The sequence below is a fragment of the Pseudophaeobacter sp. 1A09344 genome (assembly GCF_041008745.1).
GTDB classification, from domain to species: domain Bacteria; phylum Pseudomonadota; class Alphaproteobacteria; order Rhodobacterales; family Rhodobacteraceae; genus Phycobacter; species Phycobacter gallaeciensis_A.
The window spans coordinates 110706-167048 of sequence record NZ_JAXGFS010000007.1 but is presented as its reverse complement, the minus strand read 5'-3'; the positions used below and the strand labels follow the sequence as shown (position 1 = coordinate 167048).

General features: G+C 62.6%; 53 protein-coding genes (2 of these 53 running past the window's edge). 23 read left to right on the top strand and 30 right to left on the bottom strand.

The window, feature by feature from the left end:
* A protein-coding gene (polA, locus tag SM765_RS13905; RefSeq protein ID WP_274838196.1) for a DNA polymerase I crosses the window boundary here: on the bottom strand, positions 1 to 702 show its 5' end (the start). It extends 2136 nt beyond the left edge of the window; 702 of the gene's 2838 nt are visible here — the first part of the coding sequence; the start codon lies at positions 700 to 702; the stop codon falls past the left edge of the window.
* A 394-nt stretch (positions 703 to 1096) separates the two neighbouring features.
* Here polA and SM765_RS13900 point away from each other — a divergent pair, with 394 nt between their 5' ends.
* Positions 1097 to 2005, top strand: coding sequence for a hypothetical protein (locus tag SM765_RS13900; protein WP_274838197.1), 909 nt, complete (start codon positions 1097 to 1099; stop codon positions 2003 to 2005).
* A 133-nt stretch (positions 2006 to 2138) separates the two neighbouring features.
* Here the strand turns inward: SM765_RS13900 and SM765_RS13895 are convergent, their stop codons facing one another.
* Positions 2139 to 2321: a zinc-finger domain-containing protein gene (locus tag SM765_RS13895; protein WP_065271657.1), complete on the bottom strand. Its 183-nt coding sequence runs from the start codon at positions 2319 to 2321 to the stop codon at positions 2139 to 2141.
* Between the two features lie 71 nt (positions 2322 to 2392).
* On the opposite strand from SM765_RS13895, the gene SM765_RS13890 reads away from it, so the two are divergent.
* Positions 2393 to 3322, top strand: a complete 930-nt coding sequence (locus tag SM765_RS13890; protein ID WP_274838198.1) for an ABC transporter ATP-binding protein — start codon at positions 2393 to 2395, stop codon at positions 3320 to 3322.
* An 11-nt stretch (positions 3323 to 3333) separates the two neighbouring features.
* A complete protein-coding gene (locus tag SM765_RS13885; protein ID WP_274838199.1) occupies positions 3334 to 3801 on the top strand; it encodes a GNAT family N-acetyltransferase in 468 nt (155 codons plus the stop codon).
* 102 nt (positions 3802 to 3903) lie between these two features.
* On the opposite strand, the gene SM765_RS13880 is transcribed toward SM765_RS13885, so the two are convergent.
* A complete protein-coding gene (locus SM765_RS13880; protein WP_274838200.1) occupies positions 3904 to 4368 on the bottom strand; it encodes a DUF1203 domain-containing protein in 465 nt (154 codons plus the stop codon).
* A 242-nt stretch (positions 4369 to 4610) separates the two neighbouring features.
* On the opposite strand from SM765_RS13880, the gene SM765_RS13875 reads away from it, so the two are divergent.
* The 4 genes from SM765_RS13875 to SM765_RS13860 all read left to right on the top strand — a co-directional run bounded on the left by SM765_RS13875 (position 4611) and on the right by SM765_RS13860 (position 11732).
* Entirely contained in the window at positions 4611 to 7505 is a 2895-nt protein-coding gene (locus tag SM765_RS13875) for an error-prone DNA polymerase (protein ID WP_274838201.1), read from the top strand.
* Positions 7506 to 7709: 204 nt separating this feature from the next.
* On the top strand, positions 7710 to 9242 hold the full coding sequence (gene gpmI / locus SM765_RS13870) for a 2,3-bisphosphoglycerate-independent phosphoglycerate mutase (RefSeq protein ID WP_274838202.1): 1533 nt from the start codon (positions 7710 to 7712) through the stop codon (positions 9240 to 9242).
* Positions 9239 to 10387 carry a murein hydrolase activator EnvC family protein gene (locus SM765_RS13865; RefSeq protein ID WP_274838203.1) on the top strand — a complete coding sequence of 383 codons (1149 nt, stop codon included), beginning with the start codon at positions 9239 to 9241 and terminating at the stop codon, positions 10385 to 10387. The genes gpmI and SM765_RS13865 overlap by 4 nt, the downstream gene beginning before the upstream one ends.
* A gap of 7 nt (positions 10388 to 10394) precedes the next feature.
* On the top strand, positions 10395 to 11732 hold the full coding sequence (locus tag SM765_RS13860; protein WP_065273605.1) for a S41 family peptidase: 1338 nt from the start codon (positions 10395 to 10397) through the stop codon (positions 11730 to 11732).
* Between the two features lie 132 nt (positions 11733 to 11864).
* On the opposite strand, the gene SM765_RS13855 is transcribed toward SM765_RS13860, so the two are convergent.
* On the bottom strand, positions 11865 to 12476 hold the full coding sequence (locus tag SM765_RS13855) for a glycine zipper 2TM domain-containing protein (RefSeq protein ID WP_274844710.1): 612 nt from the start codon (positions 12474 to 12476) through the stop codon (positions 11865 to 11867).
* A gap of 296 nt (positions 12477 to 12772) precedes the next feature.
* Between SM765_RS13855 and SM765_RS13850 the strand changes: the two genes are divergently transcribed.
* Positions 12773 to 13855 carry a bifunctional transcriptional activator/DNA repair enzyme AdaA gene (locus SM765_RS13850; protein ID WP_274838205.1) on the top strand — a complete coding sequence of 361 codons (1083 nt, stop codon included), beginning with the start codon at positions 12773 to 12775 and terminating at the stop codon, positions 13853 to 13855.
* Here the strand turns inward: SM765_RS13850 and SM765_RS13845 are convergent.
* From SM765_RS13845 to SM765_RS13835, 3 genes are all read right to left on the bottom strand, one after another.
* Complete coding sequence (locus SM765_RS13845; RefSeq protein WP_274830379.1) at positions 13834 to 14211, bottom strand: hypothetical protein; 378 nt, start codon at positions 14209 to 14211, stop codon at positions 13834 to 13836. The two genes, SM765_RS13850 and SM765_RS13845, sit on opposite strands and share 22 nt — an antisense overlap.
* 11 nt (positions 14212 to 14222) lie before the next feature.
* Entirely contained in the window at positions 14223 to 14984 is a 762-nt protein-coding gene (locus SM765_RS13840; protein WP_274838206.1) for a DUF6478 family protein, read from the bottom strand.
* A gap of 76 nt (positions 14985 to 15060) precedes the next feature.
* Positions 15061 to 15915, bottom strand: a complete 855-nt coding sequence (locus tag SM765_RS13835; protein ID WP_274838207.1) for a hypothetical protein — start codon at positions 15913 to 15915, stop codon at positions 15061 to 15063.
* Between the two features lie 203 nt (positions 15916 to 16118).
* Here SM765_RS13835 and SM765_RS13830 point away from each other — a divergent pair, with 203 nt between their 5' ends.
* From SM765_RS13830 to SM765_RS13815, 4 genes are all read left to right on the top strand, one after another.
* The gene (locus SM765_RS13830; RefSeq protein ID WP_274838208.1) at positions 16119 to 19283 is read left to right on the top strand and encodes an ABC transporter transmembrane domain-containing protein; all 3165 of its coding nucleotides are present in this window, start codon (positions 16119 to 16121) and stop codon (positions 19281 to 19283) included.
* Positions 19273 to 20163, top strand: coding sequence for a CPBP family intramembrane glutamic endopeptidase (locus tag SM765_RS13825; protein WP_065271644.1), 891 nt, complete (start codon positions 19273 to 19275; stop codon positions 20161 to 20163). Before SM765_RS13830 ends, SM765_RS13825 begins: the two co-directional genes overlap by 11 nt.
* Positions 20164 to 20223: 60 nt before the next feature.
* Positions 20224 to 21186 (top strand): acetyl-CoA carboxylase, carboxyltransferase subunit beta, encoded by a 963-nt coding sequence (gene accD, locus SM765_RS13820; protein WP_065271643.1) that lies wholly within the window; start codon positions 20224 to 20226, stop codon positions 21184 to 21186.
* 101 nt (positions 21187 to 21287) lie between these two features.
* Positions 21288 to 22562, top strand: a complete 1275-nt coding sequence (locus SM765_RS13815; protein ID WP_274838209.1) for a bifunctional folylpolyglutamate synthase/dihydrofolate synthase — start codon at positions 21288 to 21290, stop codon at positions 22560 to 22562.
* A 98-nt stretch (positions 22563 to 22660) separates the two neighbouring features.
* Here SM765_RS13815 and zapE read toward each other — a convergent pair whose 3' ends face one another.
* Entirely contained in the window at positions 22661 to 23731 is a 1071-nt protein-coding gene (gene zapE / locus SM765_RS13810; protein WP_274835575.1) for a cell division protein ZapE, read from the bottom strand.
* Positions 23732 to 23912: 181 nt separating this feature from the next.
* Between zapE and SM765_RS13805 the strand changes: the two genes are divergently transcribed.
* Positions 23913 to 25163 (top strand): MFS transporter, encoded by a 1251-nt coding sequence (locus tag SM765_RS13805; protein ID WP_274838210.1) that lies wholly within the window; start codon positions 23913 to 23915, stop codon positions 25161 to 25163.
* A 264-nt stretch (positions 25164 to 25427) separates the two neighbouring features.
* The gene (locus tag SM765_RS13800) at positions 25428 to 26450 is read left to right on the top strand and encodes a hypothetical protein (RefSeq protein WP_274835574.1); all 1023 of its coding nucleotides are present in this window, start codon (positions 25428 to 25430) and stop codon (positions 26448 to 26450) included.
* A gap of 169 nt (positions 26451 to 26619) precedes the next feature.
* Here the strand turns inward: SM765_RS13800 and SM765_RS13795 are convergent, their stop codons facing one another.
* The 8 genes from SM765_RS13795 to mbfA all read right to left on the bottom strand — a co-directional run bounded on the left by SM765_RS13795 (position 26620) and on the right by mbfA (position 34372).
* Complete coding sequence (locus SM765_RS13795; protein ID WP_274838211.1) at positions 26620 to 27537, bottom strand: ornithine cyclodeaminase family protein; 918 nt, start codon at positions 27535 to 27537, stop codon at positions 26620 to 26622.
* Positions 27534 to 28154: an HAD family hydrolase gene (locus SM765_RS13790; protein WP_065271637.1), complete on the bottom strand. Its 621-nt coding sequence runs from the start codon at positions 28152 to 28154 to the stop codon at positions 27534 to 27536. The genes SM765_RS13795 and SM765_RS13790 overlap by 4 nt, the downstream gene beginning before the upstream one ends.
* 23 nt (positions 28155 to 28177) lie before the next feature.
* The gene (locus SM765_RS13785) at positions 28178 to 29140 is read right to left on the bottom strand and encodes a DMT family transporter (protein ID WP_274838212.1); all 963 of its coding nucleotides are present in this window, start codon (positions 29138 to 29140) and stop codon (positions 28178 to 28180) included.
* A 93-nt stretch (positions 29141 to 29233) separates the two neighbouring features.
* On the bottom strand, positions 29234 to 29689 hold the full coding sequence (locus SM765_RS13780; protein ID WP_274830370.1) for a YaiI/YqxD family protein: 456 nt from the start codon (positions 29687 to 29689) through the stop codon (positions 29234 to 29236).
* On the bottom strand, positions 29686 to 31149 hold the full coding sequence (sthA, locus tag SM765_RS13775) for a Si-specific NAD(P)(+) transhydrogenase (RefSeq protein WP_274838213.1): 1464 nt from the start codon (positions 31147 to 31149) through the stop codon (positions 29686 to 29688). The genes SM765_RS13780 and sthA overlap by 4 nt, the downstream gene beginning before the upstream one ends.
* Before the next feature lie 21 nt (positions 31150 to 31170).
* Entirely contained in the window at positions 31171 to 32004 is an 834-nt protein-coding gene (fghA, locus tag SM765_RS13770; protein WP_274838214.1) for an S-formylglutathione hydrolase, read from the bottom strand.
* A gap of 134 nt (positions 32005 to 32138) precedes the next feature.
* Positions 32139 to 33068 carry an AEC family transporter gene (locus SM765_RS13765; protein WP_065271632.1) on the bottom strand — a complete coding sequence of 310 codons (930 nt, stop codon included), beginning with the start codon at positions 33066 to 33068 and terminating at the stop codon, positions 32139 to 32141.
* 329 nt (positions 33069 to 33397) lie between these two features.
* Positions 33398 to 34372: an iron exporter MbfA gene (mbfA, locus tag SM765_RS13760; protein WP_274838215.1), complete on the bottom strand. Its 975-nt coding sequence runs from the start codon at positions 34370 to 34372 to the stop codon at positions 33398 to 33400.
* A 230-nt stretch (positions 34373 to 34602) separates the two neighbouring features.
* On the opposite strand from mbfA, the gene SM765_RS13755 reads away from it, so the two are divergent.
* Positions 34603 to 35220, top strand: a complete 618-nt coding sequence (locus SM765_RS13755) for a TetR/AcrR family transcriptional regulator (protein ID WP_065271630.1) — start codon at positions 34603 to 34605, stop codon at positions 35218 to 35220.
* 102 nt (positions 35221 to 35322) lie between these two features.
* Here the strand turns inward: SM765_RS13755 and SM765_RS13750 are convergent, their stop codons facing one another.
* The gene (locus SM765_RS13750) at positions 35323 to 35820 is read right to left on the bottom strand and encodes a c-type cytochrome (protein ID WP_274838216.1); all 498 of its coding nucleotides are present in this window, start codon (positions 35818 to 35820) and stop codon (positions 35323 to 35325) included.
* A 121-nt stretch (positions 35821 to 35941) separates the two neighbouring features.
* Here SM765_RS13750 and SM765_RS13745 point away from each other — a divergent pair, with 121 nt between their 5' ends.
* The 4 genes from SM765_RS13745 (at position 35942) to SM765_RS13730 (ending at position 39346) form a co-directional block, all read left to right on the top strand.
* A complete protein-coding gene (locus tag SM765_RS13745) occupies positions 35942 to 37663 on the top strand; it encodes a Y-family DNA polymerase (RefSeq protein ID WP_274838217.1) in 1722 nt (573 codons plus the stop codon).
* An 88-nt stretch (positions 37664 to 37751) separates the two neighbouring features.
* Positions 37752 to 38498, top strand: coding sequence for an ArsR/SmtB family transcription factor (locus SM765_RS13740; protein ID WP_274838218.1), 747 nt, complete (start codon positions 37752 to 37754; stop codon positions 38496 to 38498).
* Positions 38491 to 38970 carry a YqfO family protein gene (locus tag SM765_RS13735; protein ID WP_274838219.1) on the top strand — a complete coding sequence of 160 codons (480 nt, stop codon included), beginning with the start codon at positions 38491 to 38493 and terminating at the stop codon, positions 38968 to 38970. The genes SM765_RS13740 and SM765_RS13735 overlap by 8 nt, the downstream gene beginning before the upstream one ends.
* A 31-nt stretch (positions 38971 to 39001) precedes the next feature.
* The gene (locus SM765_RS13730) at positions 39002 to 39346 is read left to right on the top strand and encodes a DUF2794 domain-containing protein (RefSeq protein WP_065271626.1); all 345 of its coding nucleotides are present in this window, start codon (positions 39002 to 39004) and stop codon (positions 39344 to 39346) included.
* 36 nt (positions 39347 to 39382) lie between these two features.
* Here the strand turns inward: SM765_RS13730 and SM765_RS13725 are convergent, their stop codons facing one another.
* The 3 genes from SM765_RS13725 to SM765_RS13715 form a co-directional block, all read right to left on the bottom strand.
* Positions 39383 to 40153, bottom strand: a complete 771-nt coding sequence (locus tag SM765_RS13725; RefSeq protein ID WP_274838220.1) for a C40 family peptidase — start codon at positions 40151 to 40153, stop codon at positions 39383 to 39385.
* Positions 40150 to 41553: a leucyl aminopeptidase family protein gene (locus SM765_RS13720; RefSeq protein WP_274838221.1), complete on the bottom strand. Its 1404-nt coding sequence runs from the start codon at positions 41551 to 41553 to the stop codon at positions 40150 to 40152. The genes SM765_RS13725 and SM765_RS13720 overlap by 4 nt, the downstream gene beginning before the upstream one ends.
* A gap of 124 nt (positions 41554 to 41677) precedes the next feature.
* The gene (locus tag SM765_RS13715; protein WP_065271624.1) at positions 41678 to 42037 is read right to left on the bottom strand and encodes a hypothetical protein; all 360 of its coding nucleotides are present in this window, start codon (positions 42035 to 42037) and stop codon (positions 41678 to 41680) included.
* Between the two features lie 177 nt (positions 42038 to 42214).
* Between SM765_RS13715 and SM765_RS13710 the strand changes: the two genes are divergently transcribed.
* Positions 42215 to 42865, top strand: coding sequence for a carbonic anhydrase (locus tag SM765_RS13710; protein ID WP_274830397.1), 651 nt, complete (start codon positions 42215 to 42217; stop codon positions 42863 to 42865).
* A 40-nt stretch (positions 42866 to 42905) separates the two neighbouring features.
* Here SM765_RS13710 and SM765_RS13705 read toward each other — a convergent pair whose 3' ends face one another.
* Positions 42906 to 44057, bottom strand: coding sequence for a DUF3095 domain-containing protein (locus SM765_RS13705; RefSeq protein WP_274830362.1), 1152 nt, complete (start codon positions 44055 to 44057; stop codon positions 42906 to 42908).
* A gap of 150 nt (positions 44058 to 44207) precedes the next feature.
* Between SM765_RS13705 and SM765_RS13700 the strand changes: the two genes are divergently transcribed.
* The 3 genes from SM765_RS13700 (at position 44208) to SM765_RS13690 (ending at position 47005) form a co-directional block, all read left to right on the top strand.
* Positions 44208 to 45383, top strand: a complete 1176-nt coding sequence (locus tag SM765_RS13700) for an MFS transporter (RefSeq protein ID WP_274838222.1) — start codon at positions 44208 to 44210, stop codon at positions 45381 to 45383.
* Positions 45384 to 45479: 96 nt separating this feature from the next.
* A complete protein-coding gene (locus SM765_RS13695) occupies positions 45480 to 46502 on the top strand; it encodes an aspartate-semialdehyde dehydrogenase (RefSeq protein WP_065271621.1) in 1023 nt (340 codons plus the stop codon).
* Between the two features lie 143 nt (positions 46503 to 46645).
* Positions 46646 to 47005, top strand: a complete 360-nt coding sequence (locus SM765_RS13690) for an aspartate-semialdehyde dehydrogenase (RefSeq protein ID WP_274830359.1) — start codon at positions 46646 to 46648, stop codon at positions 47003 to 47005.
* Positions 47006 to 47696: 691 nt separating this feature from the next.
* Here the strand turns inward: SM765_RS13690 and SM765_RS13685 are convergent.
* From SM765_RS13685 to SM765_RS13645, 9 genes are all read right to left on the bottom strand, one after another.
* A complete protein-coding gene (locus SM765_RS13685) occupies positions 47697 to 48767 on the bottom strand; it encodes a branched-chain amino acid ABC transporter permease (protein WP_065271619.1) in 1071 nt (356 codons plus the stop codon).
* Positions 48764 to 49795, bottom strand: coding sequence for a branched-chain amino acid ABC transporter permease (locus SM765_RS13680; protein WP_065271618.1), 1032 nt, complete (start codon positions 49793 to 49795; stop codon positions 48764 to 48766). Before SM765_RS13680 ends, SM765_RS13685 begins: the two co-directional genes overlap by 4 nt.
* Positions 49796 to 49853: 58 nt before the next feature.
* The gene (locus tag SM765_RS13675) at positions 49854 to 50576 is read right to left on the bottom strand and encodes an ABC transporter ATP-binding protein (RefSeq protein ID WP_274838223.1); all 723 of its coding nucleotides are present in this window, start codon (positions 50574 to 50576) and stop codon (positions 49854 to 49856) included.
* Positions 50569 to 51348, bottom strand: coding sequence for an ABC transporter ATP-binding protein (locus SM765_RS13670; RefSeq protein WP_065271616.1), 780 nt, complete (start codon positions 51346 to 51348; stop codon positions 50569 to 50571). Before SM765_RS13670 ends, SM765_RS13675 begins: the two co-directional genes overlap by 8 nt.
* A gap of 134 nt (positions 51349 to 51482) precedes the next feature.
* A complete protein-coding gene (locus SM765_RS13665) occupies positions 51483 to 52658 on the bottom strand; it encodes a substrate-binding domain-containing protein (RefSeq protein WP_274833292.1) in 1176 nt (391 codons plus the stop codon).
* Positions 52659 to 52867: 209 nt separating this feature from the next.
* Positions 52868 to 53638: an HpcH/HpaI aldolase family protein gene (locus tag SM765_RS13660; protein ID WP_274830356.1), complete on the bottom strand. Its 771-nt coding sequence runs from the start codon at positions 53636 to 53638 to the stop codon at positions 52868 to 52870.
* Between the two features lie 43 nt (positions 53639 to 53681).
* Positions 53682 to 54482: a 2-oxo-hept-4-ene-1,7-dioate hydratase gene (hpaH, locus tag SM765_RS13655; protein WP_274838224.1), complete on the bottom strand. Its 801-nt coding sequence runs from the start codon at positions 54480 to 54482 to the stop codon at positions 53682 to 53684.
* Positions 54479 to 55336: a fumarylacetoacetate hydrolase family protein gene (locus SM765_RS13650; protein WP_274838225.1), complete on the bottom strand. Its 858-nt coding sequence runs from the start codon at positions 55334 to 55336 to the stop codon at positions 54479 to 54481. The genes hpaH and SM765_RS13650 overlap by 4 nt, the downstream gene beginning before the upstream one ends.
* Positions 55336 to 56343, bottom strand: partial view of a pyridoxal phosphate-dependent decarboxylase family protein gene (locus tag SM765_RS13645; protein ID WP_274838226.1) — the 3' portion only. Its footprint extends 417 nt past the window's final position; 1008 of the gene's 1425 nt are visible here — the last part of the coding sequence; its start codon lies off the right edge, out of view — the gene reads right to left on this strand; its stop codon occupies positions 55336 to 55338. The genes SM765_RS13650 and SM765_RS13645 overlap by 1 nt, the downstream gene beginning before the upstream one ends.

Below are 56343 nucleotides of genomic sequence, written 5' to 3'. Positions count from 1 at the left end.
GCGCTTGGGCTGCTTGATCTCTTCGGCGCGGTCCAGCAGCTCATCAAGGCTGCCGAATTCATTGATCAGCAGCGCGGCGGTCTTGATCCCGATGCCCGGCGCGCCGGGCACGTTGTCGACGCTGTCGCCCGCCAGCGCCTGCACATCGACCACCCGGTCGGGGCCGACGCCGAATTTTTCCATCACGCCGTCGCTGTCGATCCGCTTGTTCTTCATCGCGTCCAGCATTTCGACGCCGCCGCCGACCAGCTGCATCAGGTCCTTGTCAGAGGAAATGATGGTGCAGCGCCCGCCTGCCTTGCGCGCCTGATGGGCCAGGGTGGCGATGATGTCGTCGGCCTCGAAGCCTTCGATCTCCTTGCAAGCGATGTTGAAGGCGCGGGTGGCGTCGCGCGTCAGCGGGAACTGCGGGCGCAGGTCTTCGGGTGCGGGCGGGCGGTTCGCCTTGTAGAGATCATAAAGATCGTTGCGGAAGGTCTTGCCCGAGTGATCGAAGATGACTGCCACATGGGTGGGCGCATCGGGGCCGGTATTGGTCTCGATGTATTTCACCAGCATGTTGCAAAAGCCAGCAACTGCGCCGATCGGCAGCCCGTCCGATTTGCGCGTCAGTGGCGGCAGCGCGTGGTAGGCCCGGAAAATGAAGGCCGAGCCGTCGATCAGGTGAAGATGGCAGCCTTTGCCGAATTGCGTACCGCTCATGACTGTCGCGCTCCTTCCCGGGAAACTGTTCGTGTTCTGTTTTCGGGTTATCGGTGATCCGATGGCCAAGGGCAATTGGAGTTTCCGCAAAGCCGGGCAATCAGCAGGATTGCGGGGCATGGGTAAGGACGGCCCGCTTCCCTTTTGCCGGGGAGGGGCGGGGGCTGTCCGGCCTATCGGCCTGACGAGATACCAAGATTGGCGGCACGAAAACCGGGCATCAGGCTAGTGGTAAACAGTCTGTTTCCACCCCGTGCCGGCGGTTTTTCTCCGGCATTTTAAGTTTCTGGTGTATCAACCATCAATCGCGCGTGCCCGAGGTGGGAGCCTGGGGGGATGCTGAATTTGGAAAAATCTGTTCCACCAACCTTGCGTTTGAGTGAAGGAGAACCGGATGCCGGATTATGCAAAGGTCTTCAATTATGAAGCAGAAGGGCTGTCCTACACGGTCTCCCTTTATGAGGAAAATGGCGAATTCTTTGCCGATATTTCGGTCGTCGAAGGGGCGATGGATGTGAATGCCGTCTATTTTGGCGACGACGACTTTTCGGGTGACAGCGCCTCGCTGGATGGTCCGCTCAACATGAACGGGACCCGGCTTGAAGGCGATAAGATCCAGTGGGACGATGCTGCAGCGCTGAGCGATCCAGGTCTTGGTCCGGAGGGGGAAGACAAGGAAACCTATCTGTCGGATGGCGATACGCTGACGGTCTCTCTGGATGTCGATAGCCTTGAGGATATTGATATTTTCGGTATTCGGGCCACCTCGACAACCACTGATGCGGGATCGATCAAGGGCGTTTCCACGGACCCCGAAGAGCCGGAGGTGCCCGAGGAGCCGGAAGACCCTACCTACAGCAAGATCTTCTTTGGTGAGGAGTTCTCTGACACGGGCGCGCCCTTGGGCGGTACCTATATTCTGGACGAAGAACCCGATCCGAACCCCTATAACAACATCGCACTGCCCGAGGGCACCGAGCCGACCTTTGAAAACTACCTGTCCTACTTCGATACGGACGAGGTTTATGGCGAAGTAACCTCAATCGAATCCATCATCTTCTATGGCGATGGCGCGGATGGGGAACCCGAGGAACTGTTCCGAATCGATGCACCCGAAGGCGGCTTTCAGGATGCTGATGAGGTGCTGATGGCCTATGATGACGCGCTTGAGGGCCTCTCGGCCTCTGGCGATGAGACCGGTCAGGAGCTCATGGCGGCGCTGAGCCTTGAGCCGGATGCAGAGAGTGACGCGGGCGCGGGCGAAGAGGCGGCGATGGAAGAGGACGAACTCGACATGGTCTGAACCCACGGGCCAGATAGCCGATAATTCCGAGCTGACTGGCCCAAATGACGATAGAATATAGAAAAGGCGCCTCCGGTCTCCCGTGGGCGCCTTTCGTCGTCTCAGGCATGCTGATCTGCCGGAAAAGGCGGGATCAGTTGGCTTTACCTTCGAAATCCTTGTGGATGTACTTGCAGTCGCAATAGGGGCATTCGACCCAGCCGGTATCCTCGGGGATCTGCAGGTAGACCCGCGGATGTCCCAGCGCGCCTTCGCCGCCGTCGCAGGCGACACGGTAGCTGTCAACGATCTTGGTTTCAGGCGCTTCGATGGTCATCGGCTGGCGATCCTCTTGCTGATGGGGTAGGGGCTTTATGTGACAGGACAGCCGAGGGAGCAAGAGCCGCGATGACTGATGATGCAATCCGGATCGAAAGCTTGCGCAAAACCTACAAGGGTGGCAAGGGCCAGCCCGAGAAACACGCGCTGAAGGGCATCGATCTAACGGTGCCGCGCGGATCGGTCTTTGGCTTGCTCGGGCCGAACGGGGCCGGCAAGTCCACCCTGATCAACATCCTTGCGGGGCTGGTGGTAAAAACCAGCGGCAAGGTGACGATCTGGGGTTTTGATCAGGACGAAAATCCGCGCCAGAGCCGCGCCTCGATCGGGGTGATGCCGCAGGAGCTGAATCTGGACCCCTTCTTCACCCCGCGTGGAGCGCTGGAGGTGCAGGCGGGTCTTTATGGCGTGCCGAAATCCGAACGCTACAGCGATGAGATCCTGCGCATGATCGGGCTGGAGGACAAGGCCGAAGCCTATGCCCGGACCCTGTCGGGCGGCATGCGGCGGCGGCTTTTGCTAGGCAAGGCGCTGGTGCACCGCCCCAATATCCTTGTGCTCGATGAACCCACCGCCGGGGTGGATATCGAGCTGCGCCAGATGCTGTGGGAAAACGTGCGCAAGCTGAACCAGCAGGGCATGACCATCATCCTCACCACCCATTATCTGGAAGAGGCCGAGGAGATGTGCGACGAGATCGCCATCATCAACCAGGGCGAGGTGGTGGCGCGCGACAGCACCGCCAATCTGCTGGGCCGTCTCGATGCTCGCGCCATGGTGGTGCATCCGGCTGCACCGGTGAACGATCTGCCGAAAGGCGAAGGGATCGAGGCCGAGCTGCGCGGGGATGGCGCCGTGGTGTTGCGCTATCACAGCCAGAAAACCAGCGCCGAGGATGTGCTGGCCGCCGTGCGCGCCGCCGGGATCTCGATTCGCGATGTGAAGACCGAAGAGGCGGATCTGGAGGATGTCTTCCTCGCGCTTACGAAATCTGTCTGAGGGGCACCCCGATGCGCATTCGTCCATTCGAGCAGCGTGATGCGGCGGATTGGGGCCGCATCTTTCATGCCGCCGTGCACGGGATCGGCGCGCGGGACTACACCCCGGCGCAATGCGCGGCCTGGAGCCCGGAGGAAGCGCCCGCCGATGTGATCCGGCTGCGCGCGAAGGATGGGCGACAGATCTGGGTCGCAGCGGATCAGGATGACGTGGCGCAGGGGTTCATCGAGCTGGAGCCGGATGGCCATATCGACTGTTTCTACATCGCCCCGGATCATGCGGGCACAGGCCTAGGCGCGTTGCTCTATGCTCGGCTTGAGGAAGAGGCCTTCGCACAGGGCCTGTCCGGACTTTACGTCGAGGCCAGCGAGGCCGCCCGCCGGTTCTTCCTGCGGCAAGGCTTCACCGATGAGGGGCGCCGCGATTTCCTGCGCCGGGGCGTGGCCATCCATAACTATGCCATGGGGAAAGCGCTGTAGACGCAAACCTGTTCGTCCGGCCGTCAGGCCGGGCAGCGCCCAACCCTCCCCCAGGGAGGGCGCGTTGCACCCACCCTGGGTCGGGCGCTGGCCTACTTGCATTCACTCTCGATCAATTCGCGCCTGATAGCAGTTGTTGCGGGCCGATCGGATGTGGATATAGGCGATGCGGGGATTGGCGAAGATCTCCTCGGCCTGTCCCATCATGCGCTCCGCCTCCACCACCGCGCCGGTGCCATAGACGATACGGTCATCCTGTCCGTAACCCTTGATCAGATAATCGGGAGAGCCTTGCAGCACCTCGGGCATCGCGTCCCCTTCGTGGCGGGAGCATTCCTCTGCACAAAGAAAAATCGGCCCGACCTCGGCATAGGGCTGCGGGGTGGGAAAGGGACGGTGGGCGAGGATCAGCATCCCGGCGCCTTCGGGGATGTAGCGCAGGCAGTGGCGGCAGGGATTTCCGGCTCCGCCTGATGTGCTGCGTTCCGGTGTCTGGCCGTTTGCATCAAGGCCTCCGGCCTGCAGGGCGCGGGCGGTGTCGGTTGTAAGGGCGGTGATTGTCAGCATCTCTGTCTCCTGTTCTGGCGCGACATTGCCCGCAGTGTCAGGGCGGTGGCGACCCGGATCCTGCGCATCTGGCTGATGGTGAAAGCAGGCAGAGGTTCCCGCCCGTTTCAAAACCGGCAGGGCCGGATTTTCCCCGGTTGGGCGTGGCGCGGATCCCCCTTCGGGCGGGATCCGCGGGGCGGCACCCTGTGGCGGAATGGGTGACTCGAAATAAGAACAAAACGTGAATATATACTGGAGGCATGTCTGTTGAATTCGCGATTCTGTCCAACTTCACCTTTCTCACCGGGGCGTCGCACCCGGAGGAGTACGTGGAGCGTGCGGTGGCGCTGGGGATTGAGGCGCTGGCGATCGCAGACGAGAATTCGGTGGCGGGGATCGTGCGCGCGCACAGCCATTGCCGCGATATTGCCCGGCGTGTGGCAGAGCGACAGGCCTGGGACCGGGACAATACGCCCATCGGGCCGCCCCGGCCTGCGGATGTGTCACCCGCGCCCTCCTTTCCGATTTATGCGGTGCCACGGCTGATCCCGGCAGCGCAGCTGGTGTTCGCCGATGCGCCGCCGCTGATCGCCTTGCCGGAAGATCGTACAGGCTGGGGGAGCCTGTGTCGGCTGATCTCGGCTGGGCGGTTGCGGGCCGAGAAAGGCGCCTGTCATCTGGAACTGGCTGATCTTCTGGAGCAGGGCGAGCGGTTGCATCTGCTGCTTCTGCCACCGGCGGAACACCTGCCGGGCGGCGCGGGCGGATGGGCGCCGCATATGGAGGCACTGACGCGCCGCTTTGCCGGGCGGATGCATCTGATGATGGCGCCTGCTTATGATGGGCGGGATGGGCGTCGCTTTGCCAGGCTGGAGGAGCAGGCAAATGCGCTGAACCTACCCACGATTGCCAGCGCCGCCCCACGTATGCACCACGGCGCGCGCCGCCGTCTTGCGGATGTCCTTAGCGCCATTCGCCTGCGCTGCCGGGTCGAGGATCTGGGCCGCGCCGCCCTTGCCAATGGCGAACAGCGCCTGCGTGCACCGCATGAGATGAAGCGGATATTTCGCGGGCATGAGGGGGCGCTGACCCGGGCGCAGGATCTCGCAGCGCGGCTCACGTTCTCGCTGGATGAGTTGCGCTATGACTACCCGGATGAGGGGCTGGAGGGTGAAACCCCGTCCGCGCGTCTGCGCCGTCTGGCAGAAGAGGGGCTGATCTGGCGCTATCCCGCAGGCGCGCCGCCAAAGGTGCGCGACATGCTGGAGCATGAGCTGACCCTGATCGCCCGTTTGAAATACGAGCCTTATTTCCTGACCGTGCGCGACATCGTCGATTTCGCGCGCTCCCGCGGGATCCTGTGTCAGGGGCGCGGCTCGGCGGCGAATTCGGTGGTTTGTTATTGCCTAGGTGTCACCTCGGTCAGCCCGGAAACCGGCACCATGGTCTTTGAGCGCTTTGTCTCCGAGGCCCGCGATGAGCCGCCCGACATCGATGTGGACTTTGAGCATGAGCGCCGCGAGGAGGTGATCCAGTGGATTTATGACCGCTATGGTCGCCACCGGGCGGGGCTCTGCGCGACGGTGATCCATTACCGGGGCAAGCGCGCCATCCGCGAGGTGGGCCGCGCCATGGGGCTGAGCGAGGATACCATTGCGGCCATGTCCTCGCAGCTGTGGGGCAGTTTTGACCGCAGCGGCGGCGGCGATGCCCGCCTGCGCGAGATCGGACTGGATCCCGACGCGCCCCGCCTGCGCCAGACGCTGGATCTGGTGGGGCAGATCATCGGCTTTCCGCGGCACCTTAGCCAACACGTCGGCGGATTCATCATCACCGCGGGTCGGCTGGACGAGTTGGTGCCGATCGAGAACGCCACCATGGAGGGGCGCACGGTCATTTGCTGGGATAAGGACGATATCGACGCGCTGGGCATTCTCAAGGTCGATGTCTTAAGCCTTGGCATGCTGACCTGCATCCGCAAGGCCTTTGACCTGATGCGGCAGCATCACCGGTTGGATTACGCGCTGGCGACGCTGCCGCCCGAGGATCCGGCGGTCTACGACATGCTGTGCCGGGCCGACAGCATTGGTGTCTTTCAGGTCGAAAGCCGGGCGCAGATGAATTTCCTGCCCCGCATGCGGCCGCGCAATTTCTACGATCTGGTGATCGAGGTGGCGATCATCCGCCCCGGCCCTATTCAGGGCGATATGGTGCATCCCTATATCCGTCGCCGCAATGGCGAGGAGCCGGTGGAGTTCCCTTCCGATGCGCTGGGTGAGGTGCTGGGCAAGACCATGGGCGTGCCGCTGTTTCAGGAGCAGGCGATGCAGATCGCCATGGTGGGGGCGGGCTTTACCCCCGAACAGGCGGACCGGTTGCGCCGTTCGCTGGCGACCTTCAACAAGCATGGCAATGTGTCGGAATTCCGCAGCCTGTTCCTGCGCGGCATGGCGCGCAATGGCTATGATGCGGAGTTTTCCGAGCGCTGCTTTTCCCAGATCGAAGGCTTTGGCGCCTATGGGTTCCCCGAAAGCCACGCCGCCAGTTTCGCGCTCTTGGTCTATGCCTCGGCCTGGATCAAATGCCACCATCCGGGGATCTTTGCCTGCGCTCTGCTCAATTCGCAGCCGATGGGGTTTTATGCGCCTGCGCAGATCGTGCGGGACGCCCGCGCCCATGGGGTTGAGGTGCGCCCCATCTGCATCAACGCCAGCTATTGGGACAACGTAATGGAGCCGGACGGGCAGGGCGGGCTGGCGCTGCGCCTTGGCTTCCGACAGATCAAGGGGCTCAGCGACGAGGATGTCAGCTGGCTCACGGCGGCGCGCGGCAATGGCTATACCGAGGTGCAGGACGTCTGGCGTAAGGCGGGCCTGCCGCCGCCGGTGATCGAACGACTGGCCGAGGCCGATGCCTTTGCCGTGCTGGGGGTGTCGCGTCGTGAGGCGCTGTGGCAGGCCAAGGCGATTACCGCAAAGAAACCCCTGCCGCTGTTCGAGCGCGAGTTGGAAGGCGAATCCATCGAGGAGCCTGCTGCCCACCTGCCGCAGATGACCCTGGGCGAAGAGGTGGTGGAGGATTACGTCGCCCTGCGCCTGTCCTTGCGTGCCCATCCGGTTGCGTTGCTGCGGCATCTGCTGACGCCAGAGGGGTAAAGACAGCTTGGTCCGGCACCGCCGGGCCGCGCCCGACCCTCCCCCGTGGGAGGGCGCTTTGCACCCACCCAGGGTCGGGCGCGGCCCTTATGTCTACCTGCGCCCATTGCCACATCTGGCGCTAACGGCGGTTTCGCATTTCGCGCCAAGCCTGTAGAAGGCCTCTCAACGCTGACACAGCCCGACCATGGCGGAGATGAACCGATGAGCAGACCCAAACCCGTTGTCCCCAAACCTGTCGTACTCTGTATTCTTGATGGCTGGGGCGCCGGGGAGCCGGGGGTGGCGAACGCGCCCTATCTGGCCAAGACGCCGACTTTTGATGCGATCATGGAAAAAGGCCCCACCGCGCGGCTGATCACCCATGGGCCGGATGTGGGCTTGCCTTCGGGGCAGATGGGCAACTCCGAGGTCGGCCACACCAATATCGGCGCCGGCCGGGTGGTGGCAATGGATCTTGGCCAGATCGACCTTGCCATCGAGGATGGTTCTTTCTTTGACAATGCTGCCTTGCAGGAGTTTATCGCCAAGCTGAAGAAAACCGGCGGCGCCGCGCATCTGATGGGGCTGGTCTCGGACGGGGGTGTGCACGGGCATATCACCCATATCCTGGCGGCGATCAAAGCGATCCGCGACGCAGGGGTTCCGGTCTGGCTGCACGCTGTGACCGACGGCCGTGACGTGGCCCCGAAATCGGCCTTTGGTTATTTCGAGGAACTGAAGGAAAAGATGCCCGAAGGTGCCCGCGTGGCCACGGTCACGGGGCGCTATTATGCCATGGACCGCGACAACCGCTGGGAACGCGTCAAGGAAGCCTATGATGCGATGATCAAGGGCGAGGGCCGTGCGGTGCGCGATGCCCACGACGCGGTGGATCACGGCTATAACCAGTCGGAAACTGATGAATTCATTAGCGCCAGCGTGGTGTCGGGCTACACGGGCGCACAGGATGGGGATGGCTTCTTCTGCCTCAATTTCCGCGCCGACCGCGCGCGTGAGATCCTGCGCGCTATCGGCGAGCCGGGATTTGCCGATTTCGACACCGGCCCGCGTCCGCAGTGGGCCGGGCTGCTGGGAATGGTGGAATACTCCGAAGGACATAACGCCTATATGACCACCTGCTATCCCAAGGCGCCCATCGTCAATACGCTGGGGGAATGGGTTGCGAAACAGGGACTCACCCAGTTCCGCTTGGCCGAGACCGAGAAATACCCGCATGTGACCTTCTTCCTCAATGGCGGCAAGGAAGAGCCGGAGGTGGGCGAGGACCGTTACATGCCGAAATCGCCCAAGGTCGCGACCTATGACCTGCAGCCTGAAATGTCGGCGCCCGAGGTGACCGAGAAATTCGTCGAGGCGATCGAGAAGGGCTATGACCTGATCGTCACCAATTACGCCAACCCCGATATGGTCGGCCACACCGGGGATATTCCGGCGGCGATCAAGGCCTGCGAGGCGGTGGATCAGGGGCTGGCCAAGGTCGTCGCGGCGCTGGAAAAGGCGGGCGGCGCCATGCTGGTGACTGCGGACCACGGCAATTGCGAAGTGATGATTGACCCGGAAACCGGCGGTGCCCACACTGCTCATACCACCAATCTGGTGCCGCTGGCGCTGGTCGGCGGCCCCGAAGGCGCCAAGCTGCGCAACGGACGGCTGGCGGATCTGGCGCCGACGCTGCTGGAGCTGATGGGCCTGCCGAAACCGGATGAGATGACCGGAGAGAGCCTGCTTGCATGATTGACCGTGCCTTTCGCCTGATCCCGGGGCTGGCCCTGTGCCTGCTGATGGCCGCACCTTTGCGCGCTGAAACGGCAGCTGCCCGCGCCGCGCGGGAGGCCGCCGCCCAGCTGGAGGCAGCAACGCTGCGGATGGAACAGGCCGATGGCGCCCGCGACCGGGTCAAGGCGCTGAGCGAGACGATTCACGCCTATGAGGCCGGTCTGGCTGCCATGCGGGACGGGCTGCGCGGCGTGGCACGGCGGGAAACCCAGCTCACTGCGCAATTGCAGTCGCGCGAAGGCGAAATTGCCGAGCTGCTGGGGGTCATCCAGACCATTGAAACCTCCTCACCGCCGGTGCTGATGCTGCATCCGTCGGGGCCGCTGGGCGCGGCGCGCTCGGCGATGATGCTGGCCGAGGTTGCACCGGGGCTCAACGCGCGGGCCGAGGCGCTGCGCGCGGATCTGGAAGAGGTGCAGACCCTGCGCCTGTTGCAGCAGGCGGCGGCGGGCAAACTGGAAGAGGGGCTGAGCGGCATCCAGCAGGCGCGCACCGCGCTTTCGACCGCGATTGCCGACCGCACCGATCTGCCACGGCGGTTTACCGAGGATCCGATGCGCACGGCGGTGCTGATCTCCTCGACCGAGACACTGTCCGGCTTTGCCAGCGGGCTGTCGGAAATTGCCGACGGTGCGGTGATCGAAAGCCGCGCCGACATCAGCGATCTGCGCGGCGATCTGCCGCTGCCGGTCGAAGGGCTGGTGCTGCGCGGCTATGGCGACCGCGATGCCGCCGGGATTGCCCGTCCGGGCCTGCTGGTTGCGGCCCGTCCGCGGGCGCTGGTGACCAGTCCAACGGCGGCGACGATCCGCTATCGCGGGCCACTGCTGGATCTGGGCAACGTGGTGATTCTGGAACCGCAGCCGGACACGCTGTTTATCCTGTCAGGGCTGGCAGAGGTCTATGGCACTGCCGGTCAGGTCATTCCCGAAGGCACCCCGGTGGGTTTGATGGGCGGTCAGACCCCGCAGGCTGGTGCGATTTTGTCACTAAGCGGTGAAGGGGGTGGAACTGACCGCACAGAAACGCTCTATATAGAAGTCAGAATGGACAACAGTCCGGTGGACCCGGAAACGTGGTTCCGCACCGGAAAAGGTGGATGAAGGTTTCATGAAAAAATTTGCGATGGCCGCATTTGGCGGCACGCTGGCAGGGATCGTTGCAACAACCTATGTCGCAGGCCCGCTGCTGGCGCAGGAAAGCGCCCGCGAGACAACGGTCTATGAACAGCTGGACCTGTTCGGTGACATCTTTGAACGGATCCGCTCCCAATATGTCGAAGAGGTCGACGAGAAAGAGCTGATCGAAGCTGCCATTGGCGGCATGCTCTCCTCGCTGGATCCGCACTCCAGCTACCTGTCGCCCGACGACGCCGCCAATATGCAGGTGCAGACGCGCGGTGAATTCGGCGGTCTCGGCATCGAGGTCACCCAGGAAGAGGGCTTCGTCAAGGTTGTCTCGCCCATCGATGGCACCCCCGCCGATGAGGCCGGGATCGAAGCGGGCGATTTCATCACCCACGTGGATGGCGAAAGCGTCCTCGGCCTGTCGCTGGACGAAGCGGTGGAAATGATGCGCGGCCCGGTCGGCTCCGAGATCATCATCACAGTGGTGCGCGAAGGTGAGGCGGAACCATTTGACGTGTCGATCATCCGCGACACCATCAAACTGACCGCCGTGCGTGCCCGCACCGAAGGCGACACTGTCGTGATGCGGATCACCACCTTCAACCGTCAGACCACGCCGAACCTGGAATCCGGTCTGAAAGAGCAGATCGAAGCCGCCGGTGGCATCGACAATGTGAACGGCATCGTTCTTGATTTGCGCAACAACCCGGGCGGCCTGTTGACCGAGGCGATCCAGGTGGCCGACAGCTTCCTTGAAACCGGAGAGATCGTATCTACCCGTGGCCGCAACCCGGAAGATGGCGAACGCTTCAACGCGACGCCCGGCGATCTGTCGGGTGGCAAGCCGATCGTGGTACTGATCAACGGCGGCTCTGCCTCTGCCTCGGAAATCGTTGCAGGTGCCTTGCAGGATCACCGCCGCGCCATCGTGGTGGGTACCAAATCCTTCGGTAAAGGCTCGGTTCAGACCGTGATGCCGCTGCGGGGCGATGGCGCCATGCGCCTGACCACTGCGCGCTATTACACGCCGTCGGGCCGGTCGATCCAGGCGTTGGGCGTCAGCCCCGACATCGTGGTCGAGCAGCCTCGCCGTCGTGTTGGCGAGGAAGAAGAGGAAAGCTCGGTTGCAAACCGCTCCCGCTCCGAAGCGGACCTGCGCGGGCGTCTCAACAACGACAGCCTGACCGAGGATGAAATCCGCCAGATCGAAGAAGACCGCGCCAAGGCCGAAAAGGCCGCCGAGCTGCGCGAACAGGATTATCAGCTGGCCTATGCCATCGACATCCTGAAGGGTCTGTCGGCGCTGGGTCCGAACGACTAATCCTTAATCCACCTGATTGTCCAAAGGCCGCTCCATCCGGAGCGGCCTTTTTTAATGGTTTTGTTGTGCAGGCGCAGGCCCCTGAGACCGGATGCATGGTATCGAGGGCTGAACCTGTCTGATGTCAGAGCGTCACTTCAAATCGGTGAAGATCTGCGAGGCAACACCAGCCTCAAGCAGGGCTGCCCTGATCTCATCGATTGCATTGATGTCGGCTGAACTGACGATGACCACGTCATTGACTACCAGCGAATAGAGCGGCGCGTCGGGCGCGAGGTTTGCCAGATATTTCTCGGCCGCGAGCTGAGACTTCGGCCCCCATTTGCCGTCATAGGCCACGCCAATCGTGTATTGCGCGTCCATGGTCATTTCCTTGCTCACGGGTTTGCCGTCGTTCAGATCCAGCAAGACCTTTTGAAGCTGTGCGTCATCGGTGATGCGGTCCGGAACGAATATGTTGGTGCAGGTCTCGACTTCTCTGTATTTGGTGACGGTGTTCTTGCTGGTTTCATTGGCGATGGCGCCGCCAACGATCGCGCCGACGGCAGCGCCAGCATTTTTGTCGGTGACCACCTTGCCGATCACACCGCCAACAATTGCTCCCCCGATGACCTTTTCGGGACTGCCGCCTTTGACGGTCTCCTGATACGGCACCATCTGGGTTTCGCATCTTGTCTCGTATGAACCGGCAAATGCCTGGGATGCCATCAGAACAGCTGTCGCTGCTGTCGCCAAAAGTTTCATGTCACTTTCCTCCTTATGCAGGCAGCATGGTCTTGCCTCTGCATCATATGACCATCAGCCGTTCACCGTCTGGCTAGGCACAGGCTTTGCCGGGGATCCAGTCGGTATTCCCGAACTCCCTATAAAATAAGTGTGCGCTCAACTGTTATTCAATATCATGGGCAGATTCTCCGTGTGCCTAGGCCCGAGGTGCGCGATTCAGGAGAGAGGCTGGTATCCTCCGTTTCCTTGCACTTGATGAGAAGAGATGCCCGGAAACCGGCGGCAACTGGCACCGGTCTGCGTTAGGGTAGGGCATGATGTTTGACCTGCCTGATTCCGAAACGCTTTATGCGGCGCTGCTGGCGCGTGATGAAACCTATGAGGGGCGCGCCTATGTGGGCGTGACCTCGACCGGGATCTTCTGCCGCCTCAGCTGCCCGGCGCGTAAACCAAAGCGTGAGAATTGCCAGTTCCACGCCACACCCGGCGCCTGTATCGAGGCCGGGTTCCGTCCCTGCAAACGCTGCACGCCGCTGGCGGCGGCCGCCGGGGAGGATCCGATGGTGCAGCAGCTTCTGGCGGCGCTGGAGGAGCGCCCCGCCTATCGCTGGCGCGAAGGGGATGTGGCGCGCATGGGGTTTGATCCCTCCACTGTGCGGCGCAGTTTCCGGCGCCATTTTGGGATGACCTTCCTGGAAATGGCCCGCCAGCGACGCCTGCGCGAAGGCTTTACCACGCTCAAGGCCGGAGAGCCGGTGATTGCCGCCCAGATCGAAGCGGGGTTCGAGTCCCCTTCAGCCTTTCGCGCGGCCTTTGCACGGTTGACTGGGCTGGCGCCGGGCAGCTTCCGGCAGGACGCGCTGCTGCTGGCGGATTGGATCGACACGCCGCTGGGCGCGATGATCGCGGTCAGCTGTCCGCACCGGTTGCATCTGCTGGAATTTGCCGACCGCAAGGCGCTGCCGCGGGAAATGGCACGCTTGCAATCCTCGCAACCCGGCGGCATCGGCTTTGGACGGCCTGCGCCCACCCAGCAGGTCGCTGAAGAACTGCAGCGCTATTTCAGCGGTGACAGCGCCCGGTTTGAAACGCCGATTGCGTTGCATGGAAGCGCCTTTCAGCGCGAGGTCTGGGATTACCTACGGGCCATTCCGGCAGGAGAGACCCGCAGCTATTCCCAGATTGCACAGGAGCTTGGCCGCCCGTCGTCCAGCCGCGCGGTAGCGCGGGCCAATGGCAGCAACCAGCTGGCGCTGGTGGTGCCCTGTCACCGGGTGCTTTCGGCGGATGGCAACCTGACCGGTTATGGCGGCGGATTGTGGCGCAAACAGCGGCTCATTGAAATCGAAGCCGACCTTGCAAAGCGTGCACGGCCTCAGGCGGTTTCCACGCAGTGACGCCGAAAGGCGCGTTTCAGCATATCAAGCTCGGCCCGGAGCAGCTCCACTTCGCAGCGCATATCCTCGGCTGCCACATCACCGCCGATCAGGGTGAAATGCGCCAGCGTCTGGTCCGCCGCCGCGTCGGTGATGACAAAACTGTGCACCCCATCGGCGATGGCTTCGGTGGGTACGGTGATGACCAGCTCCCATTCGCCGTCGCGGCTGCCTTCGCTAAGTGCGACCTGTTCAACCGGCTGATCCAGATACAGAACCCGGATGTCCGGCGGCGTCCCCGTGACGGGGGCGTTGCTGATCCGGCCTTCCCATTTGCCATTGCGAAAGCGGATCTTGGTGACGGTCAGGTCGCTCATGTCACGGGTCCTCAGAGGTTGGCGCGGCGGTAGCGCGCAAAAGTCAGGTCGCGCAAGACCACCTGGTTCATGTCCGGTGCTTCGAAAATCAGGTCCAGCCAGATATTCTCGATGCGCTTTTCGTTGAGGTTGGAATAGGCAAGATCGTACTCGACCGTCACCTTGCGGTCGCCCAGCGGCAGTTCCCGCACGATCTGTTCGGTGTTGGGGCCATGGCTGATGTTGAGCCGGGCAAAGATTTCCAGCGGCTTCTCGGTTTCGATGATGCTGTCGACCCGGATCAGATGTTGCCGGGTCAGCCCGCTGCCCGCGTTCTTGGGCAGGGCGATCACCAGTGACAGGAAGGAACCATCGAAACTGAACACATCCATACGCAGGCCAAAGGGTGCGAGGTCCTCTTCACGGGTGTTACGCAGCTGGCGCAGGGTCAGCTCGGAATAGCTGCAATCGTGGAACATCTGCACATCCTCGCCCAGCTTGGCCTTGGACGGGACCGAAGACAGACCAGCGACCGGCAGCGGCCCGCGCCAGGGTTCGGGGCGCCAGGACCAATCGGTGCCATGCGGGCGCGCAAAGGAGGAGGAGCCGATCTGCGGCAGGGCGAGACGTCCGTCCGCAACATGGATCAGCTGGTCCAGCTCGGTCTTGAGTTGCCGCGCCTCTGTGCGTTGGCGGCGCAATTCGGTCAGGGGAATGCTGCCAGCTCCTGCAACGATCCGGCGCCAACGGCGCAAGGCGCGGCGGTGCAGCAGTTTGTCCAGGATCCTGCTCATGACTTCGGTTGCCCTGCCTTTATCGTTGCCGTGGTGGTGTTGCGGTTGGTGCCTGCGCCAATCTAGCCCTGCAACATCAGTCAAATAAACCGGCAATCCGCTTTCTTAGAGAGAGTTTTCCGCCACTGTCACCTTCGGGCGCGCCTGCATGACCGGTCCGGGCATCAGGGCGGGCGAGGGGACGCAATGCGCCTGAGGCGGTGCGGCGGGGGCTGCGATCCGCCGGGGCGCGTTGTGCGACTTCCTCGGGGGCGGGTTCTGGTCGCGATGCTTCCCGTGTCAGCTCCGCCATCTGCTCCAGCAGCGCGGCGCCGCGCTCGGTCAGCAAGGGGCTTTTTGCCGGGGCATAAAGCGCCAGCACGATCACGTGACCCTCCAGCACCATGGCGCCGCGCCAATGTTCGGGGCTGGCTCCGGCGGCGCTGTGTCCCGGCATATCCAATTTAACCAGTGGCAACCGGCCATTCTCGCGGCGGGCGACGATATGGGCGCCGGGCGTGCTGGCTGCCAGATCGGAGACCGATGGCACTCTGCCCTTGGCCGGAAGTTCTCCAAAAGTGGCGGTGATAACGCCCGCGTTGCGACTGCCAAAGAAACCGGGCCCGCCCAGCAGGTCACAGCGCGGCAGCAGGGCAAACCCGTCTGCCGCGTCGCGCCGCAGCATCTTGGGGTCAAAGCAATAACCTCGTGGCGCCGCAAGCACCACCTCGGCGCCCTGCATGCGAACCTCTGTCAGCCTGGAAGGCGTACCTGTGCCACCGGGCGCCGCAAAAGAAAATCCGCCGCCGGGCACCTGGCCGCAGGCGCTGAGCAGGGCGCAGAGACCAAGCGCAGCAATGCCCAGACGGAGCTGCAGGGGCTGCTGCGCGCAGGGCACGCTATCCCGCCGCGCAGAGCACATTGTCCTGATCGTGCCTGTGACAGCCGTCATGATTGCTTTATCCCGCAGATCCCCTGCTCCCCCCGGCATCAGATTATCGTTATCCTGCGTTTACAAAAGGGATAAAGGCCTGAAACACTTACGACAAGAGTGAACACCCGCCCGAGGGGTACCTTGCCAAGGCGCAGCCAGATGCATAGTTACGCAGGATTCTTTCAGACCGGCACAGGCCCGGCCGTGGCACAGGTATCACGATGAAACGTCCGACGCCCATGAGGGCGGGCAGCGGGCCGCTTAAGCGCCCGCAGGATCTGCCCGCGACTCTCTTTTCTTTTATCTGGGCGTATTCGCGCCGCCAGCAGCTGGTCTTGCTGGCGCTGACGGTCCTGACCTTTCCGTTTCTCTACGCCTCGCTGGAGCTGCCCAAGCGGATCATCAACGACGCCATCGGGGCCGAAACGCCTGTCATCATGGTCTGGGGCCAAGATATCGCTCAGGTGGAATACCTGCTGATCCTGTGCTTTGGCTTCCTCGCAGCGGTGGTGATCGGTGGCATGATGAAGATGCGGCTCAACACGCTGAAGGGGATCGTAGCCGAACGCCTGCTGCGGCGGCTGCGCTACACGCTGATCAACCGGATGCTGCGGTTCCCGAAACCCTATTTCCGCACCACCAGCCAGGGTGAGCTGGTGTCGATGATCACTTCGGAAAGCGAACCCATGGGCGGGTTGATGGGGGATGCGGTGGCGCAGCCGGTGTTCCAGCTGGGGCAGATGCTGACCATCGTGGCCTTCCTGTTCATGCAAAGTGTTTGGTTCGGGCTGGTCTCGATCGCGCTGATCCCGCTGCAGGCCTGGCTGATCCCGATGTTGCAGCGGCAGATCAACCTGTTGAACAAGGACCGCATCCAGGAGGTGCGGATGCTGGCCTCGGAAATCGGAGAAACCGCCGCCGGGATGAGCGATCTGCGCGCCAATGGCGGCTGGCGTTACCGGATGGCGCAAGTGTCGGACCGGCTGGGGCGTCTGTTCGAGATCCGCCGCCGGATCTACACCAAAAAATACTTCATGAAGTTCCTCAACAACCTGATCGGCCATATGACACCCTTCGTGTTTTATTCGGCCGGCGGGGTGCTGGCGATCCGGGGCGATATCACGGTGGGCGCGCTGGTGGCGGCGCTGGCCGCTTACAAGGATCTGTCGGCCCCGTGGAAGGAACTGCTGACCTATTACAATCAGGTGCAGGACATGAGTCTGCGCTGGAAAATCATGCTGGAGCGGTTCGCGCCGCGCGGCATGATCGATGCCGAGCTGATCGAAGGCGAGCCGAGCGAGATCCCGCATCTGCGCGGCGATATCGAGTTGCGCAATGTCTCGGTGCGCGATGCCGACGGGACGGTGGTCCTGCAGGATATTTCGCTGACCATTCCGGCGGGCGCCCGCGTTGCGGTCAAAAGCACCAGTGACGCAGAGCGTGCGGCGTTCGGCCAGTTGCTGGTCCGTGAAACCTTGCCGTCGCAGGGCAGCATTCAGGTCTCGGGGCACCGGCTCGACAGCCTGCATCAGGGGGTGATCGCGGCCCGGATCGGCTATGCCTATTCGCATCCCTATCTGTTTTCTGGATCACTTGGCGACAACGTGCTGATGCCGCTGCGCAGCCGCCCGGGCAAGATCAGCCGGGATCAGGCCACCCTTCGCAAACAGGTCGAATCCAAGCGCGCAGGCAACAGTGGCGATCTTCTGGAAGCGGATTGGGTCAATCCCGAATTGGCGGGGCTGGGATCCGAAGGAGATGTGCGCGATTGGTGGTTCCAACTAATCGAGGCAATGGGCATCGACGAGCAGTTGTTCCAGCGCACCCTGCACGCGCGGTTCCAGGATGGCACCCACCCGGCGCTGGTGCAGCATATCATCCGCCTGCGCCCGCTGATCCGGGAACGGTTGGAGGCCGAAGGTCTGGATGATGCCGTCCACCATTTCGATCCCGAGCGGTTCAACCCTGCCATGCCACTGGCGGGCAACCTTTTGTTTGCGGCGCCGTCGCGCGACATCCCGGTCGAAGAATTGCTGGCACCGGACGGGCTGTTGCTGCGACTGGTACGCGAGCAAGGGCTGACCGGGGAAACCATGGGGATCGGTCTTGGCGTGGTGGAAACCCTGATCAAGACCTTTGGACGCGAAGATATCGATCACCCGCTGTTCCAGCGGCTTGGCCTTGAAGAAGATCTCTATCGCCGGATTTGCAGCGCTGCCGAACGCTATGCCGCGCAGGGGGCTGATGATCTGCCCGAGGCAGAGCAGGCGCTGCTGATGACGGTGCCATTCCTTTTGACCGAAGAGCAGATCGGCAGCGGGCTACCGGCCGGGTTCAAGGAGCGTATCCTGAAAATCCGCCAGAGTCATGCGGCCCAGTTGATCGCCCAGACCGGCGGCTTGTTCCGACCTCTGGATCCGAAATCCTACTTTCCGCGGCTGACGGTTCTTGAAAATGCTCTCTTCGGCAAGATCTCGCTGCGGGCTGGGGCGCGGGCAGCGCAGGTTGAATCGCTGGTGGCCGAGGTGCTGGATACCCACGGGCTGCGCAAACGGCTGGCGTTGATCCTTTACGATCTGCCAACCGGACTGGGCGGATCGCTGCTGGAGCCGGTGTTTCAGGAACGGGCCGCCTTTACCCGCGCCGCGATCAAACGGCCGGACATTCTGATCCTGGACAAGGTGCTGGCCAGCCACACGGCGGAAAACCGGCTGCGTACACGCGAAAAGCTGCGCGATCTGATGCCGCAGACCACGATGATCTTCATGGAAGACACCATCCAGCATCCGGAGCGCTACGATCTTTATGTCGAAATCCGCGATGGCCGGATCGACGGGGTCGAGCGGCGCCCACTGGGCAGCCCGGAAGGCGCCGCCGCGGCCGATTTCTCTGCCAAGTTCGATATCATTGCCGCAACCGAGCTGTTCTCGCAGCTGGATGCGCGCAACCAGCGTCTTCTGGCATTTTCGGCTGGCTGGCACGAGGTTCCGGCCGGGGAGATGGTTTTTTCCCACGGCGACAGCGGTGATGCAGTGTACCTGTGCCTGTCGGGCCGAGCCGATCTGACCTTCCCCGATGCGCCCGCCGGGGCGCCGCCGGTGACGGTGATCGAACCCGGGCGGCTGATCGGGGATCTGGCGGTGATTCTGGATCAGCCGCGGACCATGAACCTGCGCGCTACCGAGGATTGCCGTTTCCTGCGCATCGGTGCTGCGGAATACCGCGCGGTGATCGAAAGCGATATCAACGTCGCGCTGCGCTTGCTAGAGACGGTGGCGGGTAATCTGGCGACTGCCCGGGACAAAATGGTGTCCATTGCCCACCAAACGGGCGGTACGATCAGTGAAGACAGACCTCTGAAGGATGCGGATCCGAATGCTGAATAGACAGAATTATTCTGCCCATGAGGCGCTGGTGCGCAGCGCCCGCAGGAAACCGCAGCTGTGGCGGCTGGGGCTTGGGCTGGTTCTGATCTACCTCATCAGCTTTGCCCTGTCCTCGATAGTGCTGCCGCTGCTGGCGGCGCTGTTCCCCGGCGTCTGGCTGCAGGGGCTGCGCGATGGCAGCACGCCGGGGGCGATGCTGGTGCTTCTGGGCGGGTTCCTGTTCATCACCGTGGGCGTGGCGCTGTGCGCGCGGCTGCTGCAGGATCGCTCCTTCCTGTCGGTCGTGGGTCATCCGAGACCGCTGGTCCGGCAGTTCATCCGGGTTAGCCTGTACCTTCTGGCGCTGGGCATCGCCCTGTCGCTGCTGCCGCCCTATGATATGGGGGAACCGCTGCAGCCCAATCTGGAACCGGGGTTGTGGCTGTCGCTGTTGCCGGTGTCGCTGCTGGTGGTGCTGATCCAGACCAGTGCAGAGGAAATCGTCTTTCGTGGCTATATCCAGCAGGGGCTTGCGGCGCGCTTCAAAAGCCCGGCGGTCTGGATCCTTGGCCCGTCAGCCCTGTTCGCGCTCGGCCATTACCTGCCGGCCGAGGCCGGAGAGAATGCGCTTTTGATCACCCTCTGGGCCGGGGTGTTCGGCTGCATGATGGCGGATCTGACCGCGCGGGCGGGCACATTGGGACCTGCCATCGCGGTGCATTTCTTCAACAACGTCACCGCGCTTCTGGTCTTTGCCTCTCCCACCAGTCTGTATGGACTGTCGCTCTACCTGATGCCCTATGAAATGTCCGATGGCGCTGCGCTGCGCCCCTGGCTGGCGGTCGACTTTGCCATGATGCTGGTGACATGGCTCACGGCGCGGCTTGCGATACGCCGCTGATTGCATTTGTGCGCAATGAGTCTTATCTGAGGGGCCAAACAGCCCCTACAGAGGCACGATATGAACTGGATCACCAACTACGTCCGGCCGCGGATCAACTCGATCTTCTCGCGCCGCGAAGTCCCAGAGAACCTGTGGACCAAGTGCGATGAGTGCGGCACCATGCTGTTTCACCGCGAGTTGAAGGACAATCTGAACGTCTGCACCAACTGCGGCCATCACATGCACATCACCCCACGGGACCGGTTCACGGCCCTGTTCGACGGTGGTGTGTTCAGCGAGGTCGAGGTGCCCGAGCCGCTGGCGGACCCGCTGAAGTTCCGCGACCAGAAGAAATACCCAGACCGCATGAAGGCGGCGCAGAAGAAAACCGGCGAAAAAGAGGCCATGCTGGTCGCAGCTGGTGAAATGGGCCGTACGCCCATCGTGGCGGTGGCGCAGGACTTTTCCTTCATGGGCGGCTCCATGGGCATGTATGTGGGCAATGCGATCATTGCCGCCGCCGAAGAGGCGGTAAAGCTGCACCGGCCTCTGATCCTGTTCTCTGCCGCAGGCGGTGCCCGCATGCAGGAAGGCATCCTGTCGCTGATGCAGATGCCGCGCACCACCGTGGCGGTGCAGATGCTGAAAGAGGCAGGCCTGCCCTATATCGTGGTTCTGACCCACCCCACCACCGGCGGTGTGACGGCCTCCTATGCGATGCTGGGCGATGTGCAGATCTCCGAACCCAATGCGCTGATTTGTTTTGCAGGCCCCCGGGTGATCGAGCAGACCATCCGCGAAAAACTGCCCGAAGGGTTCCAACGCGCGGAATACCTGCTGGATCACGGCATGCTGGACCGGGTGACCCCGCGCACCGAGCTGCGTGAGGAGCTGATCACCATCGTCCGCATGTTGATGAGCATGCCACCGCAGGTGCACGGCGATCTGCCTGCGCCGGAACCGGTTGCCGAAGAGTTGCCCGCGCCAGAGGTCGAAAACGACGCGGGATCTGCCGCAGCCGCAGAGGCCGATAGCAAATAGCCCTGTCATAGAAAGAAGCGCCCGCGCTGGGTGCTTTGCCGCGCCCGTCTGCCTGATCCGGCGGGCGGGCTTTTTCATCAGATCCGGTTCGGGAGCCACTCATGACCAAAGCGAGTTCCGACGCCATCCTCGATCGTATGATGGCGCTGCACCCCAAGATCATCGACCTGACGCTGGACCGGGTCTGGCGGCTGCTGGCGGCGCTGGATAACCCGCAGGACAGGCTGCCGCCGGTGATCCATATCGCAGGCACCAATGGGAAGGGTTCGACCCAGGCGATGATCCGTGCGGGCCTCGAAGGGGCCGGAAAATCGGTGCACGCCTATACCTCGCCGCATCTGGCGCGGTTTCACGAACGGATCCGTCTGGCCGGAGAACTGATCTCGGAGGCGCATCTGACTGAGGTGCTCGACGAGTGCTATGCCAAGAATGGCGGTGAGAATATCACCTATTTCGAGATCACCACCTGCGCCGCGCTGCAGGCCTTTGCCCGCACGCCTGCGGATTACACGCTGCTCGAAGTCGGACTTGGCGGGCGGCTGGATGCCACCAACGTGATTGAAAAACCCGCCCTGTCGGTGATCACGCCTGTGTCGATCGATCACGAACAGTTCCTTGGCAATACCCTGGCCAAGATCGCGGGCGAAAAGGCAGGCATCATCAAGCGCGGCGTACCGGTGGTCGTCGGCCCACAGGATGATGAGGCGATGGAGGTGATCGAGGATGTCGCCGCTCGCCTTGGCGCGCCGCTGATCGCCCATGGACAGCACTGGCACGTCTACGAGGAACGCGGGCGGCTAATTTTTCAGGACGAAGCCGGGCTACTGGACCTGCCGATGCCCGCACTGATCGGTGCGCATCAGGTGCAGAATGCGGGGATGGCTCTGGCCGTCCTGCGCCATCTGGGTGCGGATGAGGTGGCTTGTGAGGCGGCGATGGCGCGGGCTGAATGGTCTGCCCGGATGCAGCGGCTGAAGACCGGTCTTCTGGTGGAGGCTGCCGCGGGCGCCGAACTCTGGCTGGACGGCGGGCATAACGCGGCGGCGGGTCATGCGCTGGCGGATGTGCTGGCGGGGCTGCCGAAACGGCCAACGCATCTGATCTGCGGCATGCTGAACACCAAGGATGTGACCGGCTACATGGCACCGCTCGCGCCCCATGTGGAGAGCCTAACGGCCATTTCCATCCCCGGCGAGGCGGCGACGCTGAGCGCTGAGGAAACCGAGACAGCAGCGCAATCCGTCGGCATCACCGCGACTCGGGCCGAAGATGCCCTGTCGGCGCTGCAGGCAATCATCGCCAAAGATCCCTCCGCACGGGTTCTGATCTGCGGATCGCTCTATCTGGCGGGCCATATCCTGCGCGAAAACGGCTGAGGTATTTGGCAAAGGCGGGCAGGGGCGCTCCCGCCCGTCTTCGATCTTGCGATCTCATCCCGTTGGGCGTGGCGCCGCTTGCGCGGCGCGGGGCAGGCTCAGCCGTCCTGTCCCCAATCCTTGTCTTGCATTTCCCGCAGGCGCGAGGCGGTGCGCTCGAACTCGAAGGCACCGTCGCCTTCGACGTATAGATATTCCGGCTCGGCCGCGGCGGTGCAGATCAGCCGCACCTGCGCCTCGTAGAGCGCATCGATGAGGGTGACGAAACGCTTTGCCTCGTTGAAGTTGCTGCGCGACAGGCGCGGGATATCCTCGAGCACCAGCACCTTCACCTCTTCGGCGATGGCCAGATAATCGCCCGGCCCCAGCATCTTGCCGCAAAGGTCATAAAAACTTGCCCGTGCCACGCCATTCCTGAAACCGGGCAGCACCACCTCTCGGCCTTTCACCTCAAGCGTCAGGGGTTGGGCATCACCACCCGACAGATCCTCCCAGATGGCGCGGAGCTGGGCGCGGGAGTCGGCATTCACAGGCGAGAAATAGACCGGTGAGCCCTTGAGACGGTCCTGCCGGTAATCTACCGGGCTGACCATTTCCCAGACCTGCATCTTTTCCTTGATCAGATCGATGAAGGGCAGGAAGAGCTGGCGGTTGAGGCCGTTTTTGTAAAGATCATCTGGCACCCGGTTCGAGGTGGTGACCACGGTGACGCCTGCCTCGAAGAGGGATTCAAACAGCCGCCCCACGATCATCGCATCGGTGATATCGGTGATCTGCATCTCGTCAAAGGCCAGAAGGCGCACGGAGTCGGCGACCTCCTTTGCCACCGGCGCCAGGGCATCCTGCACGCCGCTCTGGCGCGCCTCGTGCATCTTGGCGTGGATCTCCTGCATGAAAGCATGGAAGTGCACCCGCCGCGCCGGGATCCCGTCCAGACTATCGACAAAAAGATCCATCAACATGGATTTACCGCGCCCGACGCCGCCCCAGAGGTAGAGGCCCTTGACCTCTTCCCGAGTAGCCTTGCGGAAGAGGCCCCGTTTCACCGGCGGGGCCATCAGCCCTTCGGCAATACGGTCGAATTCCGGCAGAACAGCTTGCTGCGCCGGATCCGGGCGGATCTGGCCTGCTTCGCTGCGGGTCTGATAAAGCGCGCTAACCTGGGTCATGGCGCCAGCCATAGCGCGCAGGCAGGCGGTTGAAAAGCCATGCGGGCGGATGAAGCAACAAGCGCCTGGCTGGAAGGCAGTCAGGTCACATCAATTTTCCTTATGTGACTGCGCAGATTTCTTGAATTGACCCCGGGGCCGCAATGCCTACCGTCGCAGCTCTGATTTGAAAGGACCCGGCATGAGCAGCGCAGCGGCACAGAAAACACCCTTGTTCACCCCCGTTTTGATCGTGGGCTGCGTGATCATTATGGTCAGCTTTGCGGTGCGCGCCTCGTTCGGGGTGTTCCAGATCCCCATCGCCGAGGAGTTCGGCTGGCTGCGCTCGGAATTCTCGCTGGCGATCGCGATCCAGAACCTCGCCTGGGGGATTGGGCAGCCGATCTTTGGCGCGGTGGCCGAGAAGATCGGTGACAGAAAGGCCATCATCCTTGGCGCGCTGGTCTATGCAGCGGGGCTGGTGCTGAGCGCAGGCGCGGTGACGCCGTTCCAGATGCAGGCTTATGAATGGCTGGTGGGCTTTGGCATTGCGGGCACCGGCTTTGGCGTGGTTCTGGCGGTCGTTGGGCGGGCCAGCTCGGATGAAAACCGCTCGATGTCGCTGGCGATTGTCACGGCGGCAGGCTCTGCCGGGCAAATCTTTGGCGCGCCCTGGGCGGAATGGATGCTGTCCTTCCTGACGTGGCAGACCGTGTTCCTGATCTTTGCAGGCGTGGTGCTGGCGCTGATCCTGACGCTGCCGCTTATGCGCGCGCCGCAGATGGCGAGCAAATCTGAGCTTGAAGAGAGCATGGGCACCATCCTGATCAAGGCCTTCAAGGATCCGTCCTATACGCTGATCTTCCTCGGATTCTTTAGCTGTGGCTATCAGCTGGCGTTCGTGACCGCGCATTTCCCGGCCTTCGTGACCGAGATGTGCGGGCCGATCATGCCGGGCGGCGCGCTCTATAGCCTCGGGATCACTTCGACCTCGGCGCTGGGGGCGGTTGCGATCTCGCTGATCGGGGCGGCAAACGTCGGCGGCACCCTGCTGGCGGGATATCTGGGCAACCGCTACTCCAAGAAATACCTGCTGGCGGCGATCTATACCGGGCGGACCATCGCGGCGGCGGCCTTCATCCTGGTGCCGATTACGCCGACGTCAGTGATCGTCTTCTCCATCGTCATGGGGTCGCTGTGGCTGGCGACGGTGCCGCTGACCTCGGGCCTCGTCGCGCATATTTACGGGCTGCGCTATATGGGCACGCTTTATGGGATCGTGTTCTTCAGTCACCAGCTCGGCAGTTTCCTCGGTGTCTGGCTGGGCGGGCGGATGTATGATGCCTATGGCGATTACACCTTCGTGTGGTGGATCGGGGTGGCCGTCGGGGCCTTCAGCGCCATCGTGCATTTGCCGGTGCGGGAACGCCCGCTGGGGAGCGTGGCGGCGTGAAGTGAATTCAGCCGGTGCCGAATGCCGCAGCAGTGTCGGCTTCGCGGCGTAACGTCCAAGAATGCTTCTTAGCTCCGCGATGATTTTTGAACCTGGGCGCTAGCCTTGAGCATCACGTCGTGTGACGGAAGCAGCCGTGCTGGCATGTCGCCCAAGACAACTTTAACGATTGCATCCCGCATCGTTTACCCGTTTCTATGAGTATCACTGTGATACAGTGGATGGGTCCATTCGAGGCTCGGCCGCCGTATCGTGAGGTAAACCATGCAAATCAATAATACTTTTAGCACTTACACGACTTCGCTATTTCAAGAGCCCAAGGCGGCTGATCCGGCTGGACAACCTGCTGCATCGCCCGGCCCGGCCAGTGTTTTTAGCCGTGGTGTCAGCACAGACATGACTGGCGTCTATTCTGATCCAAGGGTTACGTCGGTTGGCCCGGCCTCGCTGTCGCGAAAGACGCAGGATGTTCTCGAAAAGATCCAATCTCTCGTCAGGAATGAGTTGGAGACTATTGGCGCGGTTTTCCGCGGGCTGGCAAATCAGGATCTTGAACTTGAACCAGGAGAAGGCCTGCCGGAGGACACGATACTGTCCGGTTTGGAGCTTGAGCAATCTCAGAAGCTGTCCGATGACACAAAAGCAGCCGGTCTGTTGCAGATGAAATTCAGCCTGCAGTCCTCCCTTGCGTCGCAGGGCGCAGAGATGCTCAGTAATGCCCGGTCGATCTTGTTTGGTGAGCAGTACGTAGGCATGACCGAAGAAGAGCTCATCGATCATCAGATCAACGCGATGGTCGATATGCAAATGAATGCAATCAAAACCACGTTTGAGATGGCGCGCAGTGATGAGTTCGGGCAATTCGCGGGGGATGCCACGGAACGGACGGAGCTTGGCGAGCCGCTACAAGAGGATGATTTGGCGGCAATACGCGCCGATCTTCTGGCCAAACGGCGGGACGAATTCCAGCGTGGCGAGTTGAGACTCCAGGTTGACGTCTTCTCCAGCGTACATGCCGCCAACTATGATAAAGGCTATGCGACACTGGATACTGCTGGAGAAGGGCTGGTCGTTCAGCCGGAAAACGGCGTTGCCTTTGATGCTGACTGGACCATGTCAGAGGCAAGGCAAAGCCAATTCACTCGGATGTTTGATGGCATCACGGTGGTCGATGGTGAACTCGTCCTCGATCCAAGCAAGGAGAACCGTTTCACTCTTAGTGTCCTGAGCTTCCTTGAAAAATCTGGTGAGATTGGGTTGGAGTACCTCCGAGACGCGCGTGCGTGATGTCGCGCGCCTTGGCCTCCAACCCTGATGCTGTTCGTTCTTCGGGCTCAAAGGTGACTTGCATCGACAGGACGTCAGAAAACCGCAGCTCCTCTGGCGAGATCAAGAATTGATCAGGCTTGCTCCGTGTCCCTTCAAGATTTCATAGGTTTTGATTATTAACCGCACGTCAGCCCTTCGCGCGCCATTTCTCCAGAATATGACGGCTGGTCATCAGGTCCAGATGGGCGCCGCCGCCGTTCTTGAACAGGGTGATCGCCTCGGGATCATAGGCCGGGAAGCTGTCGAGGGAATAGAAATCCGCCAGCACATCGCCGCGCTGGATGACGCCCTCGGACAGCGGGATCTTGAACTCACCGATGTGATCCAGCGTGGTGTCGAAACTGTCGCAATAGATGCGCGCGCGGCAGAGCGCCTCGTCATCGGTCTCGCGCATGTCAGGGCGGTAGGCACCGATCAGGTTCAGGTGCTGGCCGGGTTTCAGCCATGCGCCCTGAACCACGGGGGTCGATGACATGGTGGAGGTGACGATGATATCGGCCGAGCGCACGGCGGCTTCAAGATCGGCGGCGACCTCGATCTGCGGATAGCTGGCCTTCATCTCTTCGGCCTTGGACTGGGTGCGGTTCCAGACCCGGATCTGGGCGCGGGGGTAGGCGGCACCAAAGGCCTCGACCAGCGATCCGGCGACGGTGCCCGCTCCGACGATCAGGATGTCGCGGCTGTCGGGGTTGGCCAGACGCATGGCGCCAAGCAGGCTGTCGCCCGCGGTCTTCCACTTGGTCACCAGGTGGAAATCCACCAGCGCGTCCAGGGTACCGTCCTGATCGGAGTAAAGACAGACCGCGCCATTGACCATCGGCTTGCCCGCCTTGGGATTGCCGGGAAAGATCGTCGCCGTCTTTACGGCCAGCCCCATGCCATCGATCCAGGCGGATCGGCTGAGCAGCGTGTCGGGATCGCGGTACAGAAAGGTATCGCCGATTTCCGCCTTGGGCAGATCATGCCCCTTGGCCAGCGCCTCGGTGAAGCCGACCCAGTCCAGCAGGGCCTCGCCCTCTTTGAAACCGATGGATGGAATGCTCATTTTGCCTCCTCTGGGGTCAAAAGCCCCTCTGCCACCAGGCGCGCGGCCCAGGTGTCGGGTGTGGTGAATAGATGGGTATGCCAGCCGCGTTGCGCGGCGGCGTCAATGTTTTCGGGGCGGTCATCGGTGAACAGCAGGCGCTCCGGCGCAATGCCTGTGTCGCGTTCCAGATGCGCGTAGATCTCGGGCTCGGGCTTGATGGTGCGCAGATCGCCCGAAACAAAGGCCCGATCGAATTCATCGAAGAAGGGATAGGTCTGGCGCGCCACCGCAAAGGTGCCGACACCGAAATTGGTCAGGGCAAACACTGGGATGTCGCGGGCCTGTAGCGCTCGCATCAGTCGCACCGAGTGCGGGATCTCGGGAGAGGCCATTTCGATCCAGCTGTCGTGCCAGTGGCGGATTTCCTCGGACCACTCCGGGTGACGCTCGGCCAGCCCGTAGACCGAAGCGCGGAAATCATCGCCGCGGTCCACGCCCAGATTCATCCCGTGAAGGTCTACCTCGGCGAACAGCCTCTTGCGGCGCTCGGGGCCAAGGCGGGCGTCAAAGAAGGCCTCGGGGTTCCATTCGATCAGCACGCGGCCAATGTCGAAAACGACGGCGTCGATGGGCATCTGCTGCTTCCTGTTCCGTTACATTACCCGACCGAACGTGGGCGCGGGCGGGCCACCGGGCGGCTGCGCCGGGTTTCCCGCCAGACTGAAACAAGGCCGGCGCCGATGATCAAGGCCGAACCGGCCCAGACCGGCAGATCGGGCCATTCATCGAACACCAGAACGCCCCAGAGCACGGCCATCGGCATGGCGATATACTCAAACGGCGCGGCCAGTCCTGCTTCGTTCAGCCGGTAGGCCTGGCTGACCAGATAGCCGCCAACGGATCCGGCCAGTCCGACCCCGATGAACAGCCACCAGTCCTGAGGCGCGGGCCAGACCCAGGCGCGCAGGATGTAATCCACTGCGGCGTTGTCGCCGGTGGCAAACCGCCCGTCACCGGTGAAAAGGCCGACCAGCGCGCTGACCACAAGAAAGCCGAAGGTGGGGTAGAACGACAGGGTCGCCGCCTTGTCGGCGCCGCCCGCCCGGCGGGTTAGCACGTGCAGCGTGGCATAGCCGCAGGCGCCCAGGAATGGCAGGATCGCGGCGGCCTGGAAACTGCCGGGGCCGGGCCGCATGATGATCAGAATGCCAAGGAACCCCACAGCCACTGCACCCCAGCGCCAGGGACCGACGCGTTCCTTCAGCACAACGACCGACAGGGCAGTCACGATCAAGGGCGTGGCAAAGGCGATGGCGACGGCCTCGGCGATGGGCATGATGGCCAGCCCGGTGAAAAAGCAGATGTTGGCAAACAGCACCGCGCAGCAGCGCATCAGGTGCAGTTTCGGCTGACGGGTGCGCAGGATGTTAAATCCCCCTTCGAGGGGAATAATCACCGCCGCCAGCACCAACAGCGCCACCACAGAGCGGACCATGACCACCTGGTAAAGCGGGTAATCCCCGGACAGGAATTTGAAGATCACGTCGATGACGGAGAAACTGATGGCCGATCCGGCGGCGGCCAGAAGCCCCAGAACGCTGACTTTGATTTCCTGACTCATGGGCCCCCCTGCACGCTTGCCTGATCAGTGACGGAGTTGCCTCTCCGCCGCAAGGCTCTGGGTGAGACTTTGTTGCCGGAAAATTGTTTTCGTTCAGGACTGTTTGGCGGCCCGGATCTCGCGCTCCAGACTGTCCAGAAACCGCGAGCGGTCCGCTTTGGTGAAGCCCTTGCCGCTGCCCCCCGCGCCAAGCGGGTTGGCGGCGCGCAGGTCGGCCATCAGGTCGCGCATCGCCAGCTGCTGGCCAATGTTGGCCTCGGTGAAGCGTTCGCCATTGTGGCGCAGTACCCGGGCGCCGGTCTCGATGCATTTGGCGGCGAGAGGGATATCGCCGGTCACCACCACATCGCCTGGTCCGCAGCGTTCGGCGATCCACATATCGGCCACATCGGCGCCTTCGGAGACGATCACGGTTTCCACCAGCGGATTGGCCGAGGGGCGCAAGCCGCCATTGGAGACCACGAACATCTTCAGCCCGTGACGGGTGGCGACCCGCTCGGCCTCTGCCTTGACCGGGCAGGCGTCGGCATCGATGTAAAGCGCGCTCACTCTTTCGCCTTTTTAGGCTCTGATTTCTCGGGAGCTTTGGTCGGCTGCTTCACCTTGAACTCATCCGGGATGGGCATCCGGTTGAAGGCATCCAGACCCGCGATCTTGTAGGCCTCGGCCAGGGTCGGGTAGTTGAAGGTGTTCTGGACGAAGTATTCCACCGTGCCCTGAAGGTTCAGCACCGCCTGGGCAATGTGAATAAGCTCGGTCGCGCCTTCACCGACGATCTGAACCCCCAGCACTCGGCGGGTTTTGAGTGAGAACAGCATTTTCAGCATGCCGTGTTCCAGCCCCATGATATGCCCGCGGGAGGTTTCGCGGAACCGCGCGATTCCGACCTCATAGGGCACACCGCGCTCCTGTAGCTCTTCCTCGGACATGCCGCAGGTGGAGATTTCCGGCACCGAGTAGATGCCATAGGGGAACCAAGGGCTTTCGGGGACGGTGGGCGTCTCCAGCGCGTGACAGGCGGCGACGCGGCCCTGCTGCAGGGATGTGGAGGCGAGCGAGGGGTGCCCGATCACATCGCCGGTGGCATACACATGCGGCACCGAGGTCTGGTAGGTCTTGCGCTCGACGCTGATGCGGCCTCGGTGGTCGGTCTCCAGCCCCACGGCCTTGAGGTTCAGATTGTCGGTATTGCCCATGCGTCCGGCCGCGAACAGCAGCATTTCACCGCGCACATGGCGGCCATTGGCCATGCTGACCTCGATATGGCTGCCTTCGTCCTCGATCTTCTCGATGGCCGAGCCAAGCCGCAGGTCGACACCGTTTTCGCGGATCTGATGGGTGAAATCCTCGATGATGGTGCGGTCGATGAAATCCAGGAAGGTCTCGCGCGGCTCGATCAGGGTCACTCGCACATCAAGCGCCGAGAACATGGTGGCATATTCCACGCCGATGACCCCGGCGCCCACCACGATCAGCGAGCGCGGGATTTCCTCCATTTCCAGGAATTCATCGCCATCGACCACGGTCTTGCCGTTAAAGGGCACGTCATCGGGGCGATAGGTGCGGGTGCCGGTGGCGATCAGGAATTTCTCGCCGGTGACCCGGGTGGTGTCGCCGGCTTCTGTCGCCACTTCAATCTCGTTCGGACCGGTAAAGCGCGCAAGCCCTGCCAGCCAGTCCACGTGGTTGCGGTTGAACTGGTGCTCCAGCACGTCCACCTCGTGGTCCAGCGTCATATGCAGGCGCGCCTTCAGGTCCTCGGCGTCGATCTGATCCTTCACCCGGTAGGCGCGGCCGTAGAAACTGCGCTCGCGCCAGCCGGTGAGGTTCAGCACCGTTTCTCGCAGGGTTTTCGACGGCACCGTGCCGGTGTGCACCGAAACGCCCCCCAGCCGGTCCTTGCGGTCGATGACCAGCACCCGCCGCTTGAGTTTCCCGGCCTGAATGGCGGCAGTCCGGCCCGAGGGGCCAGAGCCGATGATGACAAGATCGTAGTCGTACTGGCTCATGTGGTTCGGTCCTTTTGCGGATCAGTCCCGGTACAGCGCCTCGGCGTGAAACGAGACATGCTCTTCCATGAAGGTGGAGATGAAGAAATAGCTGTGGTCATAGCCCGGTTGCAGCCGCAGCGTGGCCTGCTGGCGGCGTTCGGCGACAGCCTGTGCCAGGGCTTCGGGGCGCAGCAGCTCATAGAACTGGTCGGCGGTGCCGGTATCGACAAGAACCGGTCCGGCAAAACCGGTGTCGCGCATCATCAGGCTGGCGTCATGTTTCGCCCATGCCGCCTCATCCGCGCCCAGATAGGCGGTCAGCTGCTTGCGGCCCCAGTCGCTGGCGGTCGGGTTGCAGATCGGCGCAAAGGCCGAGACCGAGCGGAACCGTCCGGGCAGGTTCATCGCCAGCGTCAGCGCGCCATGGCCGCCCATGGAGTGGCCGGAGATCGCTTGCCGCTCCAGATCGACCGAGAAATTTGCGCCCAGAAAGGCGGGCAGTTCTTCGGCGATATAGTCCCACATCTGGTAATGCGGCGCCCAGGGATTCTGGGTGGCGTTCACGTAGAACCCCGCGCCCTTGCCCAGATCATAGTTTTCATCGTCGGCCACATCGTCGCCGCGCGGCGAGGTGTCGGGGAAAACAATGGCAATGCCCTGCTCCGCGCACCAGGCCTGCGCGCCCGCCTTGGTCATGGCGTTTTCATGGGTGCAGGTCAGCCCCGACAGGAACCACAGGAGCGGCACCGGACCATCCTTTGCCTCTTCGGGCAGGAACAGGCCAAAGGTCATATCGCAGTTGGTGACCGTGCTCTTGTGCCGGTAGACGCCCTGCACGCCGCCAAAGCATTTGTTTTCCGATACGGTTTCCATGGTGAGGCTCCTTGCAAATGAGTGCCTATCAGCTACCCGTCGGCGGGGGCCGGGTCCAGTGTTGCGGCGCCCTGTCGCAGCCTTTTTGCGTCAGAAGCTTTGCAAAAGACTGAACGGGGGGCGGTTGGTGGAGATTAAAGTCCAGACGCCCAGGCGATAGCCAGCGGTACGGTCAGGATCGACAGCGCGGTCGAAATCAGAATCGCCGCTGAAACCCGGTGCGGCGCGACGTTGTAATGCTGCGCTAGCATGTAGACATTGCCCGCCACCGGCAGCGAGGCTGCCGCGATGGCCACCGAGGCCGGAAAGCTGGCGACGGGCACCAGCCACAACACGCCAATGGCAACGCAGAGCGGATGCAGCACCAGCTTGGCAAAGCTGAGCCAGACGGCAACCTGCATGCGCTCGGCCGATTTCGAGGCCAGCGAGGCGCCGATGGCAAAAAGCGCGCCGGGAGTGGCGGCGCCGCCGAGGATCGACAGGAAATCATTGACCGGCGCCGGGATCGGTTGCGCCGAGGCAGACCAGGCCAGCCCGGCAACGATGGCCACGATCATCGGATTTCGCACTAGTCCCATTGCGACCAGTTTCAGGGTGCGCGGACCCAGCCCCGATCCGCGCCCGGCATTGATTAGGATGACGATGAGCGAGGAGAACACCACCAGATCGACGCTCAGCACCACCATCATCGGCCCGATGGAGGCTTCGCCAAACAGGATCGCCATCATCGGCAGGCCAAGGAAGCCGACGTTGCCGATGGCGGCGCATTGCGCCTCGACCGCTGCGGTGGGCACGTCCAACCCCCTGAGGGCCGCCACTGCCGTGGCGATAAGGTAGACCGCGACGGTGCCAGCCAGATAGCCGAGGATCAGGTTGGGATCGAAAACCTCGGCAAAGGACAGGTTGGCGGCAAAGCGGAAAATCATCGCCGAAAGCGGGAAGAAGAAGACGAACTTCGTCAGATAGGCCGTGGCCTCTTCGGTGAAGAACCGCGTGCGCCCGGCCCAGTAGCCAAGGCCGATGATCGCAAAGAAGGGCAGGGTTCTGAAGAATATGTCAGCCATCGCTGAACTGGTAACCTGATTTTACCAAAACGAAAAGCCTGATTGCGCTCGTGGGTGACCTGATTGGGCAGGCGGGAGGAAGAGAAGAGCGCGCGCCTCCCGCCCGTCGCCTCTGCATGAAACATGCAGGGCTCCCGTTGGGCCGCGCCGCGCTGGCGCACGGCAGGGATATGCTTTGGCTATGGTTTTTCCTGCTTCGGCCTGTGCGCCGGTGGTGATGGTGCGCAACCCGCCGCGCGTCGGCGCGGCGCTACGCCCAACGGGAAGGGGGCAGGCCTTGGGCCTGTTGCCGGCGGGCGGGAGCATTCCGACGCTGTAGCTCTGGACGGTCAGCCGCTGCCGATCAGGGCGCCCGCGCCCAGAACCAGTGCTCCCCCCAGAACCACCTGCAGCGTGGCGCGCCAGAACGGTGTCTCCATGTATTTGTTCTGGATCCAGGCAATTGCCCAGAGTTCCACGAACACGATGACAAAGGCGATGGTCGTCGCGGTCCAGAACTCGGGGATCAGATAGGGCAGGGCGTGGCCAAGCCCGCCGAGCGTCGTCATTACCCCCGAGGCAATGCCCCGTTTCATCGGCGATCCGCGCCCCGACAGCTCTCCATCGTCCGAGGCTGCCTCGGTAAAGCCCATGGAAATACCCGCCCCCACAGAGGCAGCAACGCCGACCAGGAAGGTCGTCCAGGTGTCCTGCGTGGCAAAGGCGGTGGCAAAGATCGGCGCCAGGGTGGAGACCGAACCATCCATCAGCCCGGCCAGCCCCGGCTGCACCCAGGTCAGCACGAACTGCCGGTGCGCGGTGCGGTCTTCCTCAGATCGCGCATCGCCCGTCAGATGCGCCTCTTCCAGCTCGGCGGCGGTGTCGCGGTGACCCGCTTCGGCGGCCGCCAGATCGCCCAGCAATTTGCGGGTGGCGGCGTCCTGGGTGCGGGCTGCTGCGGCGAGGTAGAAGCGTTCGGCCTCCGCCTCCATCGCCTTGGCTTCTTCGCGGATCCGCTCAAGGCTGAGGTTCTCCATCAGCCAGATTGGGCGACGGTTGTAATAACCGGCCACGTGTTCGCGCCGGATCAGCGGGATCGCCGGGCCAAACCGCTGTTCATGCAAGGCGATCAGCCGGGCGCGGTGCTCATCCTCTTCGGCGGCCATGCCATCGAACATCTTCGCGGTGGCAGGAAAATCCTCCCGCAGCCGCGCGGCATAGCCGCGATAGATCCGGGCGTCGTCTTCTTCGGATGAAATGGCCAGCGCCAGGATCTCCTGGCCGGTCAGGTCCGAAAACCGTTTTCGCTGTGGAAGAAAGCGCATTTGGGCCTCATCTTTTTAGAATGGTTCTAACCATATGAGCCTGAGGACAAAGCGCAAGACCCATCGGCAGAGGCGCGCTGCGGCAGAGTGCAGCATTTGTCGTTGTTGCTCATGCTTTGACGTCGGGTGTTCCGGGTGCTGCTGGAGTGTTGATGACTGGGGAGTTGTTGAACAGCGGATGGGTAGGCTAAAGTGATCCGGTCATCCCGCCAGCGCCACGAGGACCGGTCATGAATGAGCAAGCCAGCATTGTCAGGACCGGACGTAAGTTTGACCAGGTTCTGGAAGGCGCGCGCGAGGTGTTCATGGCCGATGGTTTTGAAGGCGCCAGCGTCGACGATATCGCCCGTGCTGCGGGTGTGTCCAAGGCAACGCTCTATAGCTATTTCCCCGACAAGCGCCTGCTGTTCATGGAAGTTGCCCGCAACGAATGCGCCCGTCAGGCGGATGCGCCGATGGATCTGGCCGGGGCCTGCTGCACACCGCGTGATGTGCTTTGCGCTGCCGGGCGGCACATCCTGTCGGTCAGCCTGTCGGAATTCGGCCTGCGCATGTTCCGGATCTGCGTGGCCGAGGCAGATCGCTTCCCGGATCTTGGGCGCCAGTTCTATGAAAGTGGGCCGATGGTGGTCAGGGCCCGGCTGCGCGATTACCTGAAAGGCGCGGCTGCACGGGGGGAATTGCAGATCGAGGATTTCGACCTTGCCGCGGATCAGTTTGCCGAATTGTGCCGGGCCGATCTGGTGCCGCGTCTGATCTTCAACATCGATACCGAGTTTTCGGCCGAAGAGCGCGAGCGGGTGATCGCAGGGGCGGTGGAGCTGTTCTTGGCCCGTTATGGTGGCTGACCGGGACGAGCCTGTCCTTAGTCTGTGTCGCCTGCTTCGGCGCAGCGCAGTGCCGTTGATGGAGGCCCGCCCTCTGGGCGACCCTCCTGTGTCACGTCTCCCTCAGTGGGTGATGAAATCGTTGGGCGCATTCCGGTAGGTTTCGTGGCAGCTGAGGCAAGCCTGCACCATGCTGGGCACCGTCCGCAGCAGTCCGTTCAGGGTATATGCGTTCAGCTGTTTGGCGGCGTCCTTGGCGGTCTCTGCCCGGGTTTCGAAATCATCCCATTGTTGCCAGATCAGCGGGTTGGCGTGTGAATTCGGATCCATGCGCGGTTTCTTGAACCGTTTGCGGATGTCGCCTGTTGTTTTCACCAGCGTGCGCCGGGCGGCCTTGGCCTTGGAGGCGTTAAAGCTGGTGCGCCCGGCCATCATGTCAGCCAGCGTGGTAATGGCCGCTTTCTGGGTGGCCATCAGCTCGACCCGCCGCTTGACGTGCTTGTCCGCGATCGGTGCGGCTGCATCCAGTTGCGCACCTGCCAGGGCCAGACCCAGCACCAGAAGGGCAGGAATGCTGCGCAAGCCGCGCGGCGAGACAGAGGGCATGAGCGGATGCGTCATGAGCGCGGCTCCTGTGTGTGGGGGTGGATTGACCGAATCGAATGATTGGAACAAATGTAGAACATAGGCGGTGCCGACTGCTTGTTTTCGAAAATATTGGACCATCAAACCGGATCGTGTCATGTCCCACCGCCGCATATTGTCGCTCTGGTTTCCGCGTCTCGGAGCAGAGCGTGTGATGCGCGCCGGGCGTGGCAGTCTTGCCGGGCCTCTGGCCATTGTGGAGGAACTTTCCAACACACAGGTTATTTCTGCGTTAAATGAGGCGGCCGAGGCCGAGGGGCTTTTTGTTGGGCAACCGCTGCGTGATGCCCATGCCATTTGCGCTACGCTCTTGACTCGTAAGCGCAATATTCCGGCGGAAACGGCTTTTTTGATGGCTCTTGGGCGCTGGGCGGGCAAGTTCAGCCCCTGGGTTGCGCCGCAGGTCCCGGATGAAATCAATCTCGACATGACCGGCTGTTCACATCTTTTTGATGGCGAGGCGGCCCTGCTGACGCAGATCGATGCGGACTGCGCGGACATGGGGATCACGGTGCGGATGGGGCTGGCCGATACACTGGGCGCGGCCTGGGCGCTGGCGCGCTATGCAGGGCAGGGGGCCGGGTTGCCGGTGGACCGGTCCGGCGATGCCATCGATCAGGAGGCCCGCGCCACCCGCGCCCGCGCGGCCCGCATATCTGTACGCCCGGCGGCGCCGGGGCAAGGGGCGCCTTCGGGCAAGGCGGGGCGCAGGCACTGGACCCGGGGCGGTGCGGCACCGCAGGCGGTCGAGCTGTCGCAGCAGCCCGAACGGATCGCGCCGGTGGGGCAGGCGCACCGGGTTCTGGCGCCCCTGCCAGTGGCGGCCCTGCGGCTGGAGGCGTCAGCCGTGGCGCAGCTGGGCCGACTTGGCCTGCGGCAGATCGGCGATCTCCTGGATCAGCCCCGGGCCAGTCTGGCGCGGCGCTTTGGCCGGGGGCTGGTACTGCGCCTTGATCAGGCCATGGGCAGCACCCCGGAACCGGTCTCCCCGGCGGGGGTGCCTGACAGTTTTGCGGTGCGCCTGACCCTGCCCGAGCCGATCGGCCTGGTGGAGGATCTTCAGGCAGGGATCGATCGGATGCTGCCCCGGCTTTGCGCCTTGCTTGAGGAACGCGGCAAGGGCGCGCGTCTGCTGCGGCTTGAGGCGCACCGGGTCGATCAGGCGGCCCAGATCGTGACCGTCGGTCTGGCGCGACCCAGCCGGGACCCGGACCGCATCCGGCCGCTGCTGGCGATGAAGATGGAGCAGATCGACGCGGGGTTTGGCATCGAGATGCTACGTCTTGAGGCCATGCAGGCCGAACCCATCCATGCCCGCACCCAGGCAGGTCATCTGGAGGCTACTGCCGCCGCCAGAACCCGGCAGGCGGGCGGGCAGACCGTGGCGCTGGAAGATCTGATCGGACGTATCGGCGCGCGGGTCGGGCTGGAGGCGATCACCCGGCGCCACCCGGTCGAGACGCATATCCCGGAAAAAACAGCCAAGGTGCTGGCCGCCGCCTGGTCAGAGCCTGCGCAGGACTGGCCCGCAGCGCCCCATGCGCGCCCCTTGTTGCTGTGGCGCCCGGAACTGGTGATGGCCCCGGATGTGCCCCAGGTGCCCGAACGGTTCCGCTGGCGCGGGCGCGACTGGGAGCTGGCCACCGCCGAAGGCCCCGAGCGCATCGCCCCGGAATGGTGGTTGGAGGATCCGAACTGGCGAACCGGAGTGCGCGATTACTGGGTGGTGGTGACCACCTGCGGGGCCCGGTTGTGGTTGTTCTTTGCCCATGGCGCGGCGCTGTCGCGGGGTTGGTTCTGCCAGGGCAGTTTTGCCTGAGCGTGCCCCCGCCCGCGGCGCCGATCCTTCGCTCTGCGCCGAAGTCTTTGTCCTTGGGGCCGGGGGCGGCAGCGCCTAGGGTTATCAGATGAACAGACCAGACCCGCATAAGCCCCCGCAGACCCCGCGTTTTGATATTCTGGGGCAGGCCATCGGCGATGCCAGCCGCACCCGGATGCTGTGTGAGCTGATGGAGGGGCGGGCCTATACCAACAAAGAGCTTGCCGCAGCCGCCGGGATCACGCCGCAGACGGCGACCGCGCATTTGCGGATGTTGCAGGAGGCCGGGCTGGTGGTGGCGGAGAAACGGGGCCGCTGTGTTTATCACCGGCTGTCCGGGGCCGAGGTTGCCCAAGCGCTGGAACAACTGGCCGCAATCGCCCCTGCCGACAGTCTGTATCTGGCGCAGCGCCGCAAGGCGGGTGGACTGGCCGAGGTGCGCAGCTGCTATGATCATCTGGCCGGGCCGTTGGCGGTGGCGATGACGCAGGCCTTATTGCGCCGGGGGATGCTGGCAGAACGGGACGGCGGGTTCGATACCGTCCCATCCGATCTGTGGGCGCCGCTTGGGGTCACTCTGCCGGATCCGCAACGCAGCGCGCGCCGGCCCTTTGCCCGGCCCTGTCTCGACTGGACCGAACGGCGGCTGCATGTGGCGGGACCGCTGGGGCGGCAACTGCTGTCTTATGCGCTGGAGCGCGGCTGGATGCTGCGCCGTCAACACAAGCGGGGGCTGACCCTCACCGCGCCGGGCCGCAGGGCGCTGCAGCAGATCCTGGGGCTGGAGTTGTCCGGAAGCGCGACGGAATTGAGTGGGGGAGGACCCCATGTCTGAAACCAGATCTGACAGGCAGGATCAACGCTACACCGTTCAGACCGGAACCCGGCTGCTGGTGCAGGTGCCAAAGGGTGACGCCGCAAAGGTGATGGATGCGATTGTCGCCTGTGATCCGTTGCGCTGGGGCGATTATGATCAGGTGGGGTTCACCACCGCGACGGGGGTGCAACAGTTCCGCTCGCTTCCGGGCGGGGTCAACCGGGCCAGCGAAGCGGCGGTAGAGGTGCCTTGCGTCGAAGTGCAGGTCTTTGTGCCGCGAACTGGCGCTGATCTCGATCCGCTGCTACGGGCGATCTATGACGTTCATCCCTATGAAGAGCCGGTGATCCAGCTGCTTGCGGCCAGCCGCACCCGGCATATCCGGGGACAAGACGAAGGCAATCCCAACCGGTTCTGGAACCGGGCGGGTGCGGATTGGGTGCCCGATGTGCATCGCAGCGATGGGGGCGTGCGCGTCGAAACCGCTTGATTCCCGCCCGGATTGACGCGAACCTGATATCATGAGCTTTCAAAACACGGCGTCATTCCCCGGGGCTGGCATCCCAGAACAGGTTTCATTCGACCGCAAGGAACTGTCGGTGATCCTTTCCCTTTACGGTCGCATGGTGGCTGCAGGGGAGTGGCGAGACTACGGGATTTCCTCGCTGCGGGAATGCGCTGTCTTTTCGGTGTTTCGGCGCACCGCTGAACACCCGCTCTACCGGATCGAAAAACGCCCCAAGCTGCGCAACCGTCAAGGGCAGTATTCGGTGGTGGGCATCGACGGCCAGATCCTGAAGCGGGGGCACGATCTGAAAACCGTGCTGCGGGTGCTGGAGCGCAAGCTGATCCGCGCCGTCGACTGAGCCTTTTGTTAGTCCCTCAAACCAGGAGGCTCCTTTTCAGGATAAACGTTTGTGCGCAGTGACGGGGCCATCGCCCTGTTCGGCGATCCGAGTGATTGCGGCTTCCAGGGGTTCGATCGCCACGGCCATGTCATGGGCATTGGCGTGGATGATGCTCTCGCCGTCGCGCACCAGGGCAACATGGCCTTTCCAGAACAACAGATCACCGCGCATATAGGTGCTGCCTTCGGGCAGGGCGCGGCCCAGATCCCGCTCTTGCGGGCCGCTGTCGCCGGGACAGGCAATGCCGCAGGCCATCAGCGCGACTTGCACCAGCCCGGAACAGTCGATGCCAAAGCGGCTGTCGCCGCCCCAGAGATAGGGCGTGCCAAGGAACCCTTCGGCCACGGTAACCGGATCTTGCATCAGGCTGCCGATGGGCATCAGATGCGTCGCGGGGACATGCCCCAGTTCGGTTGCCGCGAAACGCCCGGAGGTTTCGCTGACCCGCAGCAGGCTGCCAAAGCTGAGACTGCATTGGTCCGCCGATTTGAAATCGGGTTTCGCATAGGCATGGGTCGCCGGGGCGCTGACCCAATGGGTTGCTTCCAGCGGCGCGGTCAGGGCCGCCACCGGGACATAGCCGGTATATCCATCCTTCTCGGCCCGGATCTGCGCCCAGCCATCCTGTGAGCTGAGAACCAAGACCGGCGCCCCATAAAGAAACTGCCGGTCGCGCGGGCCATCGGGACGTCGCAGAACATCGACAACGGGCAGGGCGATTCGCGCGCGCTCCTGCGCAGCGGTGTCCATCACGGGGCCGCTCATAGGTTCAACATCTCCGGCAGCGCGGCAAAGATCGCCCGCGCGCCCTGACCGACACCGCCCTTGGGGCGGGCAGGGGCGGTGCTGGGCGTCCAGCCATAGATGTCGAAATGCATGTAGCGGCTGTTGCCCGCAAAGCGGCGCAGAAAAAGGGCGGCGGTGATCGATCCGGCAAAGCCGCCCGCAGGCGCGTTGTCGAGATCGGCAATGCCGGGTTCGATCATCGTCTCATAAGGGTCGTGGAAAGGCATGCGCCAGACTGGATCGGCCATCTGCCCCGCCGTGCCTGCAATGGCAGCGGCATCCGCATCGGCGCTGGCGTAAAAGGGCGCCAGATCCGGCCCCACAGCCACCCGCGCGGCGCCGGTCAGCGTCGCCATGGAGATCAGCAGGTCAGGCGTATCCTCATCTGCCAGTGTCAGGGCATCGGCCAGCACCAGACGGCCCTCGGCGTCGGTGTTGTTGATCTCGACCGTCAGCCCCTTGCGGGAGGTCAGTACATCGCCGGGCCGGAAGGCATTGCCGGAAACCGCATTCTCGACCGCGGGGATCAGCACGCGCAGCTGCACTGGCAATCCGGCGGCCATGATCATCCGCGCCAGCCCCAGCACGGTGGCAGAGCCGCCCATGTCCTTCTTCATCAACCCCATGCTGCTGCCGGGTTTGAGGTTGAGCCCGCCGGTGTCGAAACAGACGCCTTTACCCACCAGAGTCAGCTTTGGTCCGCTATCGCCCCAGCGCAGGTCAATGAGGCGGGGGCGCGCCGTGGCGGCCCGGCCAACCGCGTGAATCATTGGCAGGTTCTGTTCCAGAAGGTCCTGATCCAGCGTCACCTGTGCCGTGGCGCCGAATTCGCGGGCCAGGTCCTCGGCTGCGGCTTGCAACTGGTCAGGGCCCATATCGGCGGCGGGTGTATTGATCAGATCGCGGGTCAGGCATTCGGCGGCCACCAGCGATTCGACGGCTTTCGCATCGACACCTTCGGGTGCAACCAGAGCAGCACCGGGCGCCTTGGCCTCCTTGTAGCGATCAAAGCGATACTGCGTCATCAGCCAGCCGAAACATTCCTGTTCCAGAGCAGCCTCGGGAATTGCGTTGCCGCCATCGCCCCCGCTTGCAAGTGTATAGATCCCTTCGGGCAGCTTTTCGGCTGCCGCCGCCAGCGTAAACCGCTGACGCGCACGCTGTGCTGCGCTGCCATATCCGGCCAGCGCCATTGCTGGGCCGTTTCCATCGGAGGCCGGAACCAGAAGCACCTGACCGATCACTCCCTTGAACCCATTTGCCCGCGCCCATCCTGCGACCTGATCTGGCTGGGTTTGCAGCCAGGTTTCGCAGGACGCCTGATCAATAACATAAAGCACAATAGCATTATCGCAGGGTGCGGCAAAAACGGGGGTCATCGGGATACTCCGGTCATGGGGGCTTATTCAGCCGTCAGAGTATCCGTCACCGCGTTGCCTGCAAGCCCTGCTTGAATACAGCCTGTGGGTCGGATTTTGGATTTGGGTTCTGGTCGTGTCGGATTCAGATGGAGAGGTCCTGCTGTTCCCAGACTGCGGTCAGGGATCTTTCGCCAACGCGCAGCAGGCGGAACACCGTTGCCGCAATGGCCGGCGAATCCTTGCTGTCGACGGCGTCGGTCACATCGCCGGCGATGGCCGCCATCGCGGTCATACCGATCTGATCCGAAATCGCGATCAGCGAGCGCGCGTTCTTGCGCAGATTTTCCATATCATTCTGACGCCACAAGCGTTCGCAATGCGAAAGGCGGACCGCCAGTTCTTCAATTGCACGGCAAACGACGTCTTCGGCTCCGGTCTCGCCCAGCTGTGAATACAGCTCGGACAGTTTTCCCGGATCCAGACGCACATTTTCCTTATGCATGACAGTGAGTATATTGGTCACCACATTCACCCCAGTTCACTATGCCCCCACGGCACGATGACCAATTTGACCCTCAAGAGTTGTCAAAAGGTTTCCAGGCTGATGCTGGAATCTCTCGAATTTGCTGACAATGCAGGCTATCACCCCTGTCAGGGTTCAAATCAGGGAATGCACCATATGCAATACGCCAAGCCTCTGCCGAGCTATCTCGTGACGCGTTACCACGGCTGGAAAGCGACGGCTTATCAGGAAAACCAGGGCTGGTACCGGCGTCTGGCTTCCGAAGGGCAGCGCCCGCGCGCGATGGTGATTTCCTGCTGCGACAGCCGCGTTCACGTCACCTCGATCTTTGGCGCGGACCAGGGTGAGTTCTTTATTCATCGCAATATCGCGAATCTGGTGCCGCCCTATGCACCCGATGGCGACCACCACGGCACCAGTGCCACGATCGAATATGCGGTTACGGTACTGAAGGTGGCGCATCTGATCGTGCTGGGTCATTCCCAATGCGGAGGCGTGCAAGGCTGTATCGATATGTGTAAGGGCCACGCGCCAGGGTTGGAGGCGAAGGAAAGTTTCGTCGGTCGCTGGATGGACATCCTGAAGCCGAAGTTCACTTTGGTCGAAGACATCGACGATGCAGAGAATCAGGCGCGCCAGTTCGAGCGTCAGGCGGTTGTCGCATCGCTTGAGAATCTGATGACCTTTCCCTTCATCGAAGACGCGGTCTCCGAAGGCTCGCTCAGCCTTCATGGTCTGTGGACGGACATCGGTGAAGGTGGTCTGGAATGCTATGATCCCAAAACTGGAGCATTCCAACAGGTTTGAACGGGACTCACATGGGGGGTAAGCTCAGGCCAGAGCCGGTTCAGGACTGGGTCCGGCGTTGCAGGTCAGCGGCGGCTTGGGTGTAGCCGCCCGAAGCCCCATCGACGAAATGCACATGATCATCCCGCATGGCAGAGGGCACGATACAGGTCACCATGGCTGCGTCCTGTTCGTGCAGGCCGAAGCGAATCTGCCCGGCCTGTTGTGTTCTCTCCAACAGGTCCAGGACCCGGTCCCGCACGGCAGGGCTACAATCGACGGTCATCTTCAGCCCGTCATCGAATTTTCGGAAGTCAGAGTTGGCGCTGAGCACGGACAGATAGTGATCGGGATCAAAACTGCCGGTTGGTTTGCCACGCCCAAACAGAAACCTTGCAATGGCGGACCCTGCGGTCAGCCACAGGGCGCGCAAGGACAGCGGGATATAGCCCCGCGAAAGACGCGCTTCGATCATCAGCCCCGGGGGCGGAAACCTCAGAGCGGGGCCGCTGACCGGGACCGGGTGTCCGCTGCGGTCCAGTTGTGCCGTCAGCTCCAGCAGTTCGGATGCAATCTGTGAAAACTGATGCGGGCCGGTGCCTGCAACGGGCAGGACAACCAGCGACATAATCAGCCCGTTGCGGGCGGGCGTATTGCTCCAGCGGCAGGACAGGCCGGTCAGGTCCGGAGGTTCCTCCGTCTCTGCCGCGCCGATGCTGTAGGCACCCGCCTTCATCTGCTGCTCGGCCCAGGCCAGACCCCCGCCCGAGAACATCGCATAATCGGCATCCTCGGACACTGCATAGCGGGCAACGGTCACGTTTAACCCCTCGGCGCGGATCCGTTCGATCGGCATCTGTGCCGCCCGCAGGGTGATGCCGAATTCATCTCTGACCCAATCCCGCAACCGCGCCAGAGTTTCGCGCGCGGTGCCCGCGTGCTCAGGAGCGACCGCAAAGGATGCCCCGTCGCCACCGAAACTATAGGGAAAGGCGGTATCGCCGAGTGTGTTCATCATGGCGGCAATGACCGAGGCGCCCACCATGTTGACGGTCTTGTATTCCCCGGCGGCAATCAGGTCGGTAGAGGCTACGATGTCGGTGCAGCATACCACCCAGTGCTGCGGTAGCGGGACAAAGACCTCTGGACGGGCCAGGGCCGAGAAGGCTCCGTGTTTGGGGAGCTGTTCATAAAACCTGTCCTGCCGTGTCATCGCATCCTTGGCCGTTCCAATCGTTCCGAGGGATATCGGTCTCCAAAGGAATTGTAGTGATCTGGCAAACATGCAAGTTACACCAGCGTGATTTAATGCTCCTCTTGCGACGGGAATGATCCGCGCAACAGAAGCATCGGGGGGATATGAATGCAGGCGGGATTGATTCTGCTGTGCCTGGCCTATGTGCTGAGCCAGTTTTTCCGAGCTTTTCTGGCGGTTCTCACAGGGGTACTGGGCACTGATCTTGGGGTGAAACCGGACGATCTCGCCTTTGCATCGGGGATGTGGTTCCTGGCCTTTGCGGTGATGCAGTTGCCCGTCGGCTGGGCGCTGGACCATATCGGCCCCAGACGTAGCGCAGCGGTTTTGCTGTTGCTGGGTGGTGGGGGCGGCGCGCTTGTGTTCGCCCTGGCAAGCGGGCCGTTTCACATTGCGGTCGCGATGTTCCTGATCGGGATCGGCTGTTCGCCAGTTCTTATGGCCTCCTATTTCATCTTTGCACAGACCTATCCGCCGGTGCGGTTTGCGACGCTGGCGGCGCTGATGCTTGGGGTTGGATCAGTTGGCAATCTGGTGGCCTCTTATCCCACGGCGCTGGCAGTAGAGCTGGTCGGCTGGCGCGCGACGCTGGTCGGGCTGGCCGCCGTTTCCGCCAGCGTGGCAGCGGGGATCTGGCTGACGGTCAAGGACCCGCCAAAGAGCCATACAGAGGTCAAAGGCTCGGTTCTCGACCTTTTGAAAATGCCGGTGCTCTGGGCAATTTTTCCTATCATGTTGGTCAGTTATGCCCCGGTCGCTGCGATCCGGGGATTGTGGATCGGTCCCTATTTTTCCGATGTCTACGGGATGGAGACCGGTCAGATCGGGCTGATCACCCTGATCATGGGGGTGGCGATGATCCTCGGAACCTTTGTCTACGGGCCATTGGACCGAATGCTGAGCACGCGCAAATGGGTGATCTGGGGCGGTAGCATGGCGGTGGTTCTTGGCCTTGTGGCCCTGATTGTACTGAGCGGCGCGCCGGTCTGGGTGCCAGTCGCACTGATGGCGGGGATCGGCTTCTTCGGCGCCTCCTTCCCGGTGGTGATCGCCCATGGCCGGGCCTTCGTGCCTGCGCATCTGGTGGGGCGCGGAGTCACGCTCTTGAACTTTTTCGGCATCGGCGGCGTTGGGCTGATGCAATTTGCCAGCGGCCGCATTCACGCAGAGATGGCGCAAGGGAGCGATCCTGCTGCGCCGTACATTGCCCTGTTTGGGTTTTTCGCGGCCTCCCTGCTCCTTGGCTGTGTGATCTATCTGTTCAGCCGTGATAGCCTGGATTGATGATGATGGTGTGATGGTGGCCCTTTAAATTCTGGCGCAATCCCTATATGACACCGCAGCCGGCCACGAGGCCGGGCAAAACTGGAGAAACTAATTATGGGTTATCGCGTCGTTATCGCGGGCGCCACGGGTAACGTGGGCCGCGAAATGCTGAACATTCTGGCCGAGCGCCAGTTTCCGGTGGATGAGGTTGCCGTCCTGGCAAGCCGCAAATCCCTGGGAACCGAAGTGACATTTGGCGACAAGACCCTCACTACCCAGGATCTGGACACCTTCGATTTCACCGGCTGGGACATGGCGCTGTTCGCCATCGGCTCGGACGCAACCAAGAAGTATGCGCCCAAGGCGGCGGCTGCGGGTTGCGTGGTGATCGATAACTCCTCGCTGTACCGTTACGATCCGGACATCCCGCTGATCGTGCCCGAGGTGAATCCCGAGGCGGTGCACGGCTATTCCAAGAAAAACATCATCGCCAACCCGAACTGTTCGACCGCGCAGATGGTCGTCGCGCTGAAGCCGCTGCACGACCGCGCCAAGATCAAGCGCGTGATCGTCAGCACCTATCAGTCGGTGTCCGGTTCGGGCAAGGAAGCGATTGATGAGCTGTGGGACCAGACCAAGGCCGTCTACAATCCGACTCAGGATGTGCCGCCCAAGGTCTACCCCAAGCAGATCGCCTTTAACGTCATTCCGCATATCGACGTCTTCATGGAAGACGGGTCGACCAAGGAAGAGTGGAAGATGGTCGCCGAGACCAAGAAGATCGTCGATCCCGCCATCAAGGTCACCGCGACTTGTGTGCGCGTGCCGGTCTTTGTTGGGCACTCCGAAGCGCTGAACGTCGAGTTCGAAGACCATCTGGACGAAGACGAAGCGCGCGACATCCTGCGCGAAGCGCCGGGCATCATGGTGATCGACAAGCGCGAAGACGGTGGCTACGTGACCCCGGTCGAATGCGTTGGCGACTATGCCACCTTCATCAGCCGGATCCGTCAGGACAGCACCATCGATAATGGTCTGAACCTGTGGTGCGTCAGTGACAACCTGCGCAAAGGCGCAGCGCTGAACGCGGTGCAGATTGCCGAACTCCTGGGCCGTGAGGTTCTGAAAAAGGGCTGAGTTGCAGCGCAACTTGCTTTAAAAACCAAATAAAACTGGGGCCATTTCGCAAGAAGTGGCCCCATTTGCATCCGGCAGCCGCCCCATTGTGGTCACAAACAAGACCATGCTGGTAAGAGTCAGAGAAAACGAGGAACGCTGCCATGTACTCCCATGATTTTGAACGTGAAACTGTGACGACCGGCGATGCAGCTATGGCCCAGACGGCCTGGTCCAGCGCCTGCGATCAAAGCCGCCTGGACACCGAGATGATGATCCAGCTGCGTATATCGCTGTGTCCGATTTTCGATGATGCGACCAGCTGGTCCGAGCTGCGCAGCGCCCTGCAGGCCAAGGGATTCTACATGAAGCGTGCCAAAGGCCACATGCATCTTTATGATGGTCACAGCCACGTGCAGATCTGCACCTGCAGCTTCCTCGGCTACCCTGCCGAAGAGCTGGAGCAGCGGTTCAAGAAAACCGCCCCAACCCGCGCAGTGCGCAAACTGCCGGTGCGCAACTAGCGCATTCTGAGCGGCGTCGAGAGAGAGCGGCCGTCCGGAGGGGGGCACCTCCTTTGGTTGTTGTGGCGAGAGGCGGACCGGCCCGCAACGTATCAGCCCCCAGCCCCCGGTCCACAGCGCGTTGCCGCGTACCAGCAGCAACATCTATCCTTTTGGCTAGGTTAACGCAAAAATGGCCCGGCTGTTTGCCCCTTCGGGCAGATAGGCGCAGCCTCCGAAATACGGTAAGGTTTACTTATTCCCGCGGGGTCTTGAGATCCTGCACTGTCCCTGACGTCGCTGACAACCAGTCCCGTCCGGCCCGCCATCCTGCCCCCCCTTTGGCAGTGGTCGGACATTGCATCCCTACCTTGGGATTGGTGGTTGGCGGCGTTGACGGTGCCGGGCTGATATTTGCGTAGTTTTGAACAGGGTGCCGCTCTCTCTCGGCGCCCTGTTTGTCTGTCTAGCCCCCAATGTCTCGATAGCGGTGCCTGAGGTCAGGTGGGCTCCCGCCCACCATTGCCGGATCGAAGATCCGTCTCTGTTGGTTGGGTCTGGCGCCGCTTGCGCGGCGCAGGGATTTGCTGAGAGGCGCCTTGAGGGGCAATTCTGCCTCTCAAGGCGCCAGATCGATTATTGGGTATGTATCCGCGTCAAGGGTGAACCGCACCTGTGGTGCGGCGGCTGCGCCGCCCTTGACCCGGGGACCCTATCCGCTGTTGCGCAGGCGGCCTACGATACCGGTCGGGAAGAAATAGACGCTGAGGATGAACAGGACGCCCAGCCACAACAGCCAGCGGTCCGCATTGAGCAGGTCCGGTAGCAGAGGCAGAGCGCTGGTCAGCTCGGACGCGGCGCCCATCAGGTTTTGCAGATAGTTCTGCGCCAGCACGAAGAGCGTTGCGCCAACGACTGCGCCATACATTGTTCCCATGCCGCCGATCACCACCATCAGTAGGATATCGATCATGATCTCCATCGACAGTGAGGTGTCCGGCCCCACGTAGCGCAGCCACACCGCATAGAGCGCGCCAGCGAGAGCAGCTGCCGCTGCCGAGAGGCAGGTGGCCGCTACCCGGTAGTAAACCACCTTGTAGCCGATTGCCTCGGCCCGGAAATCGTTTTCGCGGATTGCCTGCAGGACACGGCCAAAGGGCGAGTTCACCACCCGCAGCAGCCCGAGGAACAGCACCAGCGCGCCAATGAAAACGAAGTAATAGGCCAGGAGCTTGCCGTTCAGTTTCACCCCGAACAGCTGGCCGTCGAAGGCTTCCTTGCCGAATTTGAAGGCCGGTCCCAGCTCGCGCGGGGTTTTGAAGGTCAGCCCGTCTTCGCCGCCGGTCAGGCCCGAGAGCTGGCTGACCAGCACCGCGACAGCCGAAGCCACCGCCAGCGTGATCATGGCAAAGAAGATCGCCCGCACCCGCAGGGAGAACAGGCCGATCACCAGCGCCAGAAGCGCTGCAACGCCTGCTCCGGCGATGGCGCCGATGGCGATGGAGTCAAAGCCGCGCCCCAGATGGGTCGAGGCCAGCGCTACCCCGTAGGCGCCGATACCAAAGAACATCGTATGGGCGAAGCTGACGATACCGCCATAGCCGAGCAGCAGGTCGTAGCTGGCGACCAACACAATGAAGATGCAGATGCGTGCTGCCGTATCCACCGTGCGCACTCCGGGAAAGAGGAAGGGCGCCAGCGCCAGGCAGACAAGGATCACACCAAGAATAAGCGCCAGCGGCACGGAGCGGGGCATATCGCCCGAAAGAAGGGTACGTATCATTTTGCTTTTACCACCGGGATCATGCCCATCGGGCGCCACATCAGGATGGTGACCATCAGGGCGATATTGGAAATCAGCGCCGCCTTGGGTTCGATGAAGGCGATGTAATTCTGCAAAAGCCCGACCAGCAGGGCGCCGATGAAACAGCCCTCGACCGAGCCAAGCCCACCGATGATCACCACGATGAAGATCAGGATCATCGCCTGATTACCCATATGGGCGGTGACGACCTCCTGGTAGAGGCCCCACATCACGCCGCCCAGACCCGCGAGCGCGGACCCGGCGATGAAGACACCGACGAACACCAGCCGCAGCCTGTACCCTAGCGCCTGTACCATCTCACCGTTCTCGACCCCGGCCCGCACGATCAGGCCGATCTTTGTCCGCCGCAGCACCCAGCGCATGGCGAGAAAGACCGCAAGGCCGACACCAACGGCGACCAGACGGTATTTCTCGATCGCGGCCCCGGCAAAGGTGATGGCACCTTTCAGCGCCTCGGGACGCAGGATGTAGATTTCCTCGGGGCCCCAGAGCACGACGATCAGCTGTTCCACAACGATCAGCCCGCCCATGGTCACCAGGATCTGCTTCAGGTGGTGGCCGTAGACCGGCTCCACGATCACCTTTTCAAAGGCCCAGCCCATGATGCCAGTGGCAATCATGGCGCCCAGCACCGCCACCAGCAGCGCCGTAAGGTTCAGGAGCAGCGAGGGCGCCTCGGTCATATGCCCAAGGAGCAGCAGCACCGAAATGCCGACAAAGGCCCCGACCGAGACAAAGGCGCCATGGCCGAAATTGATCACATCCATCAGGCCAAAGACCAGCGTCAGGCCCGAAGCCATGATGAAAATCATCATCCCCATGGCCAGACCCGACACCGTCAGAGTCAGCCAGCTTGAGGGGTTCTGGATGGCGAGGAACCCGGCGATGGCGATCAGCGGCACCAGCAGGACTGGCATATGCGGTGCGATACGGTCGCGCAGTGAAACGTCGGCCATCTTGGGGGCGTGTTCAGGTGCGGCGCTCATGGCTGGCCTCCCAATAGGTTTATCTGCTGTTCAGGGCGAATTGGCGTCAGGACAGTCATCAATGTGCCTCCAGACTGAGGCCCATCAGGCGTTCCTGCAGGGCCGCATCGGTTGCCAGCTCCTGCATTTCGCCGGACCAGATCATCCGCCCGTCGTCCATCACATTGGCACTGTCTCCCAGCGCCTTGGCGACGGCAAAGTTCTGTTCCACCAACAGCACCGAGGCGCCTTGATCTTTGAGATCCTTCAGGGCGCGCGCCATGGTCGAGATGATGGCGGGCGCCAGACCCTTGGTCGGCTCGTCGATGAGGTAAAGCTTGCGTTCCTCGACCATGGCGCGGGCAATCGACAGCATCTGTTTTTGCCCGCCCGACAGGTTCCCGGCCTCGGATTTCCAGAAGGTCTTGAGCGGCGGGAAGGCGGCAAAGATCCAGTCGAGCCGGGCCGAGTTGATCGGGCCGGAGACGGCGGCCAGCACCATGTTTTCCTCGACCGTGAGATCAGCGAAGATTCCCATGTCCTCAGGCACGAAGCCCAGCCCCAAGCGGGCAATCGCCGGGGTGGGCAGTTTGGTGATATCCTCGCCATCGAACAGGATGCGGCCCTTATGGGCGCGCCAGTGGCCGATGATGGTGCGCAGGGTGGTGGTCTTACCGACCCCGTTGCGGCCCAGAAGCATGGTCACGGCAGCGCGCGGCACCTGCAGATCCACCCCTTGCAGGATGTGATATTGCGCGATGTTGGTATAGACGCCTTCGAGTTTCAGGATCGGATCAGACATCGGCCAGTACTCCTTCGAGGCCCCGGCCCATATAGGCCTCCTGCACCACATCCGAGGCCATGACCTCGGCCGGGGGACCATCAGCGGCAAGGGCGCCGTTGTGCAAAACGATGATGCGGTCGGCGAGGGTGCGGATCACGTCCATCTTGTGTTCGACCAGCAAGATCGTGCGGTTCCGTTGGTCTTTCAGTTCCTCGATCAGGTCCAGCACCACCGGAGCCTCATCAACGCTCATGCCTGCAGTGGGTTCATCGAACATATAGACAGCGGGATCGAGCGCGATCAGCAGCGCGACTTCCAGTTTACGCTGATTGCCGTGGGACAGCTCTGAAACCACCTGTTCGCGCTGTTCCAGCAGGCGCACGCGCTGCAGGATCGCCTCGGCCTCGGCGGTTAGATCTCCGTGGCGCGAGACCATGGACCACAGGTTGAAGCTGCGGCCCGATTTGGCCTGCACCACCAGACGCACGTTTTCCAGAACCGACAGGTTGGGAAACAGATTGGTCAGCTGAAAGGCCCGGCCGATCCCGGCGCGGGTGCGGGCAGAGACCGACTGGCCGCTGATATCGCGGTCATGCAGGAAGACGCGCCCGGCGCTGGCAGGGATCTGGCCTGAAATCAGGTTGAAATAGGTCGTCTTGCCCGCGCCGTTGGGGCCGACAATCGCAGTCAGCTGCCCGGGATGAAAATCGCAGGTCACCGCATCGACAGCCACGTGGCCGCCAAATCGGACCGTCAGATCACGGGTACTCAATATGGGAGAGGAAGTCATGTCAGTCTCTGGTCTGCCCGCGCCGGGGTGCCTGAAACAACGGGCACCGGGACTGCGGAAATGGGCCATGCGATGGCCAGGCCGGACAAAGGGCGGTCCGGGGCATGGCGCCCCGGACCGCTGGTTCTGAAGGGTTACTGGTTGCGGATTGGGATCGGCAGCTCGTCGATGCTCAGCTCGCGCACCAGTTCCGGGACCGCCCATTCAACGCCGTCTTCGACCTTGATCTTGAAGTGATACATGGGCTGCAGAGCCTGGTGATCTTCGGCGCGGAACATCATGGTGCCCTTGGGGGTTTCCCATTCCATGCCTTCCATCGCGGTGATCAGCTCTTCGGTGTCGGTCGAACCGGCCTTCTTGATGGCCTCGACTGCGGCGATACCGGCGGTCATGCCACCTGCGGTGAAGAAATCCGGCGGCGCGCCAAAGCGGGCTTCGTGCTCTTTCACCAGCCAGTCGTTCACCGGGTTCTGCGGGATCTCATAGTAGTAGTAGGTTGCGCCTTCCATGCCGGGGAATTCCTTGTAGGCCTTCATCGCCGCCAGAATGTTGCCGCCCGTTGCCATTTCAATGCCGAACCGGCTGGGGTCCATGGCGTTGATCTTGCTCATCGGGTTGCCGCCACCGGCCCAGATCACGAACAGCTTCTTCTTACCGTCCAGATCCTTCATCGCGTTGAAGATCCGCTCGGCGGCTGCAGTGAAGTCGGTGGTGTCGGTGGGCACGTATTCTTCGTGCGCAACGTCGCTGCCGACGCTTTCCAGCGCTTCCTTGAAAGCGGCGATGCCATCGCGGCCAAAGGCATAGTCCTGCGCCAGCGTGGCGATATGGGTGTCTTCACCGGCCAGCGCGATGGCGTTGGAGACCGCGTCCTGCGACGAGTTGCGCCCGGTGCGGAAGATATAGCGGTTCCAGTTGGCGCCGGTGATGCTGTCGGCCACAGCGGGCTCGACGATCAGCAGTTTTTCATATTCCTCGGCAACCGGCAGCATGGCCAGCGCCACGCCCGAGCTGACCGGACCGATGGCCAGATCGACTTCGTCATCGCCATAGGCCTCTTCCAGGAGGGCCTTGCCGTTTTCCGGCTTCAGCTGGGTGTCCTTTTCGATCACGACGATCTTTTCGCCGTTGATCTCCATGGTGCCGCCGGTGGCATATTCCAGCCCCAGCATCAGCCCGTCATGGGACTGTTTGGCGTAGGCCTCATAGGGGCCGGTTTTGCCGTAGATATGGGCGATCTTGATGTCTGCTGCTGCGGCCGAAGCCAAGGCAAGCGCCGACACCATACCCGCAAGAATAGCGCGTTTCATAGTTGTCCTCCCTGATGTCGCGCCGGTCTCTTTCGGGGTGTTCCCTTGGTCCTGGCGCGCTCTCGCTCCTGTGATTGCAGGCTACTGGCGGAAGGTAAAACCGGTCAATTGCAGGGAAATACGTAGCAGGCCCGCAGCGGGGAAACCACTGCGGGCCTGCGAATGAAGAACCTCTGCGCCAATGGGGCTGACAGGGAGGCAATTGAGGCTTAGCGCGCCTTCCAGTCGGCGGCCAGCTTGCGGGCGTTCTGGGCCAGGATCAGCACATCCAGACCCACCGCAAGGAACTGTGCGCCCATGTCGAAATAGGCCTGTGTCGCCTCTTCGGTGACGCCAAGGATGCCGGGCGCCTTGCCTGCAGCGCGGATATGTTCCAGCGCACCCGCGATCACCGCGCGCACTTCGGGGTGGGCGGCATTGCCCTGGTGGCCCATGTCGGTCGACAGATCTGCCGGGCCGATAAAGACGCCGTCGATGCCTTCGACCTGCAGGATGTCATCCAGCGCGGCAATCCCGGCGCGGTTTTCCACCTGCACCAGCAGGCAGATCTCCTGATCTGCGGTCTGGATGTATTCGCTGACCGATCCGAACCGGCTGGCCCGCGCCCCTGCAGCGCCGACACCGCGTGTGCCATGGGGCGGGTACTTGCAAGCGCGCACCAATTCCTCGGCCTGTTCGGCGCTTTCGACGATGGGCACCAGAACGGTCTGGGCGCCCGCATCCAACACCTGCTTGATAATCCAGGTCTCGCCAATCGGGACGCGCACTACCGGATGGCTGTCTGAGGCTTCAAGCGCCATCAGCTGGTCCCGGATTGAGCGGATGTCGTTGGGCGCGTGTTCGCCATCCACCACCAGCCAGTCAAAGCCGCAGGTGCCCATGATCTCGGCCACGGAGGGTTCGGCAAAGCTCATCCAGCAACCGATCTGGCGCTGTCCCTCGGCGAGGGCCTGTTTGAAGCTGTTCTTGGGTGCGGGCATGGAAAACCTCTTTGGTCAAATTGGGGCGGTCAGGTAGGGGCGGTCAGGCGAATGAAATGGCGACTTGGCCAAAGGGGCCGAAATCGGCGGTGATCTCGCTGCCTGGAGGGCATTCGATGGGCCGGATGAACGACCCCGAGAGGACGATATCCCCGGCGTCGATCTGTTGTCCATATTTCGCCATGCGGCGCGCCAGCCACAGCACGGATGTGACGGGATCGTTCAGCACCCCGGCACCAAGGCCGGTTTCCTCGACCGTGCCGTTGCGGGTGGCGATGGCACCGACCCAGCGCAGATCATGCGCGTCGATGTCGTGACGCGCCTCGCCCAGAACCACGCCCGCATTGGCGGCATTGTCGCTGATGGTGTCGGTGATGATACGCGCCTGCCCGGTGGCGGGATCGGCGCGCAGGATGCGCGTGTCGAGGATCTCCAGCGAAGGCGCCACATAGTCGGTGGCGGCGATGACATCCTCGCGCGTGCAATCGGCACCAGCCAGCGGTGCTTTCATCACAAAGGCGATCTCTGCCTCGACACGGGGCTGGATGAAGCGCCCGGCGGGCACAGTGCTGCCTGTCTCAAAGGCCATGTCATCCAGCAGCACGCCGCTGTCGGGCGTGGTGATGTTCAGCGCCTGCTGCATGGCGCGGCTGGTGAGGCCGATCTTCCAGCCGATTTTCTTCCGCCCCTGCGCCTGCTTTTGCGCCACCAGTGCCTTTTGCACGGCGTAGGCATCTTCCAGCGTCATGCCGGGATAGGCGAGGGACAAGAGCCCGCATTGCTGGCCACTCTCCTCAGCCCTCAGCAGGGTTGCGGCGGCCTCTGCGTGCTGGTCGGGCGTCATGCTTCGTCCTCTACCGTGTTGGTGAGCGTGCCGATGCCTTCGGCCTCGACCCTGATCTCATCGCCGGGTTTGAGGAAGCGGGGCGGATCGTACCGCGCGCCCGCGCCGGTGGGGGTGCCGGTCACGATCACATCGCCGGGCACCAGCGTGGTGAAGGTCGAGATATATTCGATCTGGCGGCAGATCGGGAACAGCATCCGGCTGGTGCGGTCGTCCTGGCGCAGCTCTCCATTCACATGAGTTGTGAGACGTACATCATCCAGTTGCGCGGCCGAGGTAAAGGGCACCAGCCACGGCCCCATGGCGCCGGAGTTGTCCCAGTTCTTGCCTTGCGTCACGTTGAATTTCGCATGGCGCACCCAGTCGCGCAGGGTGCCCTCGTTGCAAAGGGTTACGGCGGCGATATGGTCATAGGCGTTCTCGGCCTTGATGCGGCGGCCACCCTTGCCGATGACAATCGCGATCTCGCCTTCATAGTCCAGCTGCGGTGTTTCCGGCGGACGGATCAGCGGCTGGCCTTGCCCGCTGAAAGAGCGCGGGAAGCGGATGAACAGCGACATGTTCGGCGGCGCTTCCTGGCCGTCCTTGTATTCGGCATTGCGGTCAGGGAAGTTCACCCCGACGCAGATGATTTTCTCCGGGTTGGGCACGGGGATCTGGTAGGTGAATGTGCCATTGGGGTGGGTCACCGGGTGACCTTTGGCAGCCACTGCCAAATCATGCAGCCCATCGGCGGCGATCACATCGCGCAGGGTCGGCCAATGTGGGAACCCGGGCGACAGGGCGGCCATGCCCTCGTCCGTGACAGCGCCGTAATAGGTCTCGCCATTGGCGCTATAGGTGGCAAATCGCATCAATCGGCTCCTTCTGTCAGGCTGGCGGCGATCTCGGTGATGACATCATGGGCCATCATCACGTCGCCTTCCGTGGTTTCAAACTGACCCGCCTGGAAGCGGATCACCAGATCGCCATCGACGCGGGTCTGCGTCAGGTAAATTCGCCCGTCATCGTTGATCGCATTGACCAGCGCCAGGTTCAGCGCATCCAGATCCGTGGCGCCTTCGGGGGCATAGCGGAAGGTCCAGAGCGACCACATGGGCGGGGTCACGATCTCGAAATCCGGTGTCGCGGCGAGCTTGTCATGCAGTTGCACCGACCAGTTGACGTGGTTGCGCAGGCGGTTGCGCAGCCCTTCCAACCCATAGGTGCGGATCAGGAACCAGATCTTCAGCGCCCGGAAGCGGCGGCCCAGCGGCACCGACCATTCGGAATAGTTGATGATGCCGTCCTTGCCGTGGGTCTTCAGATACTCGGGGCTGATTGCCAGCGTCTGCACCAGATCGTCGGGGTTCTTCAGGAAATGGGCCGAGCAATCGAATTGCGCCCCGAGCCATTTGTGCGGGTTGAAGACGATGCTGTCGGCGCGCTCAATCCCCGGCCAGTAGTGGCGGTACTCGGGGCAGATCATCGCCGACCCGGCCCAGGCCGCGTCCACATGGGTGTAAAGGCCGTATTTCTCGGCCACATCCATCACCTTGTCAACGGGATCGGTGGCGCCGGTGCCGGTGCCGCCGACGCAGAGGATCACCCCTGCGGGCTGCAATCCTGCGGCGATGTCCGCCTCGATCGCCGCCTCCAGCGCTGCGGGATCCATACCGCGCCAATCACCCTTGATCGGCACCCGCACCAGGTTCTGCTGGCCGATGCCCGCGACCCAGATCGCGCGGTCGATCGAGGTATGCACTTCGGAGGAGCAATAGATGCGCAGCGGTTTCTGGTTGAACAGACCTTCTTCGTTGCCTTTCCAGTTCAGCGCCTTTTCCCGCATGGTTAGCACCGCCGCCAGGGTGGCCGAAGAGGC

Coding starts and splice junctions, on each gene's coding strand:
- SM765_RS13900 (WP_274838197.1), top strand. CDS start 1,097: ATGCCGGATTATGCAAAGGTCTTCAATTATGAAGCAGAAGGGCTGTCC.
- SM765_RS13895 (WP_065271657.1), bottom strand. CDS start 2,321: ATGACCATCGAAGCGCCTGAAACCAAGATCGTTGACAGCTACCGTGTC.
- SM765_RS13890 (WP_274838198.1), top strand. CDS start 2,393: ATGACTGATGATGCAATCCGGATCGAAAGCTTGCGCAAAACCTACAAG.
- SM765_RS13885 (WP_274838199.1), top strand. CDS start 3,334: ATGCGCATTCGTCCATTCGAGCAGCGTGATGCGGCGGATTGGGGCCGC.
- SM765_RS13880 (WP_274838200.1), bottom strand. CDS start 4,368: ATGCTGACAATCACCGCCCTTACAACCGACACCGCCCGCGCCCTGCAG.
- SM765_RS13875 (WP_274838201.1), top strand. CDS start 4,611: ATGTCTGTTGAATTCGCGATTCTGTCCAACTTCACCTTTCTCACCGGG.
- gpmI (WP_274838202.1), top strand. CDS start 7,710: ATGAGCAGACCCAAACCCGTTGTCCCCAAACCTGTCGTACTCTGTATT.
- SM765_RS13865 (WP_274838203.1), top strand. CDS start 9,239: ATGATTGACCGTGCCTTTCGCCTGATCCCGGGGCTGGCCCTGTGCCTG.
- SM765_RS13860 (WP_065273605.1), top strand. CDS start 10,395: ATGAAAAAATTTGCGATGGCCGCATTTGGCGGCACGCTGGCAGGGATC.
- SM765_RS13855 (WP_274844710.1), bottom strand. CDS start 12,476: ATGAAACTTTTGGCGACAGCAGCGACAGCTGTTCTGATGGCATCCCAG.
- SM765_RS13850 (WP_274838205.1), top strand. CDS start 12,773: ATGATGTTTGACCTGCCTGATTCCGAAACGCTTTATGCGGCGCTGCTG.
- SM765_RS13845 (WP_274830379.1), bottom strand. CDS start 14,211: ATGAGCGACCTGACCGTCACCAAGATCCGCTTTCGCAATGGCAAATGG.
- SM765_RS13840 (WP_274838206.1), bottom strand. CDS start 14,984: ATGAGCAGGATCCTGGACAAACTGCTGCACCGCCGCGCCTTGCGCCGT.
- SM765_RS13835 (WP_274838207.1), bottom strand. CDS start 15,915: ATGACGGCTGTCACAGGCACGATCAGGACAATGTGCTCTGCGCGGCGG.
- SM765_RS13830 (WP_274838208.1), top strand. CDS start 16,119: ATGAAACGTCCGACGCCCATGAGGGCGGGCAGCGGGCCGCTTAAGCGC.
- SM765_RS13825 (WP_065271644.1), top strand. CDS start 19,273: ATGCTGAATAGACAGAATTATTCTGCCCATGAGGCGCTGGTGCGCAGC.
- accD (WP_065271643.1), top strand. CDS start 20,224: ATGAACTGGATCACCAACTACGTCCGGCCGCGGATCAACTCGATCTTC.
- SM765_RS13815 (WP_274838209.1), top strand. CDS start 21,288: ATGACCAAAGCGAGTTCCGACGCCATCCTCGATCGTATGATGGCGCTG.
- zapE (WP_274835575.1), bottom strand. CDS start 23,731: ATGACCCAGGTTAGCGCGCTTTATCAGACCCGCAGCGAAGCAGGCCAG.
- SM765_RS13805 (WP_274838210.1), top strand. CDS start 23,913: ATGAGCAGCGCAGCGGCACAGAAAACACCCTTGTTCACCCCCGTTTTG.
- SM765_RS13800 (WP_274835574.1), top strand. CDS start 25,428: ATGCAAATCAATAATACTTTTAGCACTTACACGACTTCGCTATTTCAA.
- SM765_RS13795 (WP_274838211.1), bottom strand. CDS start 27,537: ATGAGCATTCCATCCATCGGTTTCAAAGAGGGCGAGGCCCTGCTGGAC.
- SM765_RS13790 (WP_065271637.1), bottom strand. CDS start 28,154: ATGCCCATCGACGCCGTCGTTTTCGACATTGGCCGCGTGCTGATCGAA.
- SM765_RS13785 (WP_274838212.1), bottom strand. CDS start 29,140: ATGAGTCAGGAAATCAAAGTCAGCGTTCTGGGGCTTCTGGCCGCCGCC.
- sthA (WP_274838213.1), bottom strand. CDS start 31,149: ATGAGCCAGTACGACTACGATCTTGTCATCATCGGCTCTGGCCCCTCG.
- fghA (WP_274838214.1), bottom strand. CDS start 32,004: ATGGAAACCGTATCGGAAAACAAATGCTTTGGCGGCGTGCAGGGCGTC.
- SM765_RS13765 (WP_065271632.1), bottom strand. CDS start 33,068: ATGGCTGACATATTCTTCAGAACCCTGCCCTTCTTTGCGATCATCGGC.
- mbfA (WP_274838215.1), bottom strand. CDS start 34,372: ATGCGCTTTCTTCCACAGCGAAAACGGTTTTCGGACCTGACCGGCCAG.
- SM765_RS13755 (WP_065271630.1), top strand. CDS start 34,603: ATGAATGAGCAAGCCAGCATTGTCAGGACCGGACGTAAGTTTGACCAG.
- SM765_RS13750 (WP_274838216.1), bottom strand. CDS start 35,820: ATGACGCATCCGCTCATGCCCTCTGTCTCGCCGCGCGGCTTGCGCAGC.
- SM765_RS13745 (WP_274838217.1), top strand. CDS start 35,942: ATGTCCCACCGCCGCATATTGTCGCTCTGGTTTCCGCGTCTCGGAGCA.
- SM765_RS13740 (WP_274838218.1), top strand. CDS start 37,752: ATGAACAGACCAGACCCGCATAAGCCCCCGCAGACCCCGCGTTTTGAT.
- SM765_RS13735 (WP_274838219.1), top strand. CDS start 38,491: ATGTCTGAAACCAGATCTGACAGGCAGGATCAACGCTACACCGTTCAG.
- SM765_RS13730 (WP_065271626.1), top strand. CDS start 39,002: ATGAGCTTTCAAAACACGGCGTCATTCCCCGGGGCTGGCATCCCAGAA.
- SM765_RS13725 (WP_274838220.1), bottom strand. CDS start 40,153: ATGAGCGGCCCCGTGATGGACACCGCTGCGCAGGAGCGCGCGCGAATC.
- SM765_RS13720 (WP_274838221.1), bottom strand. CDS start 41,553: ATGACCCCCGTTTTTGCCGCACCCTGCGATAATGCTATTGTGCTTTAT.
- SM765_RS13715 (WP_065271624.1), bottom strand. CDS start 42,037: ATGCATAAGGAAAATGTGCGTCTGGATCCGGGAAAACTGTCCGAGCTG.
- SM765_RS13710 (WP_274830397.1), top strand. CDS start 42,215: ATGCAATACGCCAAGCCTCTGCCGAGCTATCTCGTGACGCGTTACCAC.
- SM765_RS13705 (WP_274830362.1), bottom strand. CDS start 44,057: ATGACACGGCAGGACAGGTTTTATGAACAGCTCCCCAAACACGGAGCC.
- SM765_RS13700 (WP_274838222.1), top strand. CDS start 44,208: ATGCAGGCGGGATTGATTCTGCTGTGCCTGGCCTATGTGCTGAGCCAG.
- SM765_RS13695 (WP_065271621.1), top strand. CDS start 45,480: ATGGGTTATCGCGTCGTTATCGCGGGCGCCACGGGTAACGTGGGCCGC.
- SM765_RS13690 (WP_274830359.1), top strand. CDS start 46,646: ATGTACTCCCATGATTTTGAACGTGAAACTGTGACGACCGGCGATGCA.
- SM765_RS13685 (WP_065271619.1), bottom strand. CDS start 48,767: ATGATACGTACCCTTCTTTCGGGCGATATGCCCCGCTCCGTGCCGCTG.
- SM765_RS13680 (WP_065271618.1), bottom strand. CDS start 49,795: ATGAGCGCCGCACCTGAACACGCCCCCAAGATGGCCGACGTTTCACTG.
- SM765_RS13675 (WP_274838223.1), bottom strand. CDS start 50,576: ATGTCTGATCCGATCCTGAAACTCGAAGGCGTCTATACCAACATCGCG.
- SM765_RS13670 (WP_065271616.1), bottom strand. CDS start 51,348: ATGACTTCCTCTCCCATATTGAGTACCCGTGATCTGACGGTCCGATTT.
- SM765_RS13665 (WP_274833292.1), bottom strand. CDS start 52,658: ATGAAACGCGCTATTCTTGCGGGTATGGTGTCGGCGCTTGCCTTGGCT.
- SM765_RS13660 (WP_274830356.1), bottom strand. CDS start 53,638: ATGCCCGCACCCAAGAACAGCTTCAAACAGGCCCTCGCCGAGGGACAG.
- hpaH (WP_274838224.1), bottom strand. CDS start 54,482: ATGACGCCCGACCAGCACGCAGAGGCCGCCGCAACCCTGCTGAGGGCT.
- SM765_RS13650 (WP_274838225.1), bottom strand. CDS start 55,336: ATGCGATTTGCCACCTATAGCGCCAATGGCGAGACCTATTACGGCGCT.